Below are 55,238 nucleotides of genomic sequence, written 5' to 3'. Positions count from 1 at the left end.
GACGCCTGTTGCCGCCTTCGGAGCAGGACGTGGCGCGCATCTGCGCCGGCCGGCAACCGCCGACACCGATGCCGCCGCCAACAGGTGCCGGCAACGGGTAGCGGCGGCGTGCGCTTTGTCGCCGTTGCCGGGTTGTTGTTCGCACCTTCCACCCTGGAGCCTGTCATGCCCCTGTCCCTTCGTTCGATCCTCGTCGCTGGCGCCCTGATCGGGACCGCCTGCCTTGCTGCCCCCGCCGTGGCCTCGGCCGCCGGCCCGGGCAGTACCGATGACCGCGACCATGCCGACACCTTGTTGCGCGACACCCTGACCGGCAGCAGCGTGGGCCACGGTCTTGTACGCACCGCGCTGCTGAGTGGCGACTACACTGATTTCCCGCCGCAACCCGCCGGCGAGGGCCCGGAATTCGGTTTCAGCGTTGCCATGGACGGTGACTGGCTGGCCGTGGGCACACCGTCGGCGCGCACGCGGACCGATGAGCCGGAACGCGTCATGGGCGTGGTGTTTGTTTTCCGCCATCAGGCCGATGGCTGGCAACTGGTTCAGCGCCTGACCACCACCAGCAATGGGGCATCGCCGCGCTGCGGCCATAGCGTGGCGATGCGCCTGCCGAACCTGGTAGTCGGCTGCCCAGGCAGCGACTGGCCCGACAGCGGCGAAAGCGGGCACGGCCGGGTCATTTTCTATCGCCTGAACGCGAACGACACATGGAGCAGCGCCGGCACCGCCTACTTCCCCGGTGCCGGCTCTGCCTGCGGCACCCAGGTCGACGTCAGTGCCACCGGACCCAGCGGGACCGCCGTCGCAGCGATCGGCTGCCCCGGCTGGAACAGCGAAACCGGGCGCGTGTGGACCCGTCGCTTCGAAGGCTCGACTGGCAGCTGGTCGGAAGACTGGCTGACCGTGACCGCCAGCGACGGCGCCAGCGGCGACCGCTTCGGCAGCAACCTGGCCATCTACCGGGGCGAAGTACTGGGCGTGGCGACGCAGCGCCTGGCGGTCGCCGCACCCGCCAAGCCTATCTGGCCCGCCATCCTCGCCGGCAAGGTCTATGCGTTCGGCGGTGCCAATTGGACAGAATCCCAGACTATTACCCATCCGGCAGCGGATTCGTTCGGCCTGGTGCTGTATGGCACCGGGCTGGCGATGAACAACAACCAGCTGATCATCGGCAGTCCGGGTGGCATGACATTCGAGTGCCCCAATGCCCCACGCTGCGGGCTGGTGCAGCGCTATGAGCGCCAGGGCGGCAACTGGCAGCTGGCGGATGGCGGCGGCGCCATCAACCTGGGCGGAAATCCGGCGGGAGAACAGGTGGGCATGGGCTTTGGCAGTACCGTCGCCCTGGGCTTCGACAACCTGGTCGCGATCGCCGCCCCGCGCACCGATGGCTGGCGGCAGCCCAACGGGCTGGCCGAAGAAGTGGGCATGGTCGAGCTGCGCCGTGGTGAAAGCGGAACCTGGGGCGTTAGCTGGACTGACCATCTGGGCGAGATCGGGCCGGCCACGATCGGCGCCCTCGCCTTCGACCAGGGCCACTTCGGCACCAGCCTGTCCTTCGGCGGGCGCCGCCTGGCGGTGGGCTACCCGCATACCGGCGGCCTGGTCACCGGCCGCCGCGGGCAGGTGTGGATCTACAGCGAAGACCGCATCTTCGCCGACGACTTCGAGCAGTGAGCGGGTGACGGCTGGTTCATGACGGCGTGCGCCCTGTCCGCGGCCAGCGGCAGGGCGCTCCCGGCGCTGCGGCTCAGGCCAGCAGACTGACCAGGGCGACCAGCGCCAGGATGGCCATCCAGACGATGAGCACGCGCCAGACGACGTTGAGGGCATCGCGCAGGACGATGTCGGCATCGGTATAGCCCAGGTCGTCGGCGACGCCTTCGTCTTCCAGATCGGCCTTGACGCCGGCAGCGACGACGACGGGTACGAGCTGCGCGTCGAAGACGAAAGGTCCGCCGGTCAGCGCAAGGCGCCGGCGCCAGGCATGGAGCACGGTGTCGAAGTCGGTGGAAATGGCGGTGCCCAGCGCGATCAGCGCCGCCACCGGCCAGTCCAGGATCGCCTGCAGCCGCGCCGCGACCGACTGCTGTTCGAGCGACAGGATGTCGCCGCCTTCATGCGCGCCAAGATCGGCCAGCCGGTAGAGCAGCGCCCCGACCGGCCCGAGGATCACGAACCACAGCATCGGGCCGAACCAGCGACGCTGTGCCGCCCGGCCGACCAGTCCCGCGGCCGCGGAAGCGGAGGTCGGCGCGCCCTGCCCGAACACGCCGCGCACCACCTGTGGACGGTCGATGACATCGGCCGAGGCGGCCGCTTCGACGTCGCGATCGAGGTCGCGCGGCCCCCAGGAGTAGAACAGCACCGCCACCGCGAAGAGAAATCCGGGCAGGCCGTAAAGCGGCTGCGCCAGCAGCGCCTGCAGCACGCCGATGAGCAGCAGCGGCAGCGCGATCAGTGCCAGCACGGTGTAGCCGTTTCGCCAGGATTCGCCGTCGATCCTTCCCGACAGCCACGTCGCCCAGGACGCAAACCAGTCGAAGCGGCGCAGGCGCGCCAGATCGGGAACGAAGTGGCTCAGCACCTGCACGAGCAGGATGGTGACAAGAACGTACGTCATGGCGACATCCGCAAGCGTCGTAGACGCCGGATTCTATCGCGAACGCCAGCGCAGGCGCGCCGGCACCGCGGCACAGGCACAGCGCTGCCAATGCCCGGACCGCTGCACTAGACGCCGCTGTCGAGGCTGCTCTCGACGCGGGTGTCGACGTGTTCGGCCAGCCAGCGTTCGATCAGCCAGCGCGAAATCGACAGTCGCGGCGGCAGCCGCACATCGCCGGACTTGATCGCGGCGAGCAGCTGGTCGCGGTCGAACCAGCGCGCATCCTCCAGTTCCTCCCCGACACGGATGCTGGTCTCGATCGCATGGGCTTCGAAGCCGAGCATCAGCGAGGCCGGAAACGGCCAGGGTTGCGAGCCCAGATAGCGGCAATCATCGACCACGACGCCGGCTTCCTCGTGCGCTTCGCGCACCACGGCGGCTTCCAGCGTCTCGCCCGGCTCGACGAAGCCGGCCAGCGTCGAATAGCGTCCGGGCGGCCACGCGGCCTGCCGGCCGAGCAGGCAACGGTCGCGGTCGCGGATCAGGAAGATCACCGCCGGATCGGTCCGCGGGAAGGAGGTATTGCCGCAGGCCGGGCAACGCAGGCGGTGGCCGCCGGCTTCGGAACGATTGACGGTGCCGCAACGACCGCAATGCCGATGCAGGCTGCGCCAGACGCACAGGGCGCGCGCGAAGGCGAGCAGTCCGGCCTGGCCGGCATCCAGCGCCGCCGCGGCGCTGCGCAGGTCCAGCCAGCCGTCCGCGTCGATAGCGACGTCATCGGCCAGGGCCGCGAACAGCGCCCGTCCGTCCTGCTGGCCGAGGAATACCCAGTCCCGCCCTGCATGGGCTTCGCAGCCCTCGCGCCAGTCCAGGGCCTGCCCCTCGGCGACCGGCGCGGCACCGTCGTCACGCAGCAGCAGCCAGCGGCTGCCGGCATCCGCGGCCAGCGCGCACAGGCGTTCGTGCTGTTCGCGCAGGTCGACACCGCGATCAAAACTCGCGCCGGCAAATGCGTAGGCGGGGACCGGGGCTGCGGCGCGCGGGGCGCTCATCTCAGGCAGTGAAGGAGGAACCGCAGCCGCAGGTGGTCTTGGCGTTCGGATTGCGGATCACGAACTGGGCGCCGCCCAGGTTCTCGCTGTAATCGATCTCGGCGCCGTGCAGGTACTGCAGGCTCAGGGGATCGACCAGCACCGTGATGCCGCCGCTCTCGACGGCGAGGTCATCGTCGGCGCGCTCTTCCTCGAATGCGAAACCGTACTGGAACCCGGAGCAGCCGCCGCCGGTGATGTACACCCGCAGCTTCAGTTCCGGGTTGCCTTCCTCGCGGATCAGCTCGCCGACCTTGGTCGCCGCCGCGGCGCTCACCGCGAGGGCGGCGCCATCGTGATAGCTGGGTGTGGCCTGGATGTCCATGGTGGCCACTATATCGGGGCCATGCTGTACCGGATCAAGCCTCGTCGGCGTCGGACACGTGGCCGGGCCCGGTCAGGCGTGCCGGCTCGTCGCGCTCCTGCACCAGCTTGCCGGTCACGGCGGCACCGGCCGCCATCTGCAGGAGCTTGTAGTGGATGTTGCCCTGCACGCGCGCGTTCGGCAGCAACTCGACCTTGTCCGCCGCCAGGATGTCGCCGATCAGGCGGCCGTTGACCACCACGTGCGGCACGCGCACTTCGCCTTCGATCTCGCCGTGTTCACTGATCGACAGCATGGCATCGCTGCTCGCCTCGGCCGTCACCGAGCCGTTTACCCGGCCATCGATGTACAGGCCGCCGGTGAAATGCAGGCTGCCTTCGATGCTGGTGTTGCGACCGATCAACGTGTCCACTGCGCCGTTGGCCGGTCGCTCGCCCTTCTTGCCGCCGCTGAACATGTTCAGTTCGTCCCCTGGGTCATCGCCTGCTGCCATGGCAGGCTGCGCTGTACCGATTCACCGCTCCCGCCACGCAGCTGCACGTGGATGGTGTGCGGCAGAAATCCATCCGGCAGGATAATGCGTCCTTCGACACGCTGGAAATAGCGGAAGTCGTAAGGCAGTCCATCCGCGGCGTCGCTGGGCACCAGGCTGCTCCAGGGCAGCCGTTCCGGCCGTCCCGCGCGCTGGCCTTCGACCGACAGCGTCAACTTGCCCTCGCTGCCCCGACGCACGTCCTGGGTCTGCGTCAGCAAGGCACTGAAGGCGAATCCCGCTTCATCCTCGCGCACGGCCAGGTCCTGCACCGACAGCGGATGACGCTCGGCCTGGGGACCGATCAGGCGCTTGTACAGCGTGATCTCGCGGCGCATTTCCGCCAGCTCCGCGTCCTTGGCGGCCAGCGTCTGCTGCACGTTCTCGTTGCCCAGCCGGGCGATCTGCTCGGCGCGCTCGACATTCGCCAGGCGCTGCTCGACTTCCTGCAACTGGTGACGGGTTTCCGCCAGAGCGGCCTGGCTTTCCGACAGCCGCGCACTGAGCGTGTCCGCGCCCGGCAGCAGCACGTAGCGGCCGATCACGAACGCCAGCGCGACGCTGGCGATCCAGGCCGCCACCAGGATTTGGCGACTGCGGCGCGCCCGACGCGGATCGATGACGCGCAACGTCGGCATTTCCGGCGAGCCGGGTTGGGCCATGACGTGAAGTCCGGATGGGTAAGCGTCCGAGTTTAGCCGCCGCGGCGGCCGCAGCGTCAAGTGCGCGGCCGTCCCGCCCGTCCAGTCGCAGGCGTCGCGCCGCGCCGGGTCAGCGGTCGGAAAGTGCCGTGGCGCAGCCGGCGCAGGGCCATCCCGGCCGCCTACCATGTCCCTCCTGCCGCTGCCCCGGTGGCCCCTCGGTGCCACGCAGTCGCGCCTGTATATACTGCGCCCATGTCCTCGTCGCAGGATTCCGAACCCGACGTCACCCTCCTGCTGCGCAGGTGGAACGAAGGTGATCGCCAGGCCCTCGAGCACCTGCTGCCACTGGTCTATGCCGACCTGCGCCGCATCGCGGCCCGGCAGCTGCGCAACCACCAGGGCCACGAGACGCTGCAGACGACGGCACTGGTCCATGACGTGCTGCTGCGCATGCTCGACCGCTCGGCGACCGGGTTCTCGAGCACCGCCCACCTGCTCAATGCCGCGGCGCGGATGATGCGCCAGCACCTGGTCGACCGCGCCCGTGCGGCGGCATCGGACAAGCGCGGTGGCCGCTGGCTCCGCGACGATTTCGCAAACGCGCTCGACCTGCCCATCCCGGACAACAGTCCGCTGGACGAACTGGACGAGGCGATCACCGACCTGGAACAGTTCGATCCCCGCATTGCGCAGGTCGTCCAGCTCCGTTATTTCATCGGCCTGAGCGTTGCCGAGATCGCCCGCACGCTGGACACCAGCGAACGCACCATCCAGCGCGACTGGCTGCTCGCGCAGGCCTGGCTGCGCGAGCGCCTCGGCACGGACTGAGCGCATCGGGCATCGCTGCGGGCAGGCGTGTCCGGCGCTGTGGCCTCCGCCGCTGGTGTCGGATAGGCCTTGGCAATTCCGTATCCCTTGGCGAGCCTGCTGTTTCCGCAAGGAGGCACCTTCATGCCAGTTACGGCTACACCGTCCGACCGCGCACCGATTTCCATCCGCCCCGCCCGGTCCATGTCCGGCGCAGGACCGTGACCGCCGGATCTTTCATGGCGACGCTGAGTACAGGCCTGCCACGCAAGCGGCACACCGCGGCGACCGCGTGTCCGGCGATGGCCGGGCGGCGCCGCGCGATGTGCCGCGCCGCGCAAGGGTGGACATTGCCGGGCGGGTCCGGCGGACCACGGCGGCTTCCGGCGCGACGGCTCCTTTACCTCGCGGCTGCCTGAGTTCACGATCCCGGCATGGATACTGGAGAGGCGCGCATGCGAACCCGGCGACTGGATCAGCAGGCACTGGCGATCGCCCGGCTTGCCATGGACGAGGAGCCCGCGGACCGCGACGAATGGGTCGCTGCCCGTTGCGGCGAAGACGCCGAGCTCGGCGAACGTGTGCGGCGCCTCCTGGGCCGCCTCGACGACATCGACGATCAAGGCCGCGGGCATGCCGATCCCCTGCCCGGCGATCAGGAGGAGACGGCCGGACATGACGTTCTGCTCGGGCAGAAACTGGGCCCGTTCCGGGTGATGGAGCGCATCGGACGCGGCGGCATGGGCGTGGTGTATCGCGGCCTGCGCGAAGCCGGCGACCTGCAGCAGGAGGTGGCGCTCAAGCTGATCCGGCGGGGTTTCGATTTCGATGACACGCATGCGCGCTTCCTGCGCGAGCGACGCATCCTTGCCCGACTGGACCATCCGAACCTGGCGCGCTTCATCGATGGCGGGCTCAGCGACGACGGCCGTCCCTGGTTCGCGCTGGAATTCGTTCGCGGGCAACGCATCACCGCCTGGTGCGACCAGCGGCGCCTCACCATCCGGCAGCGGGTCGAACTGTTCCTGGACATCTGCAATGCCGTCCAGTACGCGCATTCGCAGCTGGTCGTCCACCGCGACCTCAAGCCGGACAACATCCTGGTGGACCAGAACGGCTGCGTGCGCCTGCTCGACTTCGGCATCGCCCGGCTGCTGGGCGACGAAGAGCAGGGACTGACGGTCACCCGCGAAGGCACCGCCTACGCCATGACGCCCGATTATGCGGCGCCGGAACAGTTCAGCGGTGCCGCTGTCGGCGTTGCCGCCGACATCTATGCACTTGGGGCCGTCCTTTACAAACTCGTCACGGATGTCCCGCCCATCGCCCTGGACCGAAGCGACCTGCTGCTGGCGGGCCAGCAGGCCCGGCTGACGCCGCCGCAGTCACCGAGCGCCGCGATTGCCCGGGGTTCCGCGCCAGATGACACCGCTGCGGTGCTCTCGCGTCGACTCGCCGCACGCTCCGTCCAGATGGCGGGATACCGCCGTGCCGTGCGCGGCGATCTCACGCGCATCCTTGAAAAAGCCCTCGCGAAGGAGCCGGAGCGCCGCTATGCATCGGCATCGGCGCTCGCGGAGGACCTGCGACAGTGGCTCGCCGGCGCTCCGGTCCAGGCGACCGGCAACACCCTCGGCTACCGCACGGGCAAGTTCATCCGACGGAATCTTCCGGCGGTGGCCATCGCGGCCACGCTGGCCGTGGCACTGGTGGCCACCAGCGTGATCGCCACGCGCATGGCGTTGGCCGAACGGCAGCAGCGGCAACTTGCGCAGACCGAGCTGGAGCGGTCGAACGCTGTCCGCGACTACGTCATGCTGATGCTGCGCGCCGTGGGCGAACAGGGTGCCGATGCCCCGGTCACCGGCCGCGAAGCCTTGCAGCAGGGCGCGCAGAATGTCCGCGAGCACTTCGCCGAGGATCCGGAGAATGGCGTCGGCACGATGCTGGTGCTGGCCGAGCTGTTCACCCAGATCGGCGATGCCGAAGGCGCCGAGCCCCTGCTGCAACAGGTGGTGGAATGGCCGGGCGCCGCCCGGCAACCGGACATGCTCGCCCGTGCCCGCTACCAGCTCGCGCAGATCCGGCACCAGCGTGCGCAGACGGACGAGGCCGCCGTGTTGCTGGCGCTTGCACAGGAACACTGGCAGGCACACCCCGACCGCGCAGGTGCCCTGCTCAACGAAAGCCGCACGCTGCAGGCGCAGCTGCTGCGCGCCGAAGGCCGTGCCGCCGAAGCGATCCCCCTGCTGGCGGACGCGATCCGCGAACGCCGCGAAAAACTCGGCCTGGTGGACCGGGAGCTCGCCGCCGCGATGGGCATGCATGCCACCACCCTGACCGAGACCGGCGACTACGAGGCGGCGTACGCATCCGCAGACGATGCCGTTGGCCTCTTCCGCTCCCTGGGCCTCGACCGCTCCATCGGCGGCTTGGGCGCGCTGAACAACCGGGCGGTCACGGCGACCTATCTGCGCCGCACCGACGAGGCCATCGCCGGTTTCCGCGAGATCGTAGATATCCACCGCGAACTGTTCGGGCGCAATTCCCACCTCGCCACCGTCCAGCTCAACCTGGGACGGCTGCTGCTGACCCAGGAGCGCCACGCGGAAGTGGTTCCGCTGGCTTCAGAAGCCCTGGATATCGCGATCACCGAGCGCGGGGAGATCAGTGCCGTGGCCGTCTTCGCGCGAGCGATGCTGGCCGAAAGCCTCGCTGGTGCCGGCGATACGGCGCGGGCGCTGGAAGAAGCTGAAGAGGCCGTTGCCGTTGCCGGCCGGCATCACCGGGACAGTGCCGACCAGTCGTACATCACGACGCTGCGGACGCGCGCGATCGTGCGGATGGCGGCCGGCGACAAGCCGGGCGCGCGTTCCGACCTCGAGGCCGCCGCCGAAGGCCTTGCGGCCCTGGGGCCCGCCGGCGAACGCCACCTGGGCGTTGTCCGGCAGTTGCAGGCGCGCCTCGACGCCATGCCGTGATTGCCGGATGGACGGTGACGTCGCACATCCTGCTGCGGGGTATGGAGCCGCCGCGGCCGAAGGCCGGTACGGATCCGTACCGGCGCAACTGCCGCGACAGCCTGCTTCCTCCGGTCAGGCCGCGTTGACCAGCGCCAGCGTGGTATCGAGCATGCGGTTGGAAAAGCCCCACTCGTTGTCGTACCAGCTCAGCACCTTCACCAGCGTGCCGTCGGTGATCTTGGTCAGCGTCGCGTCGTAGATGGAGCTGCGCGGATCGTGATTGAAGTCCACGGACACCAGCGGGCCGTTGCTGTAGCCGAGGATGCCCTTGAGGCGACCGTCAGCGGCCTCGCGCACGGCGGCGTCGATCTCGTCCTTGCTGGTCGCGCGCGCGGCCACGAAGGTCAGGTCGACGACCGACACATTGATGGTCGGCACGCGCATGGCGAAGCCATCGAGTTTGCCATTGAGTTCCGGCAGCACCAGGCCCACCGCGGCCGCCGCACCGGTCTTGGTCGGGATCTGCGACTGCGTCGCGCTGCGCGCGCGGCGCAGGTCGCTGTGGTAGACGTCGGTCAGCACCTGGTCGTTGGTGTAGGCGTGGATCGTCGTCATCAGGCCGTGGACGATGCCGATCTTCTCGTGCAGCACCTGCGCCAGCGGCGCCAGGCAGTTGGTGGTGCAGGACGCATTCGAGATCACCTCGTGCGAAGCCTTCAGCGTGCCGTGGTTGACGCCATAGACGACGGTCGCATCGACGTCGGATCCGCCCGGCGCGGAAATGATCACCTTCTTCGCGCCGGCGGCGATGTGTGCCGAAGCCTTGGCCTTGCTGGTGAACAGGCCGGTGCACTCCAGCACCACGTCGATACCGAGCTCGCCCCAGGGCAGCTTCGACGGGTCGCGCTCGGCGCAGACCTTGATGCGGTCGCCATTGACGACCAGGTCGCCGCCTTCGACCGACACTTCGCCGGGAAACTTTCCGTGCGCGGTGTCGTAGCGCGTCAGGTGCGCATTGGTTTCGGCATCACCCAGGTCGTTGATCGCGACGATCCGGATTTCACCGGTGCGACCGGATTCGTACAGCGCACGAAGAATGTTGCGGCCAATGCGGCCATAGCCGTTGATGGCGACCTTGACGGTCATGTCGGAACTCCTGCAAGCGGACGGGGAGAAACGGAGCCGACATTTTAGCCCGTATTGCCGGACAGGGCCGGTTCGCAAGGCACGCCCGCGGCTACCGGGCATGCCTGTCGCCCTGCCACCGCCCGCTCCCGTCAGCCGGCCGCGCCGTCTGAGCTGCTGTTTCCGCAGGTGGCCGCGGGCGCCGGGGCGGAGCACACGCCCGTTCCGGGCGAACCGGACCGGTTACCGCCAGCGTCCGCCGCCTGGACGGCCAGGTGCAATCGCAGGTGGGGCGGTTTTTCCCCATTGAGCCGCACAGCCAATCCGGCGCGAGCCCGGGCAAACAGCTGGGCGGCGATACAACCACTGGCGCAGCGGATGTTCACGTCGATCACCTCGTCTGCGACCACTTGGGCACGTCGGCCGAAGCTGTTGTGTGCGCGGCCATGCAGTCCGTTCAAACCGCGCCGGCGCAGCCCGCGCAGCGTCCCACGCGCGGCCGTGGCAGCCCGGCGACCCGTTCGAGCGGCACCACGTCGCGCTGCGAGCCCCACTGCGACATCGGCGATTGCACCAAGTCGGTACCGCTGGCGTGATGCCGGCCGTGGCTGTCAGCGGGAAGTAGCCGGCGGCGATTCCGGTCGGCCACCTGACATCGTCCCGGCGCACTGGCGGCCAGGTGCGCTCGTCCTTCGCGCGGAAGGCCGCGCGACCCCGACGAAGGCCGCATCGGCAAAGCGCATGCACGCCCGATTCCCGCAGCGCCGCAAGGAAAGCGTCGCGCAGCGTGCGTGCTGGCGTCGCAGCCGCGACGGCATCCCGGCTTTTGCCAGATCAGAAGAACGCCAGCGGAACGGGCGATGATTACCCGCGGCACGGCGTTGCATCCTTGGGAACAGAAGAAACGGATCTTCGGCTGAATACGCGAGAAGCGGACTGCTCGCCGCGGTTCTTGGGCCGGGCAATAATGGCCCGGCGCGGCTTTGCGCGGACTGCCCCGGGCGCCCATCGATGCTCACCTGCCATATCGAAGAACACGGTCGCCTGCGTCCCTCGTCGGACACCACCGCGCTGGATGCGCCGAACATGATGTGGATCGACCTGAACTCGCCGGACGAGGACGAACGGAAGCGGGTCGAGGCGCATACCGGGCTGGCCATTCCGACGCTGGCGGAAATGCAGGAGATCGAGGTCTCGAGCCGGCTGTACTCGGAGGACGGCGCGCTGTTCATGACGGCGCCGCTGGTCGCCCAGGTCGAGGCCGGCGATCCGGTCAGTGCACCGGTCACCTTCATCGTCACACCCGGCGTGTTCGTGACCCTGCGCCACACCGAACCGAAGGCATTCCGCCTGTTCGCGCAGCAGGCCCAGCGCTCGGCGCTGCCGGACACGCATCCGCACGGTATTTTCCTCAGCCTGCTGGAAACGATCGTCGACCGTTTCGCCGATGTGCTGGAACTCATCAGCGGCGACGCCGACCGCATCTCGAACGAGGTATTCCGTGCCGACGAGATCGCCGACGAACGGCCGCTGGAAACGCTGTTGAAGGCGACCGGCCGTTGCGGCGAGCTGACCTCGAAACTGCGCGAATCCATCGCTGCCTGCCTGCGCATGCTGACCTGGTTCGGGCATCCGCAGAACGGCTATATCCGCGACGAAGGCGTCCGCGAGCGCGTCCGCACGCTGGGCCGCGATCTGGCATCGCTGGGCGACCACACCAATTTCCAGACCAGCAAGATCCAGTTCCTGCTCGATGCCACGCTGGGCCGCATCAACATCGAGCAGACCAAGATCATCAAGATCTTTTCCGTCGCCGCCGCCGCCTTCCTGCCACCGACACTGATCGCCAGTATCTACGGCATGAATTTCCAGCGCATGCCCGAGCTGGAATGGAGTTTCGGCTATCCGCTGGCCATCGCGGCGATGCTGGCCTCGGCGGTGCTGCCGCTGTGGTATTTCAAGCGCAAGGGCTGGCTGTAGGCGATCGCGGTTCCTGCCGAAGCGGCATCGACGCGAAGCGGCTACGCTTCCGCCCCGGGAGCCTCACACGCAGCCCTGCAAGCCGCCCTCGCTAGGAACACGTCGGGCAGGCAGGCGACGCTGGCCGTATCCAGCCGGATCAATCGCTGCGCACGCCTGGACCGCGCCGCGTGTTTTCGTCGTGCCAGCGCCCGACCGCCTGGCGAACACAGCGTGTTTACTGTCCAGGTGGCGCAAGACGGGATCCGGGCGAGGCGCTGTCGACGCTCCGACAGACGGGAGGCTGGGCCGGCCAGGACACTGCGATGGCGCGGTTTGCCCGCGTATTCGGCGACAATGGCCACCCCTGCCCCGCCACAGGCTGAAGCCGATGCGCGCCCGTTCGACACCACGTTTGTACGTCTTTGCGCTCTGCATGGGCCTGCTGTTCGGCAGCGCGGCCGCACAGGCGTTCGGGCCGGATGGCCACCGCATCGTCGCGGCACTGGCCGAGCGGCAGCTGGCGCCGGCGACGCGTGCCGAAGTGCAGCGACTGCTGGGCGCGCAGGCCTCGGAAGGACTGCCCGGCCTCGCGAACTGGGCGGACGAGGTCCGTGACCAACAGGCCTGGCGGCATACCAGCCGCTGGCACTACGTGAACTTTCCGCGCGGAACCTGTCGATACGATGCCACGCGCGACTGCGCCGATGGTCGCTGCATCGTCGCCGCGCTCACCGACCAGGCGCGTCGTCTTGCCGATCGCAGGCTGAATGACGAGGACCGCCTGCTGGCCCTGCGCTTCGTGGTGCATTTCGCCGGCGACCTGCACCAGCCGCTGCACGCCGGTTATGGCGACGACCGTGGCGGCAACACCTTCCAGGTGTTCTACATCGGTCGCGGCAGCAATCTGCATGCGCTCTGGGATGGCGGCATCCTGCGTTCGTCGCGACTGGAATGGCCGCAGCACGTCGAGCGGCTGTCGGAACGCAGCACCGGAACGGGAAGTGCTGACATCGCCTGGTCGCGCAACGCGCCGGTACGCTGGGCGGAAGAATCCTGCCGCCTGATCGACAGTGCCGCGATCTATCCGCCCCGCCCCGGCAAGCTGCCGGACGGCTACGTGGCGGATCACTACCCCCTCGTCGAGCGGCAGTTGCTCATCGCCGGCGCGCGTCTTGCCGCCTTGCTGGACAGTGCGCTGGCGCCGGATCGTCGCCGACGCTGAACGCGCCTGGGCTGAACCGAGACCACGACACGCTCGCCGGCCCGCGCTTTTCCGTCAGTGCCAGCTTCGGCGTGGCGATGGCCGCGCCTTCGCCCGGCGGCAGGCTGGATGCGCTACTGATCCACGCCGACATCGCGCTGTATTGCGCCAAGTCCGAAGGCCGCAACCGCGTCAGCCCGATGGCGACCTCGACCCTGCTCGCCCAGGGCACGCACCGGGGTGTCCCGATCCTTCTCCTCGCGGTCGCCGCCATGGCTGCATGCCACTTGCGGCCGGCCAGGTCGGCGTTCGCGTCGCTGCCGTAGCTGCTTGAGCCCCGTCAGCCTTCGGCGAAGGCCCGGCCTTGCGCCGCGCATCGGGCAGCAGGATTGAAGATGTCGTCGCCCACGTCTCGACCGACGCAAATCCTGTGGCGCCCAGCCCGGTCGCGTCCTGCAGGATCCGGTCCAACTTTTCCGCACGCCGGCGCCGCATCGGCGTGACGCACAGTGCAGTGTCACTGGTTGCACCGCCGGCCGGCGCTGGTCCCCAGCACAGCGATCTACTGCATCCGATGTAAAGGTCGCTTGACAAACTCACGTCAAGATGGAAAGCTCGCTTTACATTCTGACAAGGAGCATTTCCATGGCAACGCGCATGAGCCCGGCCAGGCGCCGATACACCCTTCGTCTTGCCGCCGGCATGACGGCGTACCTGATCACCCTTTTCCTGGCCGTGACCTTCCTCCGCCACGGCAACCTCACCGGCCCGCTGGCCTGGCTGCTCGCCCTGCTGCCGGGCCTCAGCGTCGCCAGCGTGTTCTGGGCTTTCGGACGTCTGCTGGTCGAGGAGGATGACGAATACCAGCGCATGCTGCTGGTCCGGCAGTCGTTGATCGCCACCGGTTTCACGCTCACCATCGCCACCCTGTGGGGTTTCCTCGAGATGTTCGGCCTGGTGCCAAGAGTCGAGGTGTTCTATCTGGTGCTGCTCTGGTTCTTCGGGCTGGGAATCGGCAGTTGCTTCAACGGCGGGGTCGGCCGCTGCGGACGGGAGCGCGAGGAGGCATGAACAACCGCCTGAAGGCCCTGCGTGCCGAACGCGGCTGGAGCCAGTCCGACCTGGCCGAGCGCCTGGGCATCTCGCGCCAGAGCGTCAACGCCATCGAAACCGGCCGTTACGATCCCAGCCTGCCGCTGGCCTTCCGCATCGCCGATGTCTTCGGCCAGCCGATCGAGATGATCTTCCTTCGCGAAGATGCCGGCAAATGAGCCAGCGCGGAACTGGAGGCCACGCAGACTCCGCCCAGCGGTCCTCGCCGTCAGTGTTCGGCGCCGGCGCTGATGGCGACGTCGACCGGCGTACGCAGGGCGGTGGCGATGGCGATGCGCAGGCCCTCGACCATGGCGTCGATGGACAGCGCCGGTACGCCGGGACGACCAGCCGCCTGCTCCGTCGAGTACGGCACATGGATGAAGCCGGCACGGACGCGCCAGCTGCGCCGCAGTGCATGCATGAGGCCGTAGAACACATGGTTGCAGACGAAGGTGCCGGCCGTTTGTGACACCTCGACGGGAATATCCGCGGCGCTTATGGCCGCTCGCATCGCCTTCACCGGCAGCGTGGTGAAATAGGCCGCCGGCCCGTCAGCGACGACGGGCGCATCGACCGGTTGCCGGCCGCCATTGTCGGGAATGCGTGCGTCATCGACGTTGATGGCGATGCGCTCCAGCGACAGCGCAGGCCGGCCACCCGCCTGTCCAACCGCGATCACCATCGCCGGCCTGTGTTCGCGCAGCAGGGCGCGCATCCGCTTCAGCGACACGCCGAACTCGACCGGCAACTCACGCGCGACGATGCGATGCCCGGCGATCCGCCGGCCATCTAGCGCCTTCACTGCCAGCCAGCTGGGATTGACCGTTTCGCCGCCGAAGGGCGCGAAGCCGGTGAGCAGGAGTGTCGCCGTCGTCATCGGAAAATGATCAGGTACATCAGCAGGACATTGCAGGCGAACAGCGGCAACGCCGTCCACACCTGCTGGCGGATCACGCCGTTGGCATCCTTCAGTTCCAGCAGCGCCGCGGGAACCAGGTTGAAATTCGCCGCCATCGGCGTCAGCAGCGTGCCGCAGTAACCGGACAGCATGCCGATCGCCGCCATCGAGGCCGGGTCGGCGCCATGCACGTTCACCAGCAGCGGCAGGCCGATGCCGGCCGTCATCACGGGAAACGCGGCAAAGGCATTGCCCATGATCATGGTAAACACCAGCATGCCCAGGCCGTAGGCAAGCACCACGACGAATCGGTTTTCGACGGGAATCGCCTGCGTGGCCAGTGCCGCGACGGCATCACCGACACCGGCGGCGGCGAACACGCTGCCCAGCGTTGCCAGCAGCAGCGGCAGCAGCGCCGCCCAGCCGATGGCATCAATCAACCGCCGCGACTGTTCGATGGCCGATGCCGGTGACTGCCGGGTCAACACGCAGGCGGTAATGGTCGCCACCAGGCAGGCCAGGCCGAGGCCAACCAGCGTCGTGTGCTCGCGGCCGAACACACGCACGCCGGCGATTTCCAGGTTCGCCAGCGGCACCGCGACCAGCACGGCGATGGCGGGAATCAGCAGCGCCGGCCAGAACAGGCGATTGCCGAGACGCGCGGCTTCCGCCGCCTTCTCCACGGCGCTGCTCTCGTCATAGCGGCCGCGACCCAGGCCGCCGAACCCGGCCAGACAGGCCAGCACCACGACCACGCCGCCGACCACGACGGGCGGCAGGCGATCGGCCGCGAGCAGCATCAGCGCCAGCAATCCCCAGAACAGTGCACTCGCCCGGCGACGCGGGTTGCCGCGATCGCGCCAGCCCAGCAGCGCCACCCAGGCGATGTAAGTGCCGGTCAGCCAGTAGATCCACTGCAGGCTGATCATGGCGCGTCTTTCCGGTCGGACTTCGCGCTGGCCTGCGCCAACAGCGCCGCCGCCTCGCGTGCGAGGCGTCGATCCAGCCGCAACAGGCGCGTGGCATGGATGGCGAAGGCGCAGATTGCCGTCGGCAGCGCCCACAGCGCGATGTGCAACGGTTCCAGCTGGATGCCGCTCTCGGCCAGGAAGCCCTGCATCAGCAGCACCGCGCCGAAGGCGATGAAGACATCCTCGCCAAAGAACAGGCCGACATTGTCGGTGGCTGCCGACATCGCGCGCAGCCTTTCCCGCGACGCCTCCGGCAGGTCGCCCAGTCGTGCTTCGGCGGCGCCCTCGGCCATCGGCGCCAGCAGCGGCCGCACCGTCTGCGGATGTCCGCCCAGACTGGTCAGTCCGAGCATCGATGTCAGCTGTCGCGCACCCAGGTACACCACCAGCAGACGGCCGGCGGTGGCGCCGCGCATGCGCCGGATCCATGCCTGCGCACGTTCCTTCAGGCCATGGCGTTCCAGCAGTCCGATGACTGGCAGCGTCAGCAGGAAGATCGCGAGATAGCGCTGCTTGGCAAAGGCCTCGCCGATCAGTTCGAGCACGCCGAGCGGGCCGTAGCCAGCGACCAGGCCGGTCACCAGTCCGGCGGCCACGACGACGAGCGCCGGATTCAGCCGCAGTGCGAAGCCGGCGACGACCACGGCGATGCCGAGCAGCGGCCAGTAACTCATGCGTGGTCTCCCGGTGCCGCGATGTTGAAGCCTTCGGCGCGCAGCGTTTCGTGCAGCGCCCTGGCGAAGGCCGCGGCGTCGTCGCGATCCCCATGCAGGCAAAGCGTGTCGGCGTGGATCGGTACGCGACCGCCTCCCACCGCTTCGACCTGTCCGTCGCGCAGCATGGTGCGGACCTGCGCCATCGCCGCATTGACGGACTCAATGACATCGCCGGGCTGCCCCCTCGGCACCAGCCGTCCTTGCGCCGTGTAGCCGCGCTCGGCGAACACTTCCTCTGCGACCTGCAAGCCTCGCGCGCGTGCCGCATGGACCAGTTCCGATCCGGCCAGCGCATACACGAACAGCTGCGGATCCAGGGCGTGAACGGCAGCCACAACGGCATCGGCGACATCGCGGTCGCGCGCCGCCCGGTTGTACAGCGCGCCATGCGGCTTGACGTGCCGCAGCCGCACCGATGCCTGCTCGCACACCGCAAGCAGTCGCCGCGTCTGCGCGGTCACCAGGACATGAATCGCGGCCGGACTCATGGACAGTTCCCGCCGACCGAAATGCTCGCGGTCGACGAACGAAGGGTGCGCACCGACGGCCACGCCATGCGCGCGACAGAGCTCGACCGCTTCGCGCATCGACTGTTCGCTGCCGGCATGGCCACCGCAGGCAATGCTGGCGGAACTGATGCAGGGAACGATGGCGGCATCGTCGCCGCAGCCTTCGCCCAGATCGCAGTTGAAATCGATGTGTTCAGTCATGCCTGTCCTGTCTGCTGCGGATGGCCAGCCGGATGCGCGCCAGTTGCTGCCTTTGCCTGGCCAGCGCCGTGACGGCTTCCTCGCGCGAGCAGGGCTGGAAAAGCAGGCGGTCACCGGGACGTCGCTGCGCCAGCAGCGGCCAGTCGGCGCGGATCACGTGGCCCATCCGTGGATAGCCACCATGCGTCTGCGCGTCGGCGAGAAGGATGATCGGCTGGCCGTCGCCCGGCAACTGGATCGTGCCCGGCGCGACCGGTTCGGAAATGCGCTCGCGCCCATCCCGAAGCGCGACGGTTTCACCGGTGAGACGCAGCCCCTGGCGATTGCTGGCCGCGGCGACGGTCCACTCGCGTGCGAACAGCGCGTCAGCCGGTTGCGTGGCATCGCTGCCCGGCAACACGCGCACCCGTGCTGGTCCGACCTGGTCGCTGCACGCGCTGTCGATCCACCACCCGGGCACATGCCGACGGCGTATGCCGGAACCGGCGTCGGGCGCGAGGTCAAGGCGATCGCCCTTGCGCAGCAGGCGCCCCTCGAAGCCGCCGAAGCCGCCACGCAGGTCGGTGCTCAGGCTGCCCAGCAACGCCTCGACCTGGATGCCGCCACGCACGGCGATGTACGCCCGTGCGCCGGCGCGGGCACGTCCGACGCGCACGGTGCTGCCTGCCGGCAGGTACAACGGTCGCGAATCGCCCACCTCGATGCCATCGACGCACAGCTCGAAGCCACCGCCGCAGACGGCGACGCACGCGTCCCGTTCGAGGCGCAGTGTCGGGCCGGTGAGGGTCGCTTCCAGCGTCGCCGCCTGCGGCGGGTTGCCCACCAGCAGGTTGGCGATGGCCTGCGACCAGGCATCGAGGGCACCCGCGCCGGCGACGCCGAGATGGCGGAAGCCGGTGCGCGGCGCAGCCTGCACCGACGTCGCCAGCCCGGGCGAAAGGACTTCGATGCTCATCGTGTCCTGTTTTCCGACAGCGAATCGAATCGCAGGCGGTCGATGGGGACGAAACAAAGGCGGTCGCCGGGCGACAGCAGCGCCGGCGGATCACGTCGCGCGTCGAACAGCGTCAGCGGCGTGCGTCCCAGCAGCCGCCAGCCGCCCGGACTTTCACGGGGATAGATGCCGGCCTGTGCGCCACCAATGGCGACACTGCCGGCAGGCACGGAAGTGCGCGGCGTACCCAGCCGGGGCATCGCCAGCAGCGGATCCAGCCCGAGCAGATACGGAAAGCCCGGCGCGAATCCGGTCATCGCCACCTGGTAGACGGGCGCGTGATGGCGGCGGATCACCTCCTCTGTTGTCAGGCCGGCATGCGCGGCGAGCGCGGCAAGGTCCGGTGCGAAGTCGCTGTCGTAACAGACCGGCACCTCGAGCACGGCCCCGTGCCCCCTTCCTGTAACGTCGGGCGCGGCCTCAAGTTCGCGCAACAACGCCGCAACCCGCCGCAGCGGATCGCAACCCACGATGTCGGTATCGACGAACAGCGCCAGCGTGGCGTAGGCCGGTACGCAGTCCCGCAACCAGGCCGGCGCGCGGGCACGCAGTCGCTTCGCCAGCGAATGCACGGCACGGTTGGTATCCGCGGCGACCTGGTCCCCGAGGCGCAGCAGCACGGCCTCTTCGCCCATCGCCTCCAGCACATACGCATCCATGCCGGCAGCGTAGCGTGACGCCGCGGGCAGGCACAGGGGTCGGTGTTGCCCTTGATCGGCATGCGCACGGCGGACCTCGATGGCGCGCATGCCGGGCATTTCCGCGGCCTCCACAAACCGTTCGCCGCCAAGGTTGGCCCATCGGTGTCCGCGGACCAGCTGATGCGTCCGGTTGTACGGCTGGATCCGGGCAAGGAACCGGCACGGCATGCGCGATCGGACAAGGTGTCCGGACGCGGGGCTTTCAGTCGGCCCCAAGGGCGGCGATGGAAACGTTCGACACCGCGACCGCCGCTGTTACCGCGGCACCCCGTCAGCTCGGCCAAGTGGGCGACGGACGCGTGCACCATCGCAGGAACGAGCGTCGCCGCACGCCGCAATGGGCGCGCATGACGCCCGTGCCCGGCTCAGGCGCCCGCCTCGAACGACTTGTCGCCCTTGAGGATGCGACCTTCACTGTCGACGACGCTGACATCCACCTCGATGCCCTGGCGCACGCTCTGGGTGACGATGCAGAAGTCCTCGAACTGCTGCAGCACCCGGTCAAGATGGCTGTAATCGACGTTCTGTCCCGGCAGGTGCAGCACGACTTCGGCACGCGGGATCCGCCAGCGTCCGGCATCGTTGCGCATCAGCGTTGCGGATGCCTCCGCAACCAGGCCTTCCACCGTGTTGCGCTGCTTGCGCAGGGCGAACAGCAGGCTGGCAACCAGGCAGTTGGCGACAGCGGCGAGCAGGAAGCGCGCGGGATCCGGGCCACGATCCGCGCCCAGCGGCGCGGCCTCGTCGCCGAGCAGGCTGTCGAGATCCGTGCCGGGGAAGCTGATGCGGAATGCGAAGTCGGCGTCCTGTTCCAGCCGTACATGGATAGGCTGCGGTTCATTGCTCATTGTCATCTCCTGTTGGCGCACAGCGTCCCATAGAACCCGCTGCGCAGGCTGGGTTTCCAGAGCGGACTGGACGGAAATCCAGGTTACACCCGGGCGTGGCGTGAAACGGCTCACGGACCCGCCGGCCGGATCCGCTGCCCGGGCGCGCTTGTCCAGCGAGGGTCGGCGAACAGCGCTGAATCGCGTTCAAACGTTTCGTCGCAAACCGGCGGCAAATCGAATTGTCAAGCGCCCAGATCATCGGTCGGATCGCGCGGGTGCCGGAAAATGAAGCGCCGAAACAAGGAGTGATGGTCAGTGAGTCCCGCCACCTATGCCGACCTTCAGCAGAGCTACGGCCGTTGCCTGCGTGAAGACAGTTTCATCGACAAATTCTACGAGCGGTTCCTGGCCAGCGATCCGCGCATCCGGGCGATGTTCGAGAAAACCGATTTCGCCAAGCAGCGCATGGCCCTGCGTCGCGGCATCAGCATGGCGATCCTGCATGCCGACGGCAGCTCCATCGTCGAGCGGCCGATGGGCCAGATGGCGGACGTGCACGCACGTGCCGGTCGCGCACCGGTGCCGCCGGAGTTGTATCCACTGTGGGTGAACGCGCTGCTGGACACCATCAAGGCCACCGATCCCAAGGCGGACGACACCCTGATGCGTCGCTGGCGCGAGGCGATGGAGAAAGTCACCGCGATGTTCGTGCGCCACTACTGAGCGCACCGGGCACCTGCCCTCAGCCGGCGGCCAGCCGCCCCGGCGCGAGGGTCGGCAGCTGCGGCCACCGGCGCAGGATGGCGGACTTGACGCCATCGGCATCCAGGCCGCATTCGGCGAGCAGCTGCTCTCGGCTGGCGTGTTCAAGGAAGGCATCAGGCAGCCCCAGTGAAAGCAGCCCGGTGGCGATGCCCTCGCGTGCCAGCAGCTCGGCGACCGCGGCGCCGGCGCCGCCCTGCAGCGCATTGTCCTCCAGGGTGACGAAGGCGCCGTGCGTGCGCGCCAGTTCGAGCACCAGCGCCTCATCGAGCGGCTTGACGAAGCGCATGTTGACGACGCTGGCGTCGAGGTCGGCGCCGACCTGCTCGGCCACCGGAACCATCGCGCCGAAGGCGAGCAGCGCGATGCCGCGACCCTGCCGTCGCACTTCCGCCTTGCCGATCGGCAGCGGTTCCAGTGATGGATCGATGGCGACGCCCGGACCGGTGCCGCGCGGATAGCGCACGGCTGCCGCGCCCGGATGCAGGAACCCGGTGCTGAGCATGCGCCGGCATTCGTTTTCGTCCGCCGGCGCCATGACCACCATGTTCGGGATGCAGCGCAGGAAACTGAGGTCGAAGCTGCCGGCATGGGTGGCGCCGTCCGGGCCGACGATGCCGGCGCGGTCGATGGCGAACAGCACGTCCAGGTCCTGCAGCGCGACGTCGTGGATCAACTGGTCGTAGGCGCGCTGCAGGAACGTGGAGTAGATCGCGACGACCGGCTTCATGCCCTCGATGGCCATCCCTGCGGCCAGCGTGACGCTGTGCTGCTCGGCGATGCCGACATCGAAGTAGCGGTCCGGGAACGCCTTCGAGAAACGCACCAGGCCGGATCCCTCGCGCATCGCCGGCGTGATGCCCAGCAGCAGCGGATTGGCGGCGGCCATGTCGCAGAGCCAGTCACCGAACACCTGCGTGTAGGTCGGCGCGCCACTGCTGGGCTTCTTGACGATGCCGCGGTGGCGGTCGAATGGCGACACCGCGTGGTACTCGATCTGGTCGGCCTCGGCCTGTTCGTAGCCCTTGCCCTTCTTCGTGATGACGTGCAGCAGCTGCGGGCCGCGCAGTCCCTTCACGGTGCGCAGCGCATGCAGCAGCGCCGGCAGGTCGTGGCCGTCGATCGGGCCGGTGTAATGGAATCCGAATTCCTCGAACAGCGTGGACGGCATGAACATGCCCTTCCAGTGTTCTTCCCAGCGGCGCAGGAAGCGCCACAGCCAGGAACCACGGCGCAGCGAGCGCTTGGTGCGTTCGCGCATGCGCACGAGCGTCGGATTGGTCAGCAGGCGCGACAGGATCTTGGTCAGCGCGCCGACGTTCTCCGAGATCGACATCTGGTTGTCGTTGAGGATGACCAGCAGGTCCGGCTCGGGGCTGAGGTCGCCGCCGTGGTTCAGGGCCTCGAAGGCCATGCCGGCGGTCATCGCGCCATCGCCGATGACGGCGACGGTGCGGCGCGACTCACCCTTGCGCTGGCTGGCGATGGCCATGCCCAGCGCCGCGGAAATCGACGTCGAGGAATGACCGACGCCAAGCGTGTCGTATTCGCTTTCCTCGCGCTTCGGGAAGGGCGCCAGGCCGTCCTTCTTCTTGATCGTGCCGATGCGGTCGCGTCGGCCGGTCAGGATCTTGTGCGGATAGCACTGGTGGCCGACGTCCCAGACGATGCGGTCTTCCGGCGTCTCGTACAGGTAGTGCAGTGCCAGTGTCAGCTCGACCACGCCCAGGCCGGCACCGAAATGCCCGCCCGATCCGGACACGGATTCGATCAGGTAATCGCGCAGTTCGTCGGCACAGGCCCGCAACTGCGCTTCAGGCAGCGTGCGCAGGTCGGAAGGGCTGTCAATCTGCGACAGCAGCGGATAGCGGGCGGAGTCGATCATGGGACCGCGCATTGTCCGGCAGCGGCCCCGGCACGGCAAGCGTGGCACAGGGCCTGTGGTTCAGGCTGTGCGGCGGTTTTTCGGCAGGTGCGAGACGAGGAACTGCATCTGGTCCGCCAGGATGTTGCGGTTCGACAGGATCAGGTGTTCGACCCAGCTCGGCCGGTACGGCACGGCCAGCAGCGGCATGCCGGCCTGCGCCGGCGTCCGCGCGCCCTTGCGGACGTTGCAGGCGATGCACGACGCGACCACGTTCTCCCAGATGTCGCGACCCCCGCGTGACAGCGGCACGACATGGTCACGGGTCAGCTCGCCGCGGCTGCAGTGCGCGCCGCAGTACAGGCACAGGTAACGGTCGCGTGCGAACAGTGCGACATTGGTCAGAGCCGGCGAGGGATTGTGCAGGCCGTTCCGGGCATGGCCACGCGCGGCGATGATCGAGTGCAGGTGCAGGATGCTCTGCTGCCCGGTGCGGCGGTTGTGGCCGCCATGGACGACCAGGCAGGGTTCGCCCAGCGTCCAGGCCACGGCTTTGCGTGCGTACAGGCACGCCGCGTCCTGCCAACTGATCCAGTCGAGGATGCGTCCACCGGCGTCCAGCGAAAGAACGCGTGTGGCATGCAGGTCGTACACCGGCATTGCGGCCTCCGATCCTTCAGGTTGGCCGGAGCATAACCGTTTTCTGCTGCCAGCATCCACCGCGACCGCCCGGGTGCCCGGCGTGGCGGGGCCGGAAAAGGAAAAGCCCGGCTTGCGCCGGGCTTTTCCCGCACCGAAGTGACGAGGGTGTGCTTACTGCACGACCAGCTCGACGCGACGGTTGCGCTGACGGCCTTCGCGGGTGGCGTTGTCGGCGATCGGGCTCGACTCGCCATAACCACGGGCGTTCAGGCGGCCGGAGTCGATACCGTTGCCGACCAGGTAGTCGAACACGGCCTTGGCGCGACGCTCGGACAGGCCCTGGTTGTACTGGTCGCTACCGACGCTGTCGGTGTGACCGGCGACTTCCACGCGGATGTCCGGGTACTGGCGCAGGACTTCGGTCGCCTCGTCCAGCGTCTGGCGCGATTCCGGACGCAGGGTGGCCTTGTCGAAGTCGAACTCGACGCCACGCAGGTCGATGGCGACCTGCAGCTCGCAGCCGTCCGGACCGACGACGGTACCGGCCGGGGTGTTCGGGCAGCGGTCGTCGCAGTTGTTGACGCCGTCACCGTCGCTGTCCAGCTCGGAGCAGTGCGGCTCGGCCGGCGGCGGCGGCGGCGGCGGCGGAGCGGCCGGCGGCGGCGGCGGGGCGATTTCGCCGAGCGCGACCTGCACGCCCAGGGCGAGGACCCAGTCACCGAAGTTGTCGGCGCCCGGCACCGACTCGTCGTCGAAGTCGTAGCGGTAGAAGGCTTCGGCACGACCGCGGACGCGCTCGCTGAAGTCATAGGCAAGACCGGCACCGGCCTGGGCAACGAAGTCCCAGCCACGGTCGAAGCCGTCGCGCTCGTGCAGGCTGGCGCCGCCGCCGACCAGGACGTAGGGCTTGAACGCGCCTTCGCCGAAGAACTGGCGGTAGGTCAGGGTCGCAGCCATGTTCTGGAAGCTGCCGCTCGCCGGCCAATCGTTGGTGCGATTGGTGCGGTCAATGGCGAATTCCAGAGCGGCGTTGTTGTTGAAATACTTGCCGATACCCAAGGCGCCGAACACCGAGCCTTCCTCGGTCAGGCGATCCTTGTCATTGTTGTAGTAGCCCACGCTGGGAGCCACATACCAGCCATCAGCGGCCTGCGCCACACCCGCGGCCGCGAACAGGCCCAGGGTGACGGCAGCCATCAAGCGGTTCTGTTTCATCGGAGTCTCCTTTTTGTTGTGCCGGCGCCCAAGAGGGCAAAAACAGCGGTGGCAGTGTAGCGGAATATGCGCACGTGTACAGCGGATTCCTGTATGGATTTAACCCCCGCTTAACTAGCCCGACCCAGCAAGCCCCGCGGTAACCCATTGAAGGGATGGAAAAATTACACGCGCCGGCCGAAGGTTACACCCACAATTCTTCACAACATCTCACGCGGCATCGGGCGCCGTCGGTGCGAACCCGGTCCGCGCAGCCTAATCCCGGCTGACTGCGCGATCACGGCTGGTTCTCCCGAGCGGATACACTACCGCCCGGTTCAGAAAAGCTTCGACCATGCCCCAGTTGCGCCGCTACGCCCTCCTCCTGATGGTGGTCCTGTTCCCGACGCTGGCGGCCGCCCAGGTCGGCTTCGTGCGCAGCGCCGATGAATTCGACCCGCTGGAGCGCTACAACCGGCGGGTCTTCGCGTTCAACCAGACCATGGACCGCGCGGTCATCCGCCCGGTCGCGCGCGGTTACGAAAAGATCACGACGCAAGGCGTCCGCACCTCGGTCACCAATTTCTTTGCCAACCTCAGGCTGCCGCTGTCCGCCGCCCATGCCCTGCTCCAGGGCAAGCCGCGCGTCGCCGGCCGGAACCTGACCCGGTTCAGCATCAACTCCACCATGGGCGTGCTCGGCCTGTTCGACCCGGCCAGCCGGCGCTTCGACATCCAGGGGCAGCAGGAGGACCTGGGGCAGACGCTGGCCGTGTGGGGCGTGCCGGAGGGTCCTTTTATCGTGCTGCCCTTCATCGGCCCGAGCACCGGCCGCGACGCGGTCGGCGGCGCCGTGGACGGCATCGCCGATCCGGTCAGCTACTACGCGCGCCAGGAACGCGAGTTCCGTCCGCTGGCACTGGACCTGATCAACCTGCGCGCCTCGCTCTTCCACACCGAGCGCTACATCGACGAGGCCTACGATCCCTACAGCTTCGTGCGTGATGCCTACCGGCAGCGCCGCTGGTATGCGATCTACGACGGCGAACCGCCGGCGGACGTGCTCGACCGCATCCTGATGCCGGAAGACGATCCGGCCGATCTGCTCGAGGACTGAGACGCGTTTCGCGCCGCCCGGCGTGCCGGCGCGTGAAGGTGGACCGCGCCCGCCGTCGTCATCGATCCGTTCTTTTCCACCGCACCAGCCAAGGAAGCCTCCGTGTCCATTTCCATCGACCATCTCCTGCAGTCGTTCGACGCCAACACGATCAATTCAATCGCCCGGGAACTCGGCGTCTCGCCCACGCAGGCCACTGCGTCGATCGAACACGCCCTGCCGGTCCTGCTCGGCCAGATGGCGCGCAATGCAGCCGAGCCGGAAGGGGCGAAGGCGCTACTCGGTGCAGTGGAGCGGGATCACACCGGCATCGATATGGGCGGACTGCTGGGCGGACTGTTCGGTGGTGGCGGCGCGCCGGCGCCGCAGCGCCCGCAGGAGAGCGGCGGCGACGTGCTGTCGCAGGGCATGGCCATCCTTGGCCATGTGTTCGGCGGCGCCCGCCAGGCACCGCAGACCCCGAAGGTCGGCGGCCTCGATGGCGCCACGTCCGGCAAGCTGATGGCCATGCTGGCGCCGCTGGTGATGGCGTGGCTGGGCCGGGCCAGGCAGGGTGGCGGCCTGGACCTGGGTTCGCTGGGCCAGGTGCTGGGTGGTGCCAGCCGGCGCCTCGGCGGCGGCCAGTCGGGCGGCGGCAGCGGGGCGCTCGGCGCCATCCTCGACCGCAATGGGGATGGCCGGATCGGCCTGGACGAAATGCTGGGCGCCGCCCAGTCGCTGGGCCTGTTCGGCGGCAAGCGCTGACCGTTGTCCGAGGGTGGATGCGCCGGCAATCCGCCGGCGCAGCTCAGACGCGCGAAAACAGTTCGGCGTCGAGATCGGCCAGTCGCGCCAAGGCGTGAAGGTCTTCGCCGACGCCGTTGAAACGCAGGTGCACGCCGCGGCGGACCGCGGCCGCGTGCCACTCGATCAGCGCGGCAAGCCCGGCGCTGTCACCGCGGCGGATGCCGGACAGATCGACCGCCAGGCTCTCGCAGGCGGCGGGCAGGCAGGCCGCCATACGCTCGAAGGCCGCCCGCGCGGTGGCGAACACCAGGTCGCCCGACAGGCGCACGTCCTTGCCTTCGGAAACCAGGGAAAAGGCCGGCGTGCGGTCGTGATCAGGCATCGGGCGGCTCGATCGCGGAAATGCCCTGCTGCTCCAGGCGCGTGATGACGGCGTCGATGGTCGACTTGCCGATCTCGGCAACGACCTGGTTGCGATAGTTGGTGACGTAGGAGATGCCTTCGATGACCACGTCGAACGCCTTCCAGTCGCCATTGCTGGTCTTGCGGAAGGCATAGTCGACCGGAATGCGCGTACCGTCGTTGACGGTGACTTCGGTGCGCACGGTGGTGCGGCGTTCGTTGAGTTCGCCACGGAACGGCAACACCTTCACCTGACCGCGCGTGTATTGCAGCAGCGCCTCGCCGTACCGGGCGACCAGCGAATCGTAGAACGCGCGCGTGAAACGGCGGCGCTGCTCCGGCGTCGCCTCGCGCGCATAGCGACCGAGCACCAGCAGCGCTGCATAGTCGGTGTCGAAATGACGCAGCACCACGTCGTCGATCACGGCGTTCAGGGCGTCACGGTCGGCCATCAGCTCGGCGCGGCGCGTCTCCATGGTCTCGCCGAGCTGGTCGGCGATACCCTGGACGATGACGGGCGGTTCCTCGCCGGCGCAGACGGCGGCCGCGGGCGCGACCAGCAGCAGGCAGAGGGCGAGAATTCGGGACAGGGTCATGCGTGCGTCTCCGGGTGGAAGGTGTCTGCGTTCATTCCGCGGCGGCCTTGCCGCCGTCATTGCCGCCGACGAGGTATTTGCCGATCAGTTCTTCGAGCTGCACGGACGACTCGGTGAGGATGAACTCGTCGCCGTCGGCGAGGAAATCCGGGCTGCCGCCCGGTTTCACCGCCACGTACTGGTCGCCGAGCAGTCCGCTGGTGTAGATGCTGAGGCTGGAGTCCTCGGGGATTTCCGCAAAACGCCGGTCGACATCCAGCAGCACGACTGCGTCCAGCACCCTCGGGTCCAATGTAATGGTGCGCACTGAACCAATGGTGACGCCGGCCAGCTTCACCGGCGCGCGCTCCTTGAGCTGGCCGATATTGGTGAAACGGGCCTTGAGCGAATAGGTCTCGCCGGCGCGGAAGCCGGCAAGCCGCGTGGTCTGCGTGGCGAGGAAGGCCAGCGCGGCGAATCCGAGCAGGATGAACAGACCGGTGCCGATCTCGAAGGAACGATTGGAGGCCATGGGCAAGCTCCTGCCTACATCAGGAAGGCGGTGAGGACGAAATCGAAGGCGAGGATCGCGATCGCCGAATGGATGACCGTGCGGGTGGTGGCATAGGCCACGCCCTCGCCGGTCGGTCGCGCGGTGTAACCCTGGTGCACCGAGATCAGACCGATCAGCAGGCCGAACACGGCCGCCTTGAACACGCCGCCGAGCAAGTCGTGGCCGAAATCGACACTGCCGACCATGCTCGACCAGTAGATGCCGTTGTCCAGTCCCAGCCAAAGCACTGCCGACGCATGCGCGCCGAGCACCGCCATCGCGCTGAACACCACGCACAGCAGCGGCAGCGCGATGGTCGCCGCGAGGAATCGCGGCGCCAGCACATAGCGCAGTGGATCGACCGCCATCATTTCCATGGCCGCCAGCTGTTCGGTGGAACGCATCAGGCCGATCTCGGCGGTGATCGCAGTGCCGGCGCGACCGGAGAAGAGCAGCGCGGCGATCACCGGGCCCAGTTCACGGTAGAGCGACAGCGCGGTCAGCGTGCCCAGCGCGCCGGTGGCGCCGAACTGGCTGAGCGCCTGGTAGTACTGCAGGCCGAGCACCAGTCCGACGAACAGACCGGAAATCATGATGATGGTCAGGCTCATCGCGCCGATGAACCACAACTGCCGCACATGCAGGCCGAAGCGACGCAGGCTCGACGGCAATGCCGACAGCAGACGCAACAGGAAACCGCCCATGACGCCGATGTCGGCGAGGAAGCCACCCAGCGAGTGCGCCAGTTCGCGCGGCACGCGCTTCATCGTCCACGCTCCAGCCCGAAATCGCCCGCCAGCGGCGCCGCCGGGTAGTGGAACGGCACCGGACCATCGCTCAGTCCCTGCAGGAACTGGCGGACCATCGGTGACGGATCGGCGAGCACATCATCGACCGCTCCCTGCGCGATCACCTTGCCGCCGGACAGCACGACCAGGCGGTCGGCAACGCGTCGCAGGTGCTCGATTTCGTGCGCGACCACGATGCTGGTCAGGCCGAGCGTGCGGTTGAGCGTGCGGATCAGCTCGACGACCGCGGCGACGGCGATCGGGTCGAGGCCGACAAAGGGTTCGTCATAGAGGATCAGCGCCGGATCCAGGGCGATCGCACGCGCCAGCGCGACACGACGCGCCATGCCGCCGGACAGTTCCGAGGGCATCAGGCCGGCGGCGCCACGCAGGCCGACCGCCTGCAGCTTCATCAGCACCAGTGTGCGGATCAGGCGTTCCGGCAGGTCGGTGTTCTCGCGCAGCGGGAAGGCAACGTTGTCGAACACGCTCAGGTCGGTCAGCAGTGCGCCATGCTGGAACAGCATGCCCATGCGCCGGCGCAAGGCGTACAGGTCACGGTGAGTGAGCGCGGCCACTTCCTGTCCGAACACCTGGACGCTGCCGGCGTCGTACGGCTGCTGGCCGGTGAGATGGCGCAGCAGCGTGGTCTTGCCGGTCCCGCTTGGCCCCATGAGCGCCAGCACCGAACCGGCCGGCACATCAAACGTCACGCCGTCGAAGATCCGCTTGTCGCCCAGGCGCGTGGCCAGATCGCGCACACGTACGACGGGCGCGGCGACGGGTTCCCCTCTCGAATTGGCGATGGCGTCGTTCAGGGCCTGGACCTGGGTGGGCGGAAAGCGCGTAAGTGTGCCATAGCGCCCGCGCCGACCCGTGACGGCGTTCAGCACCGGTTGACCCGCCCGCGGTACAGCCACGCGCTGGCTATGATGTCGGGCCGCATCGCTGGAGAGTCTTCATGCAGTATCGCCGCCTGGGTCGTTCCGGCCTGCAACTGTCCGCCCTGTCCTACGGCGCCTGGGTGAACTTCGGGCGCTCGGTCGGCCGTGGCCAGGCGCGCGAGCTGCTCGCCGCCGCCTGGGATCACGGCGTCAATTTCTTCGACAATGCTGAAGGCTATGGACACGGCGAAGCCGAACGCATCATGGGCGACGCGCTGGCGGACCTGCGCCTGCCCCGCGATGGATGGTGCGTGTCGAGCAAGGTGTTCTTCGGCAGCGCCGAGCAGCCACGACCGACGCAGCGTGGCCTGTCGCGCAAGCATGTGGTCGAGGCCTGCCACAATGCGCTGCGACGCCTGCGCATTGAACACCTCGACCTGTACTTCTGCCACCGCCCCGATCCGGAAACGCCGGTCGGTGAAACCGTGTTGGCGATGGACCTGCTGGTGCGGCAGGGCAAGGTGCTGTACTGGGGCACGTCCGAATGGCCGGCGGCATTGATCCGCGAGGCCACCGACTTCGCGCGCGCCAACCATCTGGTCGCGCCCTCCATGGAACAGCCACAATACAACCTGTTCGTTCGCGAGCGCGTCGAGCGCGAATACGCGCCGCTGTATCGAGACCTGGGCCTGGGCGCGACGACGTGGTCGCCGCTGGCGTCGGGACTGCTGAGTGGTCGTTACAACCGCGACGCCGGCAACGATGGCCGCCTGCGTTCGGACGAATACCGCTGGCTGGATTCGCACACCAGCCAGGAAACGGGCCGGGCACGACTGGCGCAGGTGGAACGGTTCATCGCGCTGGCTGGCGAGTGGTCCTGTACGCCGGCGCAACTGGCCATCGCCTGGTGCCTGGGCAATCAGGATGTCAGTTCGGTGATCCTGGGCGCCAGCAACGTGGCGCAGTTGCAGGAGAACCTTCTCGCCCTCGAGGTGGCGCAGCGGCTGGACGAGGAGGCGCGGGCGCGGATCGCGGCCGTGTTCGCCTGAAACCCGCAAGGGCGGCCGATGTTCGGCCGCCCTTCCCGGCGGCGGGTGCCACGCCCGCGGCCGGACATGACGACATCGCGTGGCCGCACCGGACATCGCCGCACACGGCGCTTGCGTGGTCGGCACCCGCATCGCCACGCGGCGGGCGACGGCTCCTTGCCCCCGACGCCGGGCCCGCGGTGGATTCGCGGTCCGGATTCCGGCCCCCCGGGTTGTCGTGGCCGCACCGAGGACCCGCGCAGGTCAGCCAGCGTCACGCTTTCATTCCACCGCGCTTGACCTCACGGCACCGTTGACTATTTAATGCGAATGGTTATCATTCGACTAACGAATCCTTCCGGATGCCGATGCAATGAATCCTCCAGCCGTCCTGCCTTCCCGGCCACTTCCGCGTTTCGCCAGCCAACGTCCGACTGCTGCCGCTGCGCCGCAACGCATCGACAGCCAGAGCCTGCTGTCGGGCCATCGCGAGCTGATCATCGAACACGGCGGGTGCGAGTACCGCCTGCGCCGCACGCAGAACGACAAGCTCATCCTGACCAAGTAACTGGCGCGCCCCGCGCCCCAGTCCGCGACATCGGGCGCTGCATCCGCCCGGGCCGGCTTCGTTCGGTGCTCGAACGACCGCAGGCCGAACTTCGTGTGACGTCGGAACCCGGAGTCGATCCGGGCTCCGCAGTTCATCACCGGTCGGCCTGGCTGCCATCCATCCTGGTCAGACCAGGGTGCCGATCGGCGTCCCAGGCGGCGGCGGCGCCGGCGGCTGCGGGGGCACCGGCAGTTCGGGCGCCCTCGGTGCCGGCGGCGGTGCCGGCGGCTCCGGCGGCATCGGCGGTACCAGCAGCCGGGAAAGGTCGGGCTTGTCCGGCGCGGTCAGGCTCAGTTCGTTGCGACGACGGTCGCGCAGCAGCGACAGCGACACCTTCTCGCCCGGCTCCGCATCGGACAACCGCGCCATGGCATCACGCGGCGTGCGCACCGGTTCGCCGTTGACGCGCTCGATCACATCGCCGCCCTGCAGGCCGGCTAGTCCTTGGCCCTCGGCCTTCAACACCAGCACGCCTTCGTCCGTTCCGAAGTAGCGGCCGAGATCCGGATCGAGTGCCGCCAGCCGCAGGCCCTGCCAGCGCCAGGCGTCGAAACGAACGGAGTCGGCGATGATCGGACCGATCACGCGCAGCCGCTTCTCGACATCGACGAGCCCCTCGGCGACATCACTGCGAATGCGTTCGATATCGATGTCCAGGCCGGCACCCAGGCCTTCCAGGTCGCCCAGGCGCCCAAGCGCACCCAGTCCCTGCAGCGCACCGATATCGGCCATCAGGGCGACCGGCGACAGAAGATCGGCGGTCAACACGGCTTGCGCGCGCCTGCCCTCGCGCTCGTAGGTGACGCGAACCTGCTGCCCGGCTTCGAGGCCGGCCAGCGCGCGCTGCGCGGCAGCGATCCGCGCTTCGGCGGCGGGCGCATCCAGCGCGGTATCCTCGATGCGGGTGATGACGTCACCACTGCGCAGGCCCGCTCTCGCGGCCGGTCCATCCGGCGTCACTGCCTGGATGGCGACGCCCTTGTCTGCGTTGCTGCCAAGGACCACGCCGACCATCGGCCGCCTGCGGCTGGCACTGCGGAACTCGACGACATGGCGGCCATGCTCACGCGACAACTCGGCAACGCGCGCGGCGGCGGCAGCGAGCTGCTCGCGCGCCTCCGCCAGCTCCTGGCGCCGGCGGTGGTCGTCGTCGGGTTCGGCCGCAGCCGCCACGGAGGGCACCGCGATCAGCGCTGAAACCAGCAGCGCGCCCAGGGTCATTCGAAGGTCCATGTCGTCATCCTCGTTCTGGAGTGCGGCACGCGGATGCGCGCCTCGTGAGATCAGGGGTACTGGATCAGTTCGACCAGAGCATTGCCTGCTGCACGCCGACCCCGTCCGCGATGCCCGCATGCAAGGCTTCGCGACGGCCCGCCCAGCGCAGCTGCACCAGCTGCGACAGCGCATCGACGCGCGCCTGCCACAATCTTCGCCGTGCGTCGCCGTCGGCGTGGTCGCTGTCTTGCAGTGCACTGTCGATTTCGCCGATGCGCTGGCGCAGGCCGAGGTCGAGCAGCACCTGGCCGCTGTCCTGGGCTTCCGGCGCCAGTGCCGGCGCGGCGACCAGCTGTTCCAGCCACTGCGACTGCGCAACCAGCGTGGCGTTCACGCCCTCTGGACTTTCAACAGCGATGGGCTGTTCCGGTTCCATGCGCGGGATGTCCATGCGCGGGATGACCAGGGCGAGCAGCAGCATTGCCGCCATGGCCAGCCCGGCCTGCCGGAAAACGCGGCGCGAGCGGCGTCCCACCGTGGCCCGTGGCGGTTGCGCCAGGCCGGCGGCGAGCTCGGCGGCCAGTCGTGGCCAGCCGTCACCGGGAGGGTCGCGATCCGGCAGTGACCGCAGTCGCCGCATCACCGCGTCGTCGGAACTATCCGGAATTTCGAAATACTGCATGTCAGGCATGGCTCGTGGCCTCCACGCCCAGGTCGCGACGCAGGCGGGCCAGCCCCCGCGCAAGCTGGGATTTTGAAAAACTCACCGACTGCCCCATCGCCCTGGCGATCTCGGGGTGGCTGTAGCCCTCGACGCAGAACAGCCACACCACGCTGCGAGTCACCGCCGGCAGCAGGTCCAGCGCGCGCTCGACCTGCGCGGCCTCGGCCAGATGCAGCGGATCAGGTCCTGCGTCCGGCACCGCGCTTTCGAAATCGGGAATCTCCTGCGCGTGGGCGTCGTGGCCACGCCGCGAACGCTGGCGCATCAACGCCGTATTGACCACGATCTGCCGCAACCAGGCCCAGAACGGGCAATCGCCGCGAAACTGGTGCAGGCGGCGGAACGCCGAAAGCATCGCGTCGTGCAGGACTTCGTGGGCGTCCTCGGGGTCCGAGAGCAGCCGCAATGCGAGGTTGTGGCCCGGCCGTTCGAACAGCCGATAGAGCCGTTCCAGCGACGCCAGCGCACCGCTGCGTGCCGAGTCGATCAGCTCGGGTGGGACGTCGATGGCGAAACGGCTGCTCACGTTTCCTTGGATGCAGCCCGGGCGGAAAAGGTCGCAGGCGCCGGACAACGCGGGCCCGCGCTGCTTTCCGCCTACACGCCGACGCGAACGCGGTCGTCGTCGAGTTGTGTCACTGCGACCGGCACCAACGACGAGCCCCGGCATGGACCTTCCACGCACAGGCCACTGTCGGTTTCGAAGGTCGCGCCGTGGGCGGCACAGACCAGCCGACCCTTGTCGAACAGGAAGCGTCCCGGCGCCCAGTTGAGGAAACGTCCCGCATGCGGGCACAGGTTGCGGAAGGCATGCAACCGCCCGTCGCGGCGGAGCACGACGACACTGCTGCCGCGATCGCCGGGATCCAGCAGCACTTCGACGGCACCGCCCTCGGGAACGCTCGAGACCTGCAATTCGACGCCCCCGTTGTTGTCCTCGTCCATCCGGCAGCCACGCCCTATTAATGAATGTATGGCCGTTGATGATACGGCCACCCGGGCGTCGTCCGTCAGGCGATCCGCTATCCTGTGCGCCATGCAGGTCATCTACAGCACGCCCCGACTGGAAAACGCCGAACGCGTCGCCGCGCTCCTGGACGAAGCCGCGATCGCCAACCGCGTCCTTTACGGGCCGCATCACAAGAAGATGCCGGCCTGGCGCGCGACCAACTACCGCCAGGCGAGCGACCCGGGATCATGGCCACGGGTCATGGTGCTCAACAACGGCGACCTGCCACAGGCGCGACAGGTGCTGCGCACCGCCGGCCTGCTGCCCCCGGCCGGATTCGAACGCAACGAGGACGCCGTGCCGGCGTTGCCCTACGTGCTCGCGCCAGCCGCGCCGGCCGAGCGCCGTCGCTGGGTCACGCCCGGCCGCGTCCGTACCGTGCTGATCCTCACGGTCCTCGTGCTGGCGCTGCTGCAGTTCGCCCGCAGCCCGGCCTGAATACCTGCTGGCGCCCGTCGTCCCGGCGCGGAACCCTTCCAGCCGTTCAATGTCTTGGCCTATACTTTTCATCCGACCAGGGCCAGACTGACAGGGATTTCCGGGCTGTGGGGGTTCGGTTTTCCAGCAAAGGTCATGAACGCATTTCTCCGTCCGCTACTGCTCGCGCTTGCACTGTTGCCCGCCACTTTCGCGGCGGCGCAGACGGTCGGCGAACCGGTGCGCCTGCGCCTGAGTCTCGATCCTGACGGCCGCGTCCGCCTGAGCACCGAAGCCGAGCCGGCCCTGCCGCCTTCGCTGCGGGCGTCACCCCTTCCCGCCCTCGATCTGTCCGGGCGCGAACGCAACCCCGGCTGGGGCCGCATCGCGCTGCATGTCAACGCCGGCGCGACCGACGGCGCGCCAGGCCTGTCGCCCTGCCTGGTCGGCGATTCCCCGCATCTTCGCCACCTGCGCGGCTGTGATCCGGCGAACTGGCTGGGTCTGCCGGGCGCCATGCCGGGTACCGGGCTGGTCCTGGGCCTTGAACACGGCAGCGGCTTCGGCGTCGATTTCAGTTATGGCCTGGGCTGGCTTGAAGGTGGCAACCAGTTGTCCGACCTCGGCGACTGGCTGGGACTGCGGCAGATTTCCGCGGCCGCGGCGTCCCTGCTGCTGCCGGGCTGGATCGGCCCGACCCTCGGCGAGATCGACCGCCGCAGCGAGACGCTGGGCGTTGCCACCTATTTCTGGCTCGGCCCGCAATTGCGCCTGGACCTGGCCTACGGCCACAGCACACGGCCGGGTGACTGGCTGCGCACGGGCGGTGATGCCGCCGCCCTGCCCTGGCTGCCCGGCAGCGAGGACAGCCTGAGCTTCGGCATCGGTTACGGCCGCTTCCAGGGCGCCCTGACCGGCCGCCAGTGGCGTCCCGACGCGCTCACCGGCCTTGCCGCGGAGGGCCAGGACAGTCTCGACCTGGGATTTTCCTGGCGGATGCCCTGGAACGGCGAACTGGAGTTCGGCGCGCGCAACCTGATCGTCCGGCCGCAACGGCAGGACCCGGCCAAGTCCGGACCCGACCAGGGTGACCTGCGCACCCCGTACATCCGCTACCACCAGGAACTCTGATTCCCTGCGAGAACTTACGTACGACCCGAATCGTAAACCGTAAGTCCGCATTCCAGGCCGCACTTGGGGCGGCTTCGCCGCAATCCTTAACGAAAACAGAAGGGATTGCCGGGCTTGTAAAAATGTTGTTAGACTCCAGACCGCCATGGTTTCGGTGGCCCTTTGGCTCGCCCATGGACGGGTCCCATGTCCCGAAGTCAACTCACGACGTTGGAGAGTGTCTAATGAGACTTAGCAACAACCCCCTGTACAAGGCGATTCGCGCCGGCCTGACGGTCGGTGTGATCGGCGCGGTCGGTTTTACCGGCACCGCCTTCGCCCAGCAAGATCAGGATTCCGAAGAGCGCACCCTCGATCGCATTGAGGTCACGGGCTCCCGCATCCGCCAGGTGGACCTGGAAACGGCGCAGCCGGTTCTGACCATCAGCCGCGAGGACATCGAGGCCCAGGGCCTGACCTCCGTCGCCGACATCCTGCAGAACATGACTGCAGCCGGCACCCCGCCGATCAGCCGCTCCGAGCCGCTGAGCTCGGGCGAGTCGGTCGGTGGCCTGTACATCGACATGCGCAACCTCGGTGCGACCCGCACCCTGGTCCTGATCAACGGCAAGCGCCTGGGCACCACCACCGGTGGTCTGCAGGATCTGTCGCAGGTCCCGGCCTCGATCATCGAGCGCATTGAAGTCCTGAAGGACGGCGCTTCGTCGATCTACGGTTCCGACGCCATCGCCGGCGTGGTGAACATCATCACCCGTCGCAACTTCACCGGCGCCGAAGTCAACCTGTACTACGGTGAGTACGGCGAAGGCGATGGTCCGCGTCAGGCCTACGACTTCACCATCGGCATGGCTGGCGAGCGCGGCCACATCGTGATGTCCGCCGAGTACAACAAGGAAGAGGGCATCTTCGCCCCCGACCGCTGGTACACCGCCGACTCCTATCCGGGCTACCCGCAGTACAGCTACACCACCGTCGGCCAGTACGGCCGCTTCCTGCACGGCGGCACCTACTGGGTCGCCGATCCGGGTTCCGACGCCCGCACGTTCACCGGTTTCCATCCGCAGGATGGCACCCCGGGTACGGGCGACGTCTCGCGTTCCAGCGACCAGATGCACATCTACAACCCGCTCGAGCGCAAGGGTGTCTATGTGTCCGGTGCGTATGACGTGACCGATTGGGCCCGTTTCACCACGGACGTCGGCTACACGCACCGCTTCTCCGAGATGCAGGTCGCCGGTTATCCGTACCAGTCCGGCTCCTCGTGGGCTGGCGGTACGATCCCGAACACCCACATGTCGCCGGACAGCTGGTTCAACCCGGTCGGCAACTGGGGCACGGGCGAGAACACCGGCCTGCTGACCTGGACCCGTCGTGGCTGGGAAGTGCCGCGTTACACCGGTTATGACGCCGACACCTGGCGCTTCACCGGCGGCTTCGACGGCGCCTTCGACATCGGCGACCGCTTCTTCAACTGGGACGTCGGTTACATGTACACCCGCAGCACGCAGCTGCAGACCGGTACCGGCAACCTGCAGCCGTCCCGCGTCAGCGCTGCGGTCGGCCCGTCGTTCATGAACAGCTCGGGCGTCGTCCAGTGCGGTACGCCGGATGCCCCGATCTCGCTGACCTCCTGCGTGCCGTGGAATCCGTTCGCCGGCTTCGGCCGCGGCTCGATCGCGAACTCGCTGGATGACCCCGCGGTCGTCAACTTCCTGTTCCCGCGCGAGCACACGATCGCCGAGACCTCGACCACGGCCTACTACGCCAACTTCAGCGGCACGCTGTTCACGCTGCCGGCGGGTGACCTGGGCTTCGCGGTGGGCTACGAGTACCGTCGTGAGCAGGGCCTGTACGCTCCGGACGCGCTGCGTCAGTCGGGCGACCATTCGTCGCTGGCCAGCACCACCACGCAGGGCGGCTACTCGGTCGACGAGTTCTACGCCGAAATCGACGTGCCGATCCTGGCCGAGATCCCGGGCTTCTACGAGCTGTCGCTGAACGCCGCAGCCCGTTACTCCGACTTCTCGACCTTCGGTGACACCACCAACGCGAAGCTGGGCCTGCGCTGGCGTCCGTTCGAGGACCTGCTGATCTGTGGTACCTGGGCTGAAGGCTTCCGCGCTCCGAGCATCGCCGGTCTGTACGGCGGCGGCTCGCAGACCTTCACCACCAACTTCCACGATCCGTGCGACGCCCGCTTCGGTGACGCCGCCAACACGGCGCGCTGCCAGGCCGATACCGGCCACGCCCGTATCTGGGATCCGGCCGAGTGGGGTGGCAGCGGTCCGAACGTCTATCGCCAGCTGCGCCAGGGCTTCATCCCGACGCAGGCTCGTGCCGACCAGACGCCGGTTCCGTTCTTCAGCGGCTCCAACCCGCTGCTGCAGCCGGAGACCTCCGAGTCCAAGACCATCGGCGCTGTCTGGTCGGTGGGCTTCATCGAAGGCCTGAACATCGGTGTCGACTGGTGGAACTACCGCATCGAGAACACCGTTGTCAGCGACACCCCGAACCAGATCCTGTACGACTGCTACATCCTGAACATCGCGTCGCGTTGCGCCATGTTCACGCGTGATCCGGTCCTGGGTATCGTCAACAGCCTGAGCTACGGTGGTCGTAACTCCGGTTACGTCGAAACCGAAGGCTTCGACTGGGATATCAGCTACCGCTTCGATACCGACTTCGGTCGCTTCGGCGCTGTGTGGAACAACAGCTACACCAGCAAGCTGAACAGCAAGACGGACGTGACGCAGGAATACGAGTCGGTTCACACCAGCTTCGGTGCGAACTTCCGCCTCCGTTCCAACCTCAGCCTGAGCTGGGATCTGGGTGACTTCGGCGTGACCTGGGGCATGCGCTACTACTCGGCGATGAAGGAAGAGTGCTACTTCGACGAGATCTGCACGCATCCGGACTATGCTGCCCCGGACACCCAGGGCATCATCACGCCGATCAACCGCGTCGGCTCCAACACCTTCCACGACCTCCAGTTCCGCTGGAATGCTCCGTGGGGTGCGACGGTGGCCCTGGGTGCGAACAACGTGACCGACCACGAAGGCCCGGTCATGTTCTCGCAGCCGAACTCGAACTTCGCCTACTACGGCGGCTTCGACCTGGGTCGTTTCTGGTACGCGAAGTACAAGCAGACGTTCTGATCGCGTAACAGCAACACCTGAGCAACACGATACGGCCCCAGAAATGGGGCCGTATCTTTTTCAGGCGGCGCGATATTCATGGCGCCGGGTTGCACCATCCGTGCCGTCGGACTTGTAGGCGGTCCGGCATTGGGCGACGATCCCCACCTGCGGCGAACAGCCGTCCGTCGACAACGACCCCGGCACTATGACCTCCAACACGAGCACCATCCCGGGCCTGCGCACATCCGTCCGGCAGGCGGTGGCGTCTGGCCGATGGAACGAGGCCTATCGGGCCGCGGAATCCCTGGCCGAAATCACCCCGGACGATGATGGCGTCCACTTCGCACTCGGCCATGCGGCGATCGAGATGGGCTGGAGCCAGCGCGCGTTCGAACATTTCAGCCGGGCATCGTCACTCCGCCCGGGCACGGTCCACTACCGGATCTACCTTGCGCGCGCCCTGGCGGCGCTCTGTCGCTGGAGCGAGGCGCTGTCGATATGCGCCGAGCTGTTCGAGGCCCACCCGCACGACCCGCTCATCGCCGATACCGTCGGCGTGATCCGCAGCGAGTGCGCCATGCACCCGCAGGCCGGGGAGGCCTTCGCACGCGCTACTGCGCTGGCACCGCGCGACCCGGGTTTCCAGTTCAACCACGCGGTGTGGCTGGGCAGCGACGGCCAGCTGGACCGGGCCGACCAGGCTTTCGAGGCCTGCCTGGCCTCGGATCCTCGGCACTGGCCTGCGTACTACAACCTGTCGATCAATCGCCGGCAGACGCCCGGGCGCAACCACCTGCCGCAACTGCGCAGCCTTCTGGCCCGCCATGGCCAGGATCCCATGGCAAGGCTGTATCTGGGTGCCGCGCTCGCCAAGGAGCTGGATGACCTCGACCAGTGCGAGGAATCGTTCCGCCAGCTGGCCGAAGCCAAGGCGGCGATGCGCCCCTATCGCAACTACAGCAGCGAACGCGACGCGGCGCTGTTCGAAGCCATCGCGGAGCGGGTGACCACTGCCGGCGACCCGTCGCTGGGCCATCGATCCGGCGAGCCCCTGTTCGTGCTCGGCATGGCGCGCTCGGGTACGACGCTGGTGGACCGGATCCTGTCCGCCCACCCGGACGTGTACCCGGCGGGCGAACTTTTCAACTTTCCGGTGGCCTGGAAGCAGGCGCTGGGCGAAAGGACATTCAATCCCTTCGATCCGGACGCCATCCGATCCAGCCCTGACCCGGACTGGAACGCGCTGGGCCGACGCTATCTGGAAAGCACCCGTCCGGCGACGGGATCGACGGCCCACTTCACCGACAAGCTGCCGCAGAACTACCTCTACCTGGGGTTCATCGCCCAGGCGCTGCCGGATGCCCGTTTCATCGCCGTCCGCCGCAACGCACTGGACACCTGCCTGAGCAACTTCCGGCATGTGTTCGCACCGGGCTCACCTTATTTCGACTACAGCTACGACCTGTTCGACGTTGCCCGCTACTTCCTGATGTACGAACGGCTGATGGCGCACTGGAAGCGCGTGTTTCCGGGGCGGATCCTCGAGGTCGATTACGACCTCCTCGTGCAGGCGCCCGAAGTCCATGCACCAGCGATCATGGCGTTCTGCGGACTGGACTGGGATCCGGCCTTCCTGGACTTCCGCAACAACGCCAAGCCGGTTCGCTCGGCGAGCGCGCCGCAATTGCGTGAGCCTGTCCACCAGCGCAGCCACCTGCGCTGGCAGGCGTACGCCGACCAGCTCGAACCGGTAAGGAAACTGCTGTCCGCGACCCCGACCGGCACCAGCTGATGCGTGGGCCGCCGTCGGCGAGCGCCACGACATCGCCGCCGGATCGGCACGACGGCCTCAATTCCCGCGGATCGTCACCTTGCCGCTGAAGGACTCCACGCGCACCGTTCCGGCGCCCGATCCCACGCGCGTATCCAGCGAATAACCGCCGCCGAATCCACCGCGCTCGACGGTGCCGAAATCGCTTTCGACCTTGCCCGAGAACGTCTTTGCCTGGATCCGCGCATCGGTCTGCCCGGACAGGCGCAGGTTCAGCGCGCCGCTGACGCTCTGCATGTCGATGTCGCCCCCGTCCGCCAGCACGCCCGTGGCTTCGATGCGCCCGGAAACCGTTTCCACGTGGACGCGGCTGGCGGGACGGAATGCCACATCGATCGTTCCCGAAATCGATTCCACGTCGAGTTCGCCCGAAGCCTCCGGCATCGTGATCGAGCCGCTGACGCTGCCTACCGTCCAGTGCCTGCCACTGCCTTCGCCGTGGATCCGGCCGCTGACCGTCTTCAGGCGCACGCGTTCGCCGCTTCCGCGGTAGTCAATCGCGCCGCTGACGGTTTCGATACGCGCCTCGCTGCCACCAATGCCGGACACGCCGACATCGGCGCTGACCGTGTTGATCTCCACCCGCGCCGTGGACGGCACCTCGATCTCCAGCGTGCTCGGCGCCATCCGGCTGCCCCAGCCATTGCTTTCCGCTTCCACCTGGATCGACAGACGGCTGCCGTCGCCGTCGATCCGGAGGGGCTTGCTGCCGTCGCCCAGTGTGCCGCGGATCACGACCTGGCTGTCGCTGCCCGGCGTCAGCCGGACACTGCCGGCGACACTTTCCACGCGCAGGTGCATGCCCGCCTGTCCGGGGCGCGTTTCATCAATCGGCGTGCCCGCCCGCGCACCGGCAGTGGCTGCGGACAGGAGGAGCAGGAGTGCGATTCGATCGAGCATGGTCTGTGGCCTCAAGGATTGGGTGGGTGGCCCGGTCAGGCGGTCCAGGCGTCGCGGCTGATCGCAACGCGCTGTCCCAGGGTCTGATGCATCAGGCGCCTCAGGAGTTGGGAGCCGGGTTCGATCCGCAACGCCGCGGCGAGCTCGCGCAGCGAAGCATCCAGTTCGCGCCTTGCCGCCAGGCGCTCGCGTCCACCCGGTCGGCCGAGTTGATGCTGCCAGTGCAGCGCTGGCAGGCCGGCTTCAAAGGCGAGTATTTCGTCGTAGGCGCGCAGCAGCGTATCGGCGTCATCGGCGTGCAGGCTCCTTGCCGGCTCGGCCTGCACCAATGGCTGCAGCGCAGGGTCCGGCCCGTTCCGCAGCGGCAGCAGCCAGGCCGCGGCCACCGCCATCACCAGCGCCGCAGCGGCGGCCCATGTCCATGCCGGGCGCACCGGCGATGCCGGAGCGGTCGCCGGCAACCGGGCCTCGATGGCCGGCCAGAGATCGACCGGCAGCGGGCGGTCCTCTGCCAGGCCACGCAGTCGCCGGCGCAGATCAAGATCCAGTTCGTCATCCATGTCCATGTCCTTCCAGACGTTGGCGCAACAACTGCCGCGCCCGGTGCAGTTGCGCCTTCGAGGTACCGGTCGCCATGCCCAGCTCGGCGGCGATCTCGCCGTGCTGCCAGCCTTCGATGTCGTGAAGCACGAGCACCGCCCGCGCACGCGGCGGCAGGCTGGCGACCGCGCGCTGCAGGTCCATCTCATGCCCCGGGTGTTCTTCGTGCGACCCCAGGTCCTCGGGCAGCGCGGCGTCGGTGTCCGGGCGACTGCGGCTGGCCCGCAGGTCCATCAGCGCCGTGTTGACGGCAAGACGATGCAGCCAGGTCGAGAAGAGACTTTCGCCGCGGAAACGGGCAAGGTTGCGCCAGGCGCGCAGGAAGGTCTCCTGGACCAGGTCCTCGGCACGCGCCTCGACGCCACCAGCGAGGCGCCAGACGACACCGTGTATGCGCGCCGAATGGCGGCGGAACAGGCGCTCGAAGGCCGGTATGTCGCCAGCGGCTGCGGCACGCACGTCGACCGTGTCGGCATCAGCCCTGTCGACGGTGTCATGGTCCTGTCGCATCCAGCCGCTTCCGTCCATACCGCTTCGATGCGCGCAGCGAACGGAAGGTTCAAAGCGGCCAAGGCCCGGTCACGCAAATCGCCGCAGCGTACGCCCGGCCCCTCCAATGGCGGCCATGGCGGCCCCGGCATCGCTCCACGCGGTGGCCGCCCGGTCGTCCCGTTACTCCAGCAGTTCGATGTCGCCCAGGCCCGACGACAGCGAGTGGGCGTCGCCGCCCTTCGCCAGCTTGATGGCCAGGCGTACTTCGTTGCTCGAGTCGGCGTGGCGCAGCGCGTTCTCGTAGGAAATCTCGCCGTTGTGGAACAGCTCGACCAGGCTCTGGTCGAAGGTGCGCATGCCCAGGTTGGTGGATTCCTTCATCACTTCCTTGAGCTTGTGCACGTCGCCGACGCGGATGTAGTCCTGAACCAGCGGCGTGCCGAGCAGCACTTCCATGGCGACGCGGCGGCTCTTGCCGTCGACGTGCGGAATCAGCTGCTGGGCGACCACGCCCTTGAGGTTGAGCGACAGGTCCATCAGCACCTGCGGACGACGGTCCTCGCTGAAGAAGTGCAGGATGCGGTCGATGGCCTGGTTGGCGTTGTTGGCGTGCAGGGTGGCCAGACACAGGTGGCCGGTCTCGGCGAAGGTGATCGCCTGCTCCATGGTCTCGCGCGTGCGCACCTCGCCGATCAGGATGACGTCGGGCGCCTGGCGCAGCGTGTTCTTCAGCGCCGCCTCGAAGGTTTCGGTATCGATGCCGACCTCGCGCTGCGTGACGATACAGCCGTCATGGCGATGCACGTACTCGATCGGGTCCTCGATGGTGATGATGTGGCCGGACGAGTTGCGGTTGCGGTAGCCCAGCATCGCCGCCAGCGAGGTGCTCTTGCCGGTACCGGTGGCACCGACGAACAGCACCAGGCCGCGCTTGACCATCGCCAGTTCCTTGACCACCGCCGGCAGCTTCAGCTCCTCGATGGTCGGGATGCGCATCTCGATGCGGCGGATGACCATGCCGACCGCGTTGCGCTGGTAGAAGCAGCTGACGCGGAAACGGCCCAGGCCGGTGACGCTGATGGCGTAGTTGCACTCGTAATGCTTCTCGAACTGCTCGCGCTGGTTCGGATTCATCGAGTTGAGCACCATCTCCTTGCTCTGCTGCGGCGTCAGCGGCTGTTCGGTGAGCGCCATCAGCTTGCCGTGCACCTTCAGGCTGGGCTGGCGGCCGGCCGTGACGAAGAGGTCGGACGCTTTCAGTTCGACCATCTTCTTGAGGAAATTGATCAGCTCGAGGCCGTCGCTCATCTGAAGATTTCCTTCTGCTTCGCGTAACTGATGGCGGTCGCCTTGGTCACCACCCCACGGCGGACCATGTCCTGCAGGCACTGGTCGAGCGTCTGCATGCCGTGCTGCTGGCCGGTCTGGATGGCCGAGTACATCTGCGCGACCTTGTCCTCGCGGATCAGGTTGCGGATGGCCGGGATGCCGACCATGATCTCGTGCGCGGCGATGCGGCCGCCACCGACCTTCTTCAGCAGCGCCTGCGCGATGACCGCGCGCAGCGATTCCGACAGCATCGAGCGCACCATCGGCTTTTCGCCCGCGGGGAACACGTCGATGACGCGGTCGATGGTCTTCGCGGCACTGGAGGTATGCAGCGTGGCGAACACCAGGTGTCCGGTTTCCGCGGCGGTCAGCGCGAGGCGGATCGTTTCCAGGTCACGCAGCTCGCCGACGAGGATGTAATCGGGGTCTTCACGCAGCGCCGAGCGCAGCGCTTCGGAGAATCCGTGCGTGTCGCGGTGCACTTCGCGCTGGTTGATCAGGCAGCGGTGCGGGGTGTGCACGAACTCGATCGGGTCCTCGATGGTGAGGATGTGCGCGTATTCCTTGCGGTTGATGTAGTCGATCATCGCCGCGAGGGTGGTGGACTTGCCGGAGCCGGTGGGGCCGGTGACCAGGATCAGGCCCTGCGGCTGGTCCAGCAGCTCCTTGAACACCGGCGGACAACCCAGGTCTTCCAGCGACAGCACCTGCGAGGGAATGGTACGGAACACCGCACCGGCGCCGCGGTTCTGGTTGAAGGCGTTGACGCGGAAGCGCGCCAGGTTGGGGATCTCGAACGAGAAGTCGACTTCGAGGAACTCCTCGTAGTCGCGACGCTGCTTGTCCGACATGATGTCGTAGACCAGCGCGTGCACCTGCTTGTGGTCCATCTCCGGCAGGTTGATCTTCCGGACATCGCCGTCGACGCGGATGATCGGCGGCAAGCCGGCCGAGAGATGCAGGTCCGATGCCTTGTTCTTGACCGAGAAGGCCAGCAGTTCCGCGATATCCATGTCTCCCCCTTGCGTAGAATCCGTTCCGGACCGCCGTCCGCCCTCCCGGAGCGACTGCGGCGCCGACCCGGCCGATGCCGGGCTGACCGAGTATAACCCCGTGCCGACGACGATGAGTGATCCTTTGTCCACAGCGCTGAGCGCCTGCCAGCGGCGCATCGCGGCCGCTGCCGCAGGCCGTCCGGTGGACCTGCTGGCGGTGTCGAAAACGCAGCCGGCGGAGCGTGTCCGCGCCCTGGCGGCGCTGGGCCAGCGGGCCTTTGGCGAGAACTACGTGCAGGAGGCAGTGGTGAAGATCGCCGCCTGCGCCGACCTGGACCTGACCTGGCATTTCATCGGCCCGCTGCAGTCCAACAAGTGCGCCGACGTGGCGCGGCACTTCGACTGGATGCAGAGCCTGGACCGCGCCAGGCTGGTCGCCCCGCTGGCCAGGTACCGGCCGCCACAGGCGCCACCGCTGAACGTGCTGATCCAGGTGAACATCGACGCCGAAGCGAGCAAGTCCGGCTGTTCGCCGGGGGACATCGACGGCCTGGCGGAACTGGTGCGTGCACAGCCCACCTTGCGGCTGCGCGGACTGATGGCCATCCCGCAGCCGCATCCGGACGAGGCCAAGCGGCGCTCGGCGTTCTCGCGCATGCGCCGGCTGTTCGAGCGCCTGCGCGAGGGCTGCCCGGGCGTGGACACCCTGTCGATGGGCATGTCGGACGACCTGGAGCAGGCGATCGCCGAGGGCGCGACGCTGGTGCGCGTCGGCAGCGCCCTGTTCGGGCCACGTCCCCCGGCCGGGCGGCGCGCCGGCTGATCGCCGGCGCGGCCGCGGTCCTCAGCCGGCGAGGCGGGTGCGCTGGGCGACCAGGCCGGCCAGCTGGCCCTGCCAGTCGGCCAGGCGCGCGCGCTCCTGTTCGACCACCGCGGCCGGCGCCCGGGCGACGAAACTCTCGCTGCCCAGCTTGCCCTCGCACTTGCCGATCTCGGCGCGCACGCGCGCGATCTCCTTGTCCAGGCGCGCCACTTCGGCGCCGACGTCGATCAGGCCCGCCACCGGTACCAGCACGCGCTGGTCGCCGGACTGCGCGACCACGGTCGCTCCGGCCGGTTCGGGATCGCTGGCAGCGAGCACCGTCAGCGTCGTCGCGCGGGCGAGGAATCGCAAGGCGCTGCCGTAACGCTCGACCAGAGCCGCCTGTGCGGCATCGCCACCGGCGAACAGCAGCTCGATCTCGCGACCCGGGGACAGGCCCATCTGGCTCTTGAAGCCGCGCACGCCGGAGACCACCGCCTTCAGCCACTCGATGCCGCGGCCGGCGGCCTCGGTTTCGCCGTCGACGGCGACCGCCGGCCACGACTGCTGCGCGATGCTGTCGCCCGGCAGCGCCAGGCGCGCGGCCACCTGCTGCCAGATCGCCTCGGTGACGAAGGGAATGATCGGGTGCAGTGCGCGCAGCGCCGCCTCCAGCACGACCAGCGCCGTGTGCTGCGTCGAGCGGCGCGCGACGGGGTCCTCGCCCTGCAAGGCCGGCTTGGCCAACTCGACGAACCAGTCGCAGTACTCGTCCCAGACGAAGCTGTAGAGCGCCTGCGCCGCCAGGTCGAAACGGTAGTCGGCGAACTGCCGCTCGACTTCCGCCAGCGTCGCCGAGAGGCGCCCGACGATCCAGCGCTCGCTGTCGGTGACCGGCGCCGCCGCGTCCCCGGCCACGTAGTCGCCGGTGTTCATCAGCACGAAACGGGCGGCGTTCCAGAGCTTGTTGCAGAACGCCTTGTAGCCGTTGCAGCGGTCCAGGTCGAACTTGATGTCGCGGCCGTGGCTGGCCAGCGACGCGAAGGTGAAGCGCAGCGCGTCGGCGCCGAAGGCGGGAATGCCTTCCGGGTAGTCCTTGCGCGTGGCCTGTTCGATCTTCTTCGCGGCCTGCGGCTGCATCAGGCCGGTGGTGCGCTTGGCGACCAGCTCGTCCAGGCCGATGCCGTCGATCAGGTCGATCGGATCCAGGACATTGCCCTTGGACTTGGACATCTTCTGGCCGTCCTTGTCGCGGACGAGGCCGGTGATGTAGACGTCGTGGAACGGCACCCTGCCGGTGAAGTGGTCGCTCATCATGATCATGCGCGCCACCCAGAAGAAGATGATGTCGAAGCCGGTGACCAGCACCGACGAGGGCAGGTAACGGTCGAAGCCGCGTTCCGCCATCGCCGCCTCGTCCGGCCAGCCCTGTGTCGAGAACGGCCACAGTGCCGAACTGAACCAGGTCTCGAGCACATCCTGTTCCTGGCGCAGCGCACCGGTGTAGCCGGCGGCTTCGGCGCGGCTGCGCGCCTCGGCCTCGTCGCGCCCGACGAACACCTGGCCGTCGTCGCCGTACCAGGCCGGGATGCGATGGCCCCACCACAGCTGCCGGCTGATGCACCAGTCCTGGATATTGCCGAGCCAGTGCCGGTAGGTGTTGATCCAGTTCGGCGGCACGAACTTCACCTGGCCGTTCTCGACCAGCTCCAGGCCGCGCCGGCCCATGTCGTCCATCTTCACGAACCATTGCCAGGTCAGGTAGGGCTCGATGACCTGGCCGGTGCGGTCGCCGCGCGGCACCTGCAGCGTGTGCGGGGTCTCCTCGACCAGCAGGCCTTCGGCCTCGAGTTCGGCCAGCACCACCTTGCGCGCGGCGTAGCGGTCCATGCCGCGGAACCGTTCCGGAGCGGCGTCATTGATCGTCGCCTCGTCGGTGAAGATGTTGATCATCGGCAGGCCGTGGCGCTGGCCGATGGCGTAATCGTTGAAGTCGTGCGCCGGGGTGATCTTGACGCAGCCCGTGCCGAATTCGCGCTCGACGTAGGCGTCGGCGATGATCGGGATCTCGCGTCCGGTCAGCGGCAGCGTCAGCGTCTTGCCGACCAGGTGGGCATAGCGCTCGTCCTCGGGATGCACGGCCACGGCGACGTCGCCCAGCATGGTCTCCGGGCGCGTCGTCGCCACCGTCATGTAGCCGTTGCCATCGCTGAGCGGGTATCGGATCGACCACAGCGAACCCTGCTCGGCCTCGCTGACCACTTCCAGGTCGGAGATCGCCGTCTTCAGGACCGGATCCCAGTTGACCAGCTTCTGGCCGCGATAGATCAGACCCTGTTCGTGCAGGCGCACGAAGGCCTCGATCACCGCCGTCGACGGCATCGGGTCCATGGTGAACACCTGCCGCGACCAGTCGCCGGACGCCCCCAGCCGGCGCATCTGCCGGGTGATGGTGTCGCCGGACTGCTGCTTCCACTGCCAGACCCGCTCGACGAAGGCGTCGCGGCCCAGGTCGTTGCGGGTGAGGTTCTCTCCCGCCAGCTGGCGGCTGACCACCATTTCGGTGGCGATGCCGGCGTGGTCGGTGCCGACCTGCCAGAGCACGTCTCGGCCGCGCATGCGCTGGTAACGCACCATGGCGTCCATCAGCGTGTGCTGGAACGCGTGCCCCATGTGCAAGGTGCCGGTGACGTTGGGCGGCGGCAGCAGGATGCAGTACGGCTCACCCTTGCCGGACGGCTGGAACAGGCCCAGGTCCTCCCAGCGCTGGTACCACTGTGATTCGATGGCGGCGGGGTCGAAGCTCTTGTCCAGCATGGCGGCAATCCGGAAGACGTGAAAAAGCCGTTCATTTTAACGGGTATTTGCAACCATCCCCACGGATCCGTCGCGAAAGGCGCTGTCTCGATGAGCGTCCGCTGAAGCCGGCCGGCCCGATGTGGAACGAAAGCGGCGTTCGCGGAGTCCTTCTGATCGGACACTCCCTTTTCATCGGGGCCCTCCCGCCCCTTGGGCAAGCCGCCTGGCCACATCAGGCGGCTTTTTTTGGTTGTTCGCCGTAGGCCAACTCGTTCCGGCGCAGCCGACGCACCGTCCGCCTCAGTCGCTGGCGTCGCTGCCCAGGTGCGTGCGGACCTCGAACAGTTCCGGGAAGAAGGTCAGGTCCAGCGCCCGCTTCAGGAAGGCGACGCCACTGGAGCCGCCGGTGCCGCGGCGGAAGCCGATGATCCGCTCGACCGTCTTCATGTGCCGGAAACGCCAGAGCTGGAAGCCTTCCTCGACGTCGACCAGCTTCTCGGCGATGTTGTACGCCTCCCAGTGGTCGTCGGGATTCTCGTAGATGCGCCGGTACACCGGCAGCAGTCCGGCATGGCGACGATACGGCTGCGACCAGTCGCGCTCGATGCACTCCGGCGGCACGTCGTGTCCGTGCCGTGCCAGCCAACGCAGGAATTCGTCGTACAGGCTCGGCGATTCCAGCACTTCGCGCAGCAGGGCCTGCCGCTCCGGATCGTGCGCGAACACCGCGATCATGCCGGCGTTCTTGTTGCCGAGCAGGAATTCGATCGTGCGGTACTGGAAGGACTGGAAGCCCGAGGCCGGGCCGAGCAGGTGGCGGAACTGCAGGTATTCGCTGGGCGTCAGGGTCTCCAGCACCGACCACTGCTCGAACAGCTGGCGCTGGATCTGCTTGACGCGCGCCAGCACCTTCAGTGCCTGCCCGACGCGATCCTCCACGATCAGCGCGACCGCCGCCTTCAATTCGTGTATCACCAGGCGCATCCACAGTTCCGCCACCTGGTGCTGGACGATGAACAGCAGCTCGTCATGATGCGGCGGCGACGACACCGGATGCTGTGCCGACAGCAACTGGTCCAGGCGCAGATAACCGCCGTAATCGAGCTTCTCGCGCAGGTCACGCTCGATGGAATCCTCGATAACACGCAGGTTGTCGTGATCTGCCATCATTGCTTCCCAGTTTGACCGGACGGCAAGTATAGCCACCGGCCCACCCTTCGCCCCCGGCCGCCGCACATGGCGCGTTGCGCCTTGCCACCTTTGCGACGGCGGTGCTATTGAGGGCGCCTTTGCACAAGGATCGATTCCGTGACCGTAGCCGCAAGCTTCGAGATCGAGTACCGCCAGTACCTCGATACCGATGGCCACCCGATGGGCAAGACCCTGCCCGCCATCGCCCGCGACCTGGACCAGCTGGTGCAGCTCTACCAGCTGATGAGCTTCACGCGCATCTTCGACACCAAGGCCATCGCGCTGCAGCGCACCGGCAAGCTGGGCACCTATGCCTCCTGCCTGGGCCATGAGGCCGCGCATGCCGCGATCGGCTCGTCGATGCGCCCGGAAGACGTGCTGGCGCCGGCCTACCGCGAATATGCGGCGCAGTTCTGGCGTGGCGTGAAACCGCGCGACGTGCTGATGTACTGGGGCGGCGACGAGCGCGGCAACGACTTCTCCGGCCCGCGCCACGATTTCGCCTGGGCCGTGCCGATCGCCACCCAGTGCCTGCACGCGGCCGGCGCCGCACTCGCCTTCAAGGTGCGCGGCGAACCGCGCGTCGCGGTCAGCGTCTGCGGCGACGGCGGCACCTCGAAGGCCGACTTCTATTCCGCGCTCAACTGCGGCGGCGCCTTCCAGCTGCCGCTGGTGATGGTGGTGGTGAACAACCAGTGGGCCATCTCCGTGCCGCGCAGCAAGCAGACCGGCGCCAAGACGCTGGCGCAGAAGGGCCTGGCCGGCGGACTTGACTGCCTGCAGGTCGACGGCAACGACCTGATCGCGTGCCGCGAAGCCATGGACCAGGCGATTGAACGCGCGCGCAACGGCGGCGGTGGCAGCGTGGTCGAGATGGTCACCTACCGCCTGCACGACCACACCACCGCCGATGACGCGCGCCGCTACCGCGACGACGCCGAGGTGAAGGAAGCCTGGCAACGCGAACCCCTCGGCCGCCTGCGCGCCTATCTCACGCGCCTGGGCGCCTGGAGCGATGCCAGGGAAGAGGCCTGGAAGAGCGAATGCGAGGGCCGTGTCAACGAAGAGGTCGATGCCTACCTCAATACCCGTGCCCAACCCGTGGAAGCCATGTTCGACCACCTGTATGCCGACATGCCGCTGGAGATCGCCCAGCAGCGCGCCCTCGCCGTGAGCCGGGAGGTGGGCCGTGGCTGAGATCACCCTGATTGAAGCGGTCACCCAGGCGCTGGCCTGGGAACTGGCGCACGATGAAAGCGTCGTCGTGCTTGGCGAGGACGTCGGCGTCAATGGCGGCGTGTTCCGCGCCACCGTCGGCCTGCAGGAGAAGTTCGGTCCGTGGCGCGTCATCGACACGCCGCTGTGCGAGACCTCGATCGCCGGCCTCAGCGTCGGCATGGCGGCGCAGGGCATGAAGCCGGTGGCGGAAGCGCAGTTCGAAGGCTTCATCTACCCGATGCTCGAACACCTGATGTGCCACGCCGCCCGCATGCGCTACCGCACGCGTGGCCGCCTGAGCTGCCCGCTGGTCGTGCGCGCACCCTGGGGCGGCGGCATCCGTGCGCCCGAGCACCATTCCGAAGCCAACGAGGCGCTGTTCGCCAATGTACCCGGCCTGCGAGTGGTGATTCCCTCGTCGCCGGCGCGCGCCTACGGCCTGCTGCTGGCGGCGATCCGCGATCCCGATCCGGTGATCTTCTTCGAACCCAAGCGCATCTACCGCCAGTACAAGGAAGAAGTCCCGGATGACGGCGAAGCGCTGCCGCTGGACGTCTGCTACGTGCTGCGCGACGGCAAGGACGTGACGCTGGTCAGCTGGGGCGCGACGATCAAGGAAACGCTGGAGGCCGCCGACGCACTGGCCGCCGAAGGCATCAGCGCCGAGGTCATCGACGTGGCGACCATCAAGCCGCTGGACTTCGACACCATCCACGAATCGGTGACCAAGACCGGTCGCTGCGTGATCGTGCACGAGGCGCCGAAGAACGTGGGCGTCGGCGCCGAAATCGCCGCCCGCCTCGCCGAACACGCGATGTACGACCTGGTCGCCCCGGTCGAGCGCGTCACCGGCTACGACACCCACATTCCGCTGTTCCGCCTGGAGATGAAGTACCTGCCGGCGGTCCAGCGCATCGTCGAAGCGGCGAAGCGCACGCTGGCGGTGTCGTGAGGAAACGGCGGTCGAACGGACGGGCGGTCGTCGGCAATCTCCCGGCGCCGTGCCCGTGCATCTCCGGACTTTGAATTCCAACTGCGGACTACGACATGAAGACGTTCAACCTGCCTGATCTCGGCGAAGGCCTGCCCGACGCGGAAATCGTCGAATGGCACGTCAAGGAAGGCGATTTCATCAAGCTCGACGCACCCCTGGTGTCCATGGAAACCGCCAAGGCCGTGGTCGAGGTGCCGTCGCCGTACACCGGCACCGTCGTGAAGCTGTTCGGCGGTCCCGGCGACGTCATTGCCACCGGCAGCCCGCTGGCCGGCTTTGAACTGGCCGAAGGCGCCGCGCAGCGCGCCGAAGCCGAAGACACCGGCCACCACCATGGCGGCGGCGCCGCGGAGCATCACGCGCCCGTTCCGGTAAAGGCCGAGGCCGACGCAGCGGCCAAGCCTGCCGGGGCCGCCCAGAGCGCCGATGCCGGCACCGTCGTCGGTGCCATGGAAAGCAGCGACCGCGTGCATCGTGAAGCGGCCGCCACCATCGGCGGCGTCAAGGCCGTGCCGGCCGTGCGGGCCCTGGCACGCAAGCTCGGTGTCGACATCGCGCGCGTGCGCCCCAGCGGCGCCGATGGCGTGGTGACCGTGGCCGACGTCAAGGCCGCGGCCGCCGATGGCAGTGCCGCCATCGGAGCGGCCGGCGCCGCGCCTGCCACACCGGCGGCGGCTGCCACGGCGGCGCCGGCACCCGCCCCCGCTGCAACCGCGGACGGCACGCGCACGCGCACCAGCGTCTCCGCCGCCGGCAAGCCGGTGCGCACCTCGCCACCGAGCGAGCAGCCGGCGATGGGCCAGCCGGAACCATTGCGCGGCGTGCGTCGCAACATGGCGCGCATCATGGCCGAGGCGCATGCCCAGGTCGTGCCGACGACGCTGTGCGACGACGCCGACGTGCACGCCTGGAGCGGCAAGCCCGACGTCACCGCACGACTCATCCGCGCGATCGTCGCCGCCTGCCGCGAGGTGCCGGCGCTCAACGCGTGGTTCGACGGCGCGGCGGGCACCCGCACGCTGCATCCGCACGTCGACGTTGGCATCGCCGTCGATACACCGGAAGGCCTGTTCGTGCCGGCGTTGCGCAACGCCGACCTGCTGGCCCCGGCGCAGATCCGCGAAGCGGTCAACCGCCTGCGCAGCCAGGTCGAGGACCGTTCGATCCCGCCGGAAGAGCTGAAGGGCTACACCATCAGCCTGAGCAACTTCGGCGTGTTCGCCGGTCGCTATGCGACGCCCGTGGTGGTGCCGCCGTGCGTGGCGATCATCGCCGCCGGCAAGGCCCGGCACGAGATGCGTCCGGTCGTCGGCGGTTTCGAGGCGCACAAGGTCATGCCGATCTCGCTGACCTTCGACCATCGCGCCTGCACCGGCGGCGAAGCGGCACGCTTCCTGAAGGCGCTGCTCGACGACCTGCAGCGTGCGGACTGAGTGAGGCATGGGCGGGCGCCGTCAGGGCGCCCGCCGTAGCGGGCATCAGGCCAGCAGGACCGCCATCGTTTCGGCGACCTGCGCGTAGCGCCCGGCATCGGCACCGCGAGCCAGGGCCTCACCGCCCTCGCCGGCCAGCTCGAAACCGCTGGCGCTTTCCGTCAGCGGCAGTGGCTGCCGCGACACCATCGACTTCTTGACTACGCCGACAGCGCGCCCGCAGGTCTGCGGGTCCGGGAAATCGACGCTTTCCAGCACCAGTTCACCGTGCTCGTCGAGCAGCTTGAAGCGGAAGGCCTCGCCTTCGCGGAAACTGACGAAGCGCGGCTGCGCTTCCTTGCCGGCCTTGCCCTTGGCGCTGTCATCGCCACGAACGGCGAACAGCGGGGCGATGCCGACCGCCATGCGCAGCGAGGACACCAGCGGAATCGCCAGCGCGCGTGCCTTGCGGCCACCGAAGCGCAGGATCTCCTCGATCTCGCCCGGCTTGGCGATCAGCTGGTAATAGCGCTCGCGCATCGGCCGCAGCTCGCTGTCGATGCGCTCGTAGAGCTTCTGCTTGGCCTCCCCCCAGCCGATGCCGTCGGCGAAGGCCTGCGCCATCGCCGCGGTTTCCCCGGCGCTGGCGAACGCGCGGTAGATCTCGAACAGCGCCGAACCGGCGGTGTCCTTGGGTTCGCCCGGCGCGCGCGAGTCGGTGACGATGCGCGCGATCGCCGCCTTCAGCGCCTTGTCCGGCAGCCACAGCGGAATCGTGTTGTCGTAGCTCTTCGACATCTTGCGGCCGTCGAGTCCCGGCAGGGTCGCGACCTGCTCGTCGACCTGGGCCTCCGGCAGCACGAAGTGCTCGCCATAGCGGTGGTTGACGCGCGCACCGATGTCGCGCGCCATCTCGATGTGCTGGATCTGGTCGCGGCCGACCGGCACGCGGTGCGCGTTGAACGCCAGGATGTCGGCCGCCATCAGCACCGGGTACGAGTACAGGCCCATGGTGATGCCGGCATCGGGATCGTCGCCTTCGGCGCCGTTGGCGTCGACCGCGGCCTTGTAAGCATGCGCGCGGTTGAGGAGGCCCTTGCCGGTGCTGCAGGCCAGGATCCAGGTCAGCTCGGGAATCTCGGGAATGTCCGACTGCCGGTAGAAATACACGCGATCCGGGTCGAGGCCGCAGGCCAGCCAGCTGGCGGCGATTTCCAGCGTCGAGCGCTGCACACGCTGCGGGTCTTCGCACTTCACCAGCGCGTGGTAGTCGGCGAGGAAGAAGAACGACTCGACATCGTCGCTGCGGCTGGCGGCAATGGCCGGCCGGATGGCGCCAACGTAGTTGCCCAGGTGCGGGCTGCCGGTGGTCGTGATACCGGTGAGGACTCGGGTCTTGCTCATGCGGAATGGGGGCGGTTTCTGCCGGAGAACACAGTGCGCAGTGTAGCGCCAGAGGCGACACTGTCAGTTCCAGGCCGACGGCCTCCTGTCCGGCGCGACCGCCACGCGGCGACCCGGGAAAAGGAAAGGGCGCCCTGCGGCGCCCTTTCCCCGTGCCGGATCAGATCGGTCAGAGCGGACCTTCGAAGCCATCCCGGAAGAGGGTGTCGTCCTTCTCCTTGGTTTCGCAGGCCTGGACCTTGATGTCGTCCAGGTGCCAGCCGTTGGCCGCGACCGACGAGTCGGTGCCGACGCGCCAGCGGAACTGCACCGTCTGGCCG

56 protein-coding genes (1 of these 56 running past the window's edge) are annotated in these 55,238 nt (G+C 68.0%); 23 read left to right on the top strand and 33 right to left on the bottom strand.

The features are described from left to right. A protein-coding gene (locus tag EDC25_RS05815) for a hypothetical protein (protein WP_123522013.1) crosses the window boundary here: on the top strand, positions 1-101 show its 3' portion. The gene continues 346 nt to the left of window position 1, outside the view; 101 of the gene's 447 nt are visible here — the last part of the coding sequence; its start codon lies beyond the left edge, outside the window; its stop codon occupies positions 99-101. A 64-nt stretch (positions 102-165) separates the two neighbouring features. Beyond that, complete coding sequence (locus EDC25_RS05810; RefSeq protein WP_123522014.1) at positions 166-1,677, top strand: hypothetical protein; 1,512 nt, start codon at positions 166-168, stop codon at positions 1,675-1,677. Positions 1,678-1,750: 73 nt separating this feature from the next. On the opposite strand, the gene EDC25_RS05805 is transcribed toward EDC25_RS05810, so the two are convergent. From EDC25_RS05805 to EDC25_RS05785, 5 genes are all read right to left on the bottom strand, one after another. Continuing rightward, the gene (locus EDC25_RS05805; protein ID WP_123522015.1) at positions 1,751-2,623 is read right to left on the bottom strand and encodes a hypothetical protein; all 873 of its coding nucleotides are present in this window, start codon (positions 2,621-2,623) and stop codon (positions 1,751-1,753) included. Positions 2,624-2,730: 107 nt separating this feature from the next. Then, positions 2,731-3,660, bottom strand: coding sequence for an NAD(+) diphosphatase (gene nudC / locus EDC25_RS05800; protein ID WP_123522016.1), 930 nt, complete (start codon positions 3,658-3,660; stop codon positions 2,731-2,733). A 1-nt stretch (position 3,661) separates the two neighbouring features. Beyond that, complete coding sequence (erpA, locus tag EDC25_RS05795; RefSeq protein ID WP_123522017.1) at positions 3,662-4,024, bottom strand: iron-sulfur cluster insertion protein ErpA; 363 nt, start codon at positions 4,022-4,024, stop codon at positions 3,662-3,664. Between the two features lie 34 nt (positions 4,025-4,058). Beyond that, the gene (locus EDC25_RS05790; protein ID WP_205984955.1) at positions 4,059-4,517 is read right to left on the bottom strand and encodes a bactofilin family protein; all 459 of its coding nucleotides are present in this window, start codon (positions 4,515-4,517) and stop codon (positions 4,059-4,061) included. Continuing rightward, positions 4,484-5,218, bottom strand: a complete 735-nt coding sequence (locus EDC25_RS05785; protein ID WP_123522019.1) for a DUF6776 family protein — start codon at positions 5,216-5,218, stop codon at positions 4,484-4,486. Before EDC25_RS05785 ends, EDC25_RS05790 begins: the two co-directional genes overlap by 34 nt. 234 nt (positions 5,219-5,452) lie before the next feature. On the opposite strand from EDC25_RS05785, the gene EDC25_RS05780 reads away from it, so the two are divergent. Beyond that, complete coding sequence (locus tag EDC25_RS05780) at positions 5,453-6,028, top strand: ECF-type sigma factor (protein WP_123522020.1); 576 nt, start codon at positions 5,453-5,455, stop codon at positions 6,026-6,028. A gap of 434 nt (positions 6,029-6,462) precedes the next feature. Further along, entirely contained in the window at positions 6,463-8,988 is a 2,526-nt protein-coding gene (locus EDC25_RS05775; protein ID WP_164484036.1) for a serine/threonine-protein kinase, read from the top strand. Positions 8,989-9,102: 114 nt separating this feature from the next. Here the strand turns inward: EDC25_RS05775 and gap are convergent, their stop codons facing one another. Continuing rightward, positions 9,103-10,116, bottom strand: a complete 1,014-nt coding sequence (gap, locus tag EDC25_RS05770; RefSeq protein WP_123522022.1) for a type I glyceraldehyde-3-phosphate dehydrogenase — start codon at positions 10,114-10,116, stop codon at positions 9,103-9,105. Positions 10,117-11,106: 990 nt separating this feature from the next. Between gap and EDC25_RS05765 the strand changes: the two genes are divergently transcribed. From EDC25_RS05765 to EDC25_RS05745, 5 genes are all read left to right on the top strand, one after another. Next, positions 11,107-12,075 (top strand): magnesium transporter CorA family protein, encoded by a 969-nt coding sequence (locus tag EDC25_RS05765; RefSeq protein WP_123522023.1) that lies wholly within the window; start codon positions 11,107-11,109, stop codon positions 12,073-12,075. Positions 12,076-12,445: 370 nt separating this feature from the next. Beyond that, positions 12,446-13,279 (top strand): S1/P1 nuclease, encoded by an 834-nt coding sequence (locus EDC25_RS05760; RefSeq protein WP_123522024.1) that lies wholly within the window; start codon positions 12,446-12,448, stop codon positions 13,277-13,279. Next, complete coding sequence (locus EDC25_RS05755) at positions 13,276-13,584, top strand: diguanylate cyclase domain-containing protein (RefSeq protein WP_341802773.1); 309 nt, start codon at positions 13,276-13,278, stop codon at positions 13,582-13,584. Before EDC25_RS05760 ends, EDC25_RS05755 begins: the two co-directional genes overlap by 4 nt. Positions 13,585-13,903: 319 nt before the next feature. After that, positions 13,904-14,329 (top strand): hypothetical protein, encoded by a 426-nt coding sequence (locus tag EDC25_RS05750; protein ID WP_205984956.1) that lies wholly within the window; start codon positions 13,904-13,906, stop codon positions 14,327-14,329. Next, the gene (locus tag EDC25_RS05745; protein ID WP_123522027.1) at positions 14,326-14,529 is read left to right on the top strand and encodes a helix-turn-helix transcriptional regulator; all 204 of its coding nucleotides are present in this window, start codon (positions 14,326-14,328) and stop codon (positions 14,527-14,529) included. The genes EDC25_RS05750 and EDC25_RS05745 overlap by 4 nt, the downstream gene beginning before the upstream one ends. A gap of 50 nt (positions 14,530-14,579) precedes the next feature. On the opposite strand, the gene pcp is transcribed toward EDC25_RS05745, so the two are convergent. Genes pcp through pxpB form a run of 6 tightly spaced genes read right to left on the bottom strand, consistent with a single transcriptional unit; the run spans position 14,580 to position 19,391 of the window. Further along, the gene (gene pcp / locus EDC25_RS05740; RefSeq protein ID WP_123522028.1) at positions 14,580-15,230 is read right to left on the bottom strand and encodes a pyroglutamyl-peptidase I; all 651 of its coding nucleotides are present in this window, start codon (positions 15,228-15,230) and stop codon (positions 14,580-14,582) included. Beyond that, positions 15,227-16,180 carry a DUF979 domain-containing protein gene (locus EDC25_RS05735; RefSeq protein ID WP_123522029.1) on the bottom strand — a complete coding sequence of 318 codons (954 nt, stop codon included), beginning with the start codon at positions 16,178-16,180 and terminating at the stop codon, positions 15,227-15,229. Before EDC25_RS05735 ends, pcp begins: the two co-directional genes overlap by 4 nt. Beyond that, positions 16,177-16,896 (bottom strand): DUF969 domain-containing protein, encoded by a 720-nt coding sequence (locus EDC25_RS05730; RefSeq protein WP_123522030.1) that lies wholly within the window; start codon positions 16,894-16,896, stop codon positions 16,177-16,179. The genes EDC25_RS05735 and EDC25_RS05730 overlap by 4 nt, the downstream gene beginning before the upstream one ends. Next, the gene (locus EDC25_RS05725) at positions 16,893-17,648 is read right to left on the bottom strand and encodes a 5-oxoprolinase subunit PxpA (RefSeq protein ID WP_123522031.1); all 756 of its coding nucleotides are present in this window, start codon (positions 17,646-17,648) and stop codon (positions 16,893-16,895) included. The genes EDC25_RS05730 and EDC25_RS05725 overlap by 4 nt, the downstream gene beginning before the upstream one ends. After that, positions 17,641-18,603, bottom strand: coding sequence for a 5-oxoprolinase subunit C family protein (locus EDC25_RS05720; protein WP_123522032.1), 963 nt, complete (start codon positions 18,601-18,603; stop codon positions 17,641-17,643). Before EDC25_RS05720 ends, EDC25_RS05725 begins: the two co-directional genes overlap by 8 nt. Then, positions 18,600-19,391: a 5-oxoprolinase subunit PxpB gene (gene pxpB / locus EDC25_RS05715; protein ID WP_240639650.1), complete on the bottom strand. Its 792-nt coding sequence runs from the start codon at positions 19,389-19,391 to the stop codon at positions 18,600-18,602. Before pxpB ends, EDC25_RS05720 begins: the two co-directional genes overlap by 4 nt. On the opposite strand from pxpB, the gene EDC25_RS05710 reads away from it, so the two are divergent. Next, positions 19,362-19,694 (top strand): 3-deoxy-7-phosphoheptulonate synthase, encoded by a 333-nt coding sequence (locus tag EDC25_RS05710; protein WP_123522041.1) that lies wholly within the window; start codon positions 19,362-19,364, stop codon positions 19,692-19,694. The genes pxpB and EDC25_RS05710 overlap by 30 nt on opposite strands. Positions 19,695-19,708: 14 nt before the next feature. Here EDC25_RS05710 and EDC25_RS05705 read toward each other — a convergent pair whose 3' ends face one another. Continuing rightward, positions 19,709-20,191 (bottom strand): OsmC family protein, encoded by a 483-nt coding sequence (locus EDC25_RS05705; protein ID WP_132577294.1) that lies wholly within the window; start codon positions 20,189-20,191, stop codon positions 19,709-19,711. 297 nt (positions 20,192-20,488) lie between these two features. Here EDC25_RS05705 and EDC25_RS05700 point away from each other — a divergent pair, with 297 nt between their 5' ends. Beyond that, positions 20,489-20,896 (top strand): globin, encoded by a 408-nt coding sequence (locus EDC25_RS05700; protein WP_123522034.1) that lies wholly within the window; start codon positions 20,489-20,491, stop codon positions 20,894-20,896. 19 nt (positions 20,897-20,915) lie between these two features. On the opposite strand, the gene dxs is transcribed toward EDC25_RS05700, so the two are convergent. The 3 genes from dxs to EDC25_RS05685 all read right to left on the bottom strand — a co-directional run bounded on the left by dxs (position 20,916) and on the right by EDC25_RS05685 (position 24,656). After that, positions 20,916-22,820, bottom strand: a complete 1,905-nt coding sequence (dxs, locus tag EDC25_RS05695; RefSeq protein ID WP_123522042.1) for a 1-deoxy-D-xylulose-5-phosphate synthase — start codon at positions 22,818-22,820, stop codon at positions 20,916-20,918. 60 nt (positions 22,821-22,880) lie between these two features. Then, positions 22,881-23,459: an HNH endonuclease gene (locus EDC25_RS05690; RefSeq protein WP_123522035.1), complete on the bottom strand. Its 579-nt coding sequence runs from the start codon at positions 23,457-23,459 to the stop codon at positions 22,881-22,883. Between the two features lie 153 nt (positions 23,460-23,612). Beyond that, entirely contained in the window at positions 23,613-24,656 is a 1,044-nt protein-coding gene (locus tag EDC25_RS05685) for an OmpA family protein (protein ID WP_132577293.1), read from the bottom strand. A gap of 334 nt (positions 24,657-24,990) precedes the next feature. On the opposite strand from EDC25_RS05685, the gene EDC25_RS05680 reads away from it, so the two are divergent. Together EDC25_RS05680 and EDC25_RS05675 are read left to right on the top strand one after the other, a co-directional pair. Beyond that, a complete protein-coding gene (locus tag EDC25_RS05680; protein WP_123521399.1) occupies positions 24,991-25,752 on the top strand; it encodes an MlaA family lipoprotein in 762 nt (253 codons plus the stop codon). A gap of 102 nt (positions 25,753-25,854) precedes the next feature. Further along, complete coding sequence (locus EDC25_RS05675; protein ID WP_164483965.1) at positions 25,855-26,496, top strand: DUF937 domain-containing protein; 642 nt, start codon at positions 25,855-25,857, stop codon at positions 26,494-26,496. Positions 26,497-26,539: 43 nt separating this feature from the next. Here the strand turns inward: EDC25_RS05675 and EDC25_RS05670 are convergent, their stop codons facing one another. The 5 genes from EDC25_RS05670 to EDC25_RS05650 are packed head-to-tail and all read right to left on the bottom strand — an operon-like array spanning position 26,540 to position 29,557. Then, positions 26,540-26,860 (bottom strand): STAS domain-containing protein, encoded by a 321-nt coding sequence (locus EDC25_RS05670; protein WP_123521401.1) that lies wholly within the window; start codon positions 26,858-26,860, stop codon positions 26,540-26,542. Then, positions 26,853-27,476, bottom strand: coding sequence for an MlaC/ttg2D family ABC transporter substrate-binding protein (locus EDC25_RS05665; protein ID WP_123521402.1), 624 nt, complete (start codon positions 27,474-27,476; stop codon positions 26,853-26,855). Before EDC25_RS05665 ends, EDC25_RS05670 begins: the two co-directional genes overlap by 8 nt. A 31-nt stretch (positions 27,477-27,507) precedes the next feature. Continuing rightward, positions 27,508-27,987 (bottom strand): outer membrane lipid asymmetry maintenance protein MlaD, encoded by a 480-nt coding sequence (mlaD, locus tag EDC25_RS05660; protein ID WP_123521403.1) that lies wholly within the window; start codon positions 27,985-27,987, stop codon positions 27,508-27,510. Positions 27,988-28,001: 14 nt separating this feature from the next. Then, positions 28,002-28,775 (bottom strand): lipid asymmetry maintenance ABC transporter permease subunit MlaE, encoded by a 774-nt coding sequence (gene mlaE / locus EDC25_RS05655; protein ID WP_123521404.1) that lies wholly within the window; start codon positions 28,773-28,775, stop codon positions 28,002-28,004. Continuing rightward, the gene (locus EDC25_RS05650; RefSeq protein ID WP_338108948.1) at positions 28,772-29,557 is read right to left on the bottom strand and encodes an ABC transporter ATP-binding protein; all 786 of its coding nucleotides are present in this window, start codon (positions 29,555-29,557) and stop codon (positions 28,772-28,774) included. The genes mlaE and EDC25_RS05650 overlap by 4 nt, the downstream gene beginning before the upstream one ends. Positions 29,558-29,757: 200 nt before the next feature. On the opposite strand from EDC25_RS05650, the gene EDC25_RS05645 reads away from it, so the two are divergent. Both EDC25_RS05645 and hemP read left to right on the top strand, forming a co-directional pair. Then, positions 29,758-30,729, top strand: coding sequence for an aldo/keto reductase (locus tag EDC25_RS05645; RefSeq protein WP_132577292.1), 972 nt, complete (start codon positions 29,758-29,760; stop codon positions 30,727-30,729). Positions 30,730-31,081: 352 nt separating this feature from the next. Beyond that, on the top strand, positions 31,082-31,276 hold the full coding sequence (hemP, locus tag EDC25_RS05640) for a hemin uptake protein HemP (protein ID WP_123521405.1): 195 nt from the start codon (positions 31,082-31,084) through the stop codon (positions 31,274-31,276). A 168-nt stretch (positions 31,277-31,444) separates the two neighbouring features. Here hemP and EDC25_RS05635 read toward each other — a convergent pair whose 3' ends face one another. From EDC25_RS05635 to EDC25_RS05620, 4 genes are all read right to left on the bottom strand, one after another. Then, positions 31,445-32,551 (bottom strand): PDZ domain-containing protein, encoded by a 1,107-nt coding sequence (locus EDC25_RS05635; RefSeq protein WP_164483966.1) that lies wholly within the window; start codon positions 32,549-32,551, stop codon positions 31,445-31,447. A gap of 64 nt (positions 32,552-32,615) precedes the next feature. Next, positions 32,616-33,215 carry a hypothetical protein gene (locus EDC25_RS05630; protein ID WP_123521407.1) on the bottom strand — a complete coding sequence of 200 codons (600 nt, stop codon included), beginning with the start codon at positions 33,213-33,215 and terminating at the stop codon, positions 32,616-32,618. A gap of 1 nt (position 33,216) precedes the next feature. After that, entirely contained in the window at positions 33,217-33,783 is a 567-nt protein-coding gene (locus EDC25_RS05625) for an RNA polymerase sigma factor (protein ID WP_240639611.1), read from the bottom strand. Positions 33,784-33,854: 71 nt separating this feature from the next. After that, positions 33,855-34,202, bottom strand: coding sequence for a Rieske (2Fe-2S) protein (locus EDC25_RS05620; RefSeq protein ID WP_123521409.1), 348 nt, complete (start codon positions 34,200-34,202; stop codon positions 33,855-33,857). 91 nt (positions 34,203-34,293) lie between these two features. On the opposite strand from EDC25_RS05620, the gene EDC25_RS05615 reads away from it, so the two are divergent. The 4 genes from EDC25_RS05615 to EDC25_RS05600 all read left to right on the top strand — a co-directional run bounded on the left by EDC25_RS05615 (position 34,294) and on the right by EDC25_RS05600 (position 40,743). Beyond that, on the top strand, positions 34,294-34,704 hold the full coding sequence (locus tag EDC25_RS05615) for a hypothetical protein (RefSeq protein ID WP_123521410.1): 411 nt from the start codon (positions 34,294-34,296) through the stop codon (positions 34,702-34,704). Between the two features lie 135 nt (positions 34,705-34,839). After that, a complete protein-coding gene (locus tag EDC25_RS05610; protein WP_123521411.1) occupies positions 34,840-35,814 on the top strand; it encodes a hypothetical protein in 975 nt (324 codons plus the stop codon). Positions 35,815-36,038: 224 nt separating this feature from the next. Then, on the top strand, positions 36,039-38,969 hold the full coding sequence (locus EDC25_RS05605; RefSeq protein WP_123521412.1) for a TonB-dependent receptor domain-containing protein: 2,931 nt from the start codon (positions 36,039-36,041) through the stop codon (positions 38,967-38,969). Positions 38,970-39,156: 187 nt separating this feature from the next. Then, positions 39,157-40,743 (top strand): tetratricopeptide repeat-containing sulfotransferase family protein, encoded by a 1,587-nt coding sequence (locus EDC25_RS05600; protein WP_123521413.1) that lies wholly within the window; start codon positions 39,157-39,159, stop codon positions 40,741-40,743. A 57-nt stretch (positions 40,744-40,800) separates the two neighbouring features. Here EDC25_RS05600 and EDC25_RS05595 read toward each other — a convergent pair whose 3' ends face one another. From EDC25_RS05595 to EDC25_RS05575, 5 genes are all read right to left on the bottom strand, one after another. Further along, positions 40,801-41,682 (bottom strand): DUF4097 family beta strand repeat-containing protein, encoded by an 882-nt coding sequence (locus EDC25_RS05595; protein WP_123521414.1) that lies wholly within the window; start codon positions 41,680-41,682, stop codon positions 40,801-40,803. Between the two features lie 35 nt (positions 41,683-41,717). Continuing rightward, on the bottom strand, positions 41,718-42,242 hold the full coding sequence (locus EDC25_RS05590) for a hypothetical protein (protein ID WP_123521415.1): 525 nt from the start codon (positions 42,240-42,242) through the stop codon (positions 41,718-41,720). Continuing rightward, positions 42,235-42,792 (bottom strand): RNA polymerase sigma factor, encoded by a 558-nt coding sequence (locus EDC25_RS05585; RefSeq protein ID WP_123521420.1) that lies wholly within the window; start codon positions 42,790-42,792, stop codon positions 42,235-42,237. The genes EDC25_RS05590 and EDC25_RS05585 overlap by 8 nt, the downstream gene beginning before the upstream one ends. Before the next feature lie 162 nt (positions 42,793-42,954). Next, entirely contained in the window at positions 42,955-44,082 is a 1,128-nt protein-coding gene (locus EDC25_RS05580; RefSeq protein WP_123521416.1) for a PilT/PilU family type 4a pilus ATPase, read from the bottom strand. Beyond that, positions 44,079-45,116, bottom strand: coding sequence for a type IV pilus twitching motility protein PilT (locus EDC25_RS05575; RefSeq protein ID WP_123521417.1), 1,038 nt, complete (start codon positions 45,114-45,116; stop codon positions 44,079-44,081). Before EDC25_RS05575 ends, EDC25_RS05580 begins: the two co-directional genes overlap by 4 nt. 112 nt (positions 45,117-45,228) lie before the next feature. Here EDC25_RS05575 and EDC25_RS05570 point away from each other — a divergent pair, with 112 nt between their 5' ends. Next, positions 45,229-45,921 carry a YggS family pyridoxal phosphate-dependent enzyme gene (locus EDC25_RS05570; RefSeq protein WP_123521418.1) on the top strand — a complete coding sequence of 231 codons (693 nt, stop codon included), beginning with the start codon at positions 45,229-45,231 and terminating at the stop codon, positions 45,919-45,921. Between the two features lie 21 nt (positions 45,922-45,942). Here EDC25_RS05570 and EDC25_RS05565 read toward each other — a convergent pair whose 3' ends face one another. Together EDC25_RS05565 and kynA are read right to left on the bottom strand one after the other, a co-directional pair. After that, positions 45,943-48,717 carry a valine--tRNA ligase gene (locus tag EDC25_RS05565; protein WP_123521447.1) on the bottom strand — a complete coding sequence of 925 codons (2,775 nt, stop codon included), beginning with the start codon at positions 48,715-48,717 and terminating at the stop codon, positions 45,943-45,945. 282 nt (positions 48,718-48,999) lie between these two features. Continuing rightward, positions 49,000-49,866 (bottom strand): tryptophan 2,3-dioxygenase, encoded by an 867-nt coding sequence (kynA, locus tag EDC25_RS05560; RefSeq protein WP_123521448.1) that lies wholly within the window; start codon positions 49,864-49,866, stop codon positions 49,000-49,002. Positions 49,867-50,007: 141 nt separating this feature from the next. Between kynA and pdhA the strand changes: the two genes are divergently transcribed. The 3 genes from pdhA to EDC25_RS05545 all read left to right on the top strand — a co-directional run bounded on the left by pdhA (position 50,008) and on the right by EDC25_RS05545 (position 53,535). Continuing rightward, positions 50,008-51,087: a pyruvate dehydrogenase (acetyl-transferring) E1 component subunit alpha gene (gene pdhA / locus EDC25_RS05555; RefSeq protein ID WP_123521446.1), complete on the top strand. Its 1,080-nt coding sequence runs from the start codon at positions 50,008-50,010 to the stop codon at positions 51,085-51,087. Beyond that, complete coding sequence (locus EDC25_RS05550; RefSeq protein WP_123521445.1) at positions 51,080-52,060, top strand: alpha-ketoacid dehydrogenase subunit beta; 981 nt, start codon at positions 51,080-51,082, stop codon at positions 52,058-52,060. Before pdhA ends, EDC25_RS05550 begins: the two co-directional genes overlap by 8 nt. Before the next feature lie 95 nt (positions 52,061-52,155). Continuing rightward, positions 52,156-53,535 carry a dihydrolipoamide acetyltransferase family protein gene (locus EDC25_RS05545; RefSeq protein WP_132577290.1) on the top strand — a complete coding sequence of 460 codons (1,380 nt, stop codon included), beginning with the start codon at positions 52,156-52,158 and terminating at the stop codon, positions 53,533-53,535. Between the two features lie 45 nt (positions 53,536-53,580). Here EDC25_RS05545 and EDC25_RS05540 read toward each other — a convergent pair whose 3' ends face one another. Continuing rightward, positions 53,581-54,918: a tryptophan--tRNA ligase gene (locus EDC25_RS05540; RefSeq protein ID WP_123523201.1), complete on the bottom strand. Its 1,338-nt coding sequence runs from the start codon at positions 54,916-54,918 to the stop codon at positions 53,581-53,583. Positions 54,919-55,238 lie beyond the last annotated feature (320 nt).

The organism is Pseudofulvimonas gallinarii (genome assembly GCF_004343305.1).
Taxonomy (GTDB): Bacteria; Pseudomonadota; Gammaproteobacteria; order Xanthomonadales; family UBA2363; genus Pseudofulvimonas; species Pseudofulvimonas gallinarii.
The sequence above is the reverse complement of the archived record's forward strand: the minus strand, read 5'-3'. Positions and strand labels throughout refer to the sequence as shown.

Excerpts from the sequence above, each read along its gene's own strand:
- EDC25_RS05810 (WP_123522014.1), top strand. The coding sequence starts at position 166 with ATGCCCCTGTCCCTTCGTTCGATCCTCGTCGCTGGCGCCCTGATCGGG.
- EDC25_RS05805 (WP_123522015.1), bottom strand. The coding sequence starts at position 2,623 with ATGACGTACGTTCTTGTCACCATCCTGCTCGTGCAGGTGCTGAGCCAC.
- nudC (WP_123522016.1), bottom strand. The coding sequence starts at position 3,660 with ATGAGCGCCCCGCGCGCCGCAGCCCCGGTCCCCGCCTACGCATTTGCC.
- erpA (WP_123522017.1), bottom strand. The coding sequence starts at position 4,024 with ATGGACATCCAGGCCACACCCAGCTATCACGATGGCGCCGCCCTCGCG.
- EDC25_RS05790 (WP_205984955.1), bottom strand. The coding sequence starts at position 4,517 with ATGGCAGCAGGCGATGACCCAGGGGACGAACTGAACATGTTCAGCGGC.
- EDC25_RS05785 (WP_123522019.1), bottom strand. The coding sequence starts at position 5,218 with ATGGCCCAACCCGGCTCGCCGGAAATGCCGACGTTGCGCGTCATCGAT.
- EDC25_RS05780 (WP_123522020.1), top strand. The coding sequence starts at position 5,453 with ATGTCCTCGTCGCAGGATTCCGAACCCGACGTCACCCTCCTGCTGCGC.
- EDC25_RS05775 (WP_164484036.1), top strand. The coding sequence starts at position 6,463 with ATGCGAACCCGGCGACTGGATCAGCAGGCACTGGCGATCGCCCGGCTT.
- gap (WP_123522022.1), bottom strand. The coding sequence starts at position 10,116 with ATGACCGTCAAGGTCGCCATCAACGGCTATGGCCGCATTGGCCGCAAC.
- EDC25_RS05765 (WP_123522023.1), top strand. The coding sequence starts at position 11,107 with ATGCTCACCTGCCATATCGAAGAACACGGTCGCCTGCGTCCCTCGTCG.
- EDC25_RS05760 (WP_123522024.1), top strand. The coding sequence starts at position 12,446 with ATGCGCGCCCGTTCGACACCACGTTTGTACGTCTTTGCGCTCTGCATG.
- EDC25_RS05750 (WP_205984956.1), top strand. The coding sequence starts at position 13,904 with ATGGCAACGCGCATGAGCCCGGCCAGGCGCCGATACACCCTTCGTCTT.
- EDC25_RS05745 (WP_123522027.1), top strand. The coding sequence starts at position 14,326 with ATGAACAACCGCCTGAAGGCCCTGCGTGCCGAACGCGGCTGGAGCCAG.
- pcp (WP_123522028.1), bottom strand. The coding sequence starts at position 15,230 with ATGACGACGGCGACACTCCTGCTCACCGGCTTCGCGCCCTTCGGCGGC.
- EDC25_RS05735 (WP_123522029.1), bottom strand. The coding sequence starts at position 16,180 with ATGATCAGCCTGCAGTGGATCTACTGGCTGACCGGCACTTACATCGCC.
- EDC25_RS05730 (WP_123522030.1), bottom strand. The coding sequence starts at position 16,896 with ATGAGTTACTGGCCGCTGCTCGGCATCGCCGTGGTCGTCGCCGGCTTC.
- EDC25_RS05725 (WP_123522031.1), bottom strand. The coding sequence starts at position 17,648 with ATGACTGAACACATCGATTTCAACTGCGATCTGGGCGAAGGCTGCGGC.
- EDC25_RS05720 (WP_123522032.1), bottom strand. The coding sequence starts at position 18,603 with ATGAGCATCGAAGTCCTTTCGCCCGGGCTGGCGACGTCGGTGCAGGCT.
- EDC25_RS05710 (WP_123522041.1), top strand. The coding sequence starts at position 19,362 with ATGCGCACGGCGGACCTCGATGGCGCGCATGCCGGGCATTTCCGCGGC.
- pxpB (WP_240639650.1), bottom strand. The coding sequence starts at position 19,391 with ATGCGCGCCATCGAGGTCCGCCGTGCGCATGCCGATCAAGGGCAACAC.
- EDC25_RS05705 (WP_132577294.1), bottom strand. The coding sequence starts at position 20,191 with ATGAGCAATGAACCGCAGCCTATCCATGTACGGCTGGAACAGGACGCC.
- dxs (WP_123522042.1), bottom strand. The coding sequence starts at position 22,820 with ATGATCGACTCCGCCCGCTATCCGCTGCTGTCGCAGATTGACAGCCCT.
- EDC25_RS05690 (WP_123522035.1), bottom strand. The coding sequence starts at position 23,459 with ATGCCGGTGTACGACCTGCATGCCACACGCGTTCTTTCGCTGGACGCC.
- EDC25_RS05685 (WP_132577293.1), bottom strand. The coding sequence starts at position 24,656 with ATGAAACAGAACCGCTTGATGGCTGCCGTCACCCTGGGCCTGTTCGCG.
- EDC25_RS05680 (WP_123521399.1), top strand. The coding sequence starts at position 24,991 with ATGCCCCAGTTGCGCCGCTACGCCCTCCTCCTGATGGTGGTCCTGTTC.
- EDC25_RS05670 (WP_123521401.1), bottom strand. The coding sequence starts at position 26,860 with ATGCCTGATCACGACCGCACGCCGGCCTTTTCCCTGGTTTCCGAAGGC.
- EDC25_RS05665 (WP_123521402.1), bottom strand. The coding sequence starts at position 27,476 with ATGACCCTGTCCCGAATTCTCGCCCTCTGCCTGCTGCTGGTCGCGCCC.
- mlaD (WP_123521403.1), bottom strand. The coding sequence starts at position 27,987 with ATGGCCTCCAATCGTTCCTTCGAGATCGGCACCGGTCTGTTCATCCTG.
- mlaE (WP_123521404.1), bottom strand. The coding sequence starts at position 28,775 with ATGAAGCGCGTGCCGCGCGAACTGGCGCACTCGCTGGGTGGCTTCCTC.
- EDC25_RS05645 (WP_132577292.1), top strand. The coding sequence starts at position 29,758 with ATGCAGTATCGCCGCCTGGGTCGTTCCGGCCTGCAACTGTCCGCCCTG.
- hemP (WP_123521405.1), top strand. The coding sequence starts at position 31,082 with ATGAATCCTCCAGCCGTCCTGCCTTCCCGGCCACTTCCGCGTTTCGCC.
- EDC25_RS05635 (WP_164483966.1), bottom strand. The coding sequence starts at position 32,551 with ATGGACCTTCGAATGACCCTGGGCGCGCTGCTGGTTTCAGCGCTGATC.
- EDC25_RS05630 (WP_123521407.1), bottom strand. The coding sequence starts at position 33,215 with ATGCAGTATTTCGAAATTCCGGATAGTTCCGACGACGCGGTGATGCGG.
- EDC25_RS05620 (WP_123521409.1), bottom strand. The coding sequence starts at position 34,202 with ATGGACGAGGACAACAACGGGGGCGTCGAATTGCAGGTCTCGAGCGTT.
- EDC25_RS05615 (WP_123521410.1), top strand. The coding sequence starts at position 34,294 with ATGCAGGTCATCTACAGCACGCCCCGACTGGAAAACGCCGAACGCGTC.
- EDC25_RS05610 (WP_123521411.1), top strand. The coding sequence starts at position 34,840 with ATGAACGCATTTCTCCGTCCGCTACTGCTCGCGCTTGCACTGTTGCCC.
- EDC25_RS05605 (WP_123521412.1), top strand. The coding sequence starts at position 36,039 with ATGAGACTTAGCAACAACCCCCTGTACAAGGCGATTCGCGCCGGCCTG.
- EDC25_RS05600 (WP_123521413.1), top strand. The coding sequence starts at position 39,157 with ATGACCTCCAACACGAGCACCATCCCGGGCCTGCGCACATCCGTCCGG.
- EDC25_RS05595 (WP_123521414.1), bottom strand. The coding sequence starts at position 41,682 with ATGCTCGATCGAATCGCACTCCTGCTCCTCCTGTCCGCAGCCACTGCC.
- EDC25_RS05590 (WP_123521415.1), bottom strand. The coding sequence starts at position 42,242 with ATGGATGACGAACTGGATCTTGATCTGCGCCGGCGACTGCGTGGCCTG.
- EDC25_RS05585 (WP_123521420.1), bottom strand. The coding sequence starts at position 42,792 with ATGCGACAGGACCATGACACCGTCGACAGGGCTGATGCCGACACGGTC.
- EDC25_RS05580 (WP_123521416.1), bottom strand. The coding sequence starts at position 44,082 with ATGAGCGACGGCCTCGAGCTGATCAATTTCCTCAAGAAGATGGTCGAA.
- EDC25_RS05575 (WP_123521417.1), bottom strand. The coding sequence starts at position 45,116 with ATGGATATCGCGGAACTGCTGGCCTTCTCGGTCAAGAACAAGGCATCG.
- EDC25_RS05570 (WP_123521418.1), top strand. The coding sequence starts at position 45,229 with ATGAGTGATCCTTTGTCCACAGCGCTGAGCGCCTGCCAGCGGCGCATC.
- EDC25_RS05565 (WP_123521447.1), bottom strand. The coding sequence starts at position 48,717 with ATGCTGGACAAGAGCTTCGACCCCGCCGCCATCGAATCACAGTGGTAC.
- kynA (WP_123521448.1), bottom strand. The coding sequence starts at position 49,866 with ATGGCAGATCACGACAACCTGCGTGTTATCGAGGATTCCATCGAGCGT.
- EDC25_RS05545 (WP_132577290.1), top strand. The coding sequence starts at position 52,156 with ATGAAGACGTTCAACCTGCCTGATCTCGGCGAAGGCCTGCCCGACGCG.
- EDC25_RS05540 (WP_123523201.1), bottom strand. The coding sequence starts at position 54,918 with ATGAGCAAGACCCGAGTCCTCACCGGTATCACGACCACCGGCAGCCCG.